A 52,962-nucleotide genomic window follows, 5' to 3' on the forward strand; every position below is an offset into this window, starting at 1 on the left:
GTCGCGGGGACGACGACGCGGATCGTCCCGCGCGGGGAGTTCCCGTCCGACCTGAAGCCGGCCGGGATGTGGGCGTACGAGGCGCTGCGCATCGCCGAGCACCGCCCCCGGTTCGGGCTCGACACCGACCACCGGACGATCCCGCACGAGGCCGGGTACGTGGAGACGGCCGTCCACCTGAACAAGGGCTGCTACCGGGGGCAGGAGACCGTCGCGCGCGTCCACAACCTGGGGCGGCCCCCGCGCCGCCTGGTGTTCCTGCACCTGGACGGCAGCGTCGACCGGCTGCCCGCGCACGGCGACCCGGTGGAGGTCCCCGGCGGGCGGACGATCGGGTTCGTCGGGTCGGCGGCCCGGCACCACGAGCTGGGGCCGATCGCGCTGGCGCTGGTCAAGCGGAACGTCCCGGTGGACGCCGAGCTGCTCGCGGGCGGCGTCGCGGCGTCGCAGGAGGTCGTCGTGTCGCCGGAGACGGGCGCGAACGCGCAGATCGCTCTGCGCCGGCGGCCCGCGAAACACGGGTAGCAGCCGGCCCCCGGGGCGAATATCGTCTGATAAGACGATTTCTGACTGAGCGCCGCCCGGGGAAGGTGGATTCCTACCGATGGGGAATGGGAAGCCGCCCGCGGCCCGGAGGGGAGGATCCCGGCGCCGGCCGCGCCGGGAGTCCGCCCTGCTGTGGTGGGCCCTGTTCGCGGCGATCGCCGGGATCGCGTGGTGGCAGCACTCGTGGCGCGTCGCGCTGCTCGGCCTGCTGGCGTGGTGCCTCTACGAGTTCGCCCTCGTCCCCACCCTGTGCCGGGTGCTGACGCCGAAGGGCGCCGCCTGCACCGAGCGCACCCGTGGGCGGCTCTTCGCCTGCGGCCCGGCCCACCAGCGGCTCCGCAACGACGCGCTGTGGCGGCTCGCCGGGATCCGCAACCCGTTCCAGCAGGGCCCCGTCCACGACGAGGGCGAGCCCGGGACCGTGGTGGTCGTGTCCTCCGACGTGCGCGGCCGCCTCGTCCCGCAGGACCGCGCCCTCATCATCCTCGCCTCCGCCGGGACCCTCACCGCGCTCGTCGGCATGGTCTACGGGTTCCGCTGACCCGCGCCGACCGGCGGGGTCAGACCTCCAGGACCAGCGTGATCGGGCCGTCGTTGACGAGCGCGACCTTCATGTCCGCGCCGAACTCGCCCGTCTCCACCTTCGCGCCCAGCTCGCGCAGCTCGCGGACCACCGCGTCCACCAGAGGCTCGGCGACGGACCCGGGCGCGGCGGCCGTCCAGGACGGGCGGCGGCCCTTCCGCGCGTCCCCGTAGAGAGTGAATTGGCTCACCACGAGGAGCGGCGCGTTCAGGTCGGAGCACGACTTCTCGCCCTCCAGGATTCGCAGCCCCCACACCTTGGAGGCCAGTCTGCGGGCGCTTTCCGGGCCGTCGTCGTGCGTCACGCCGACGAGGACCAGCAGCCCCGGCCCCTCGATCGCGCCGACGACGCGGCCCTCCACCGAGACGCTCGCCTCGCTCACCCTCTGGACTACAGCACGCATGACCATGCATTCTGCCGCCATGGGAGCAATGACGCTCATCACGGTGGCGCCCACGGGTGCGGAGTCCGCCAAGGCGGACGTCCCGGCCCTGCCCGTCACCCTGGATGAACTGGTCCAGACGGCCAAGGAGTGCGAGGCGGTCGGCGCGGCCGTGATCCACGTGCACATCCGCGACGACGACGCGCGGCCCACGCTCGACCCGGCCCGGCTGCGGGACACGGTGACGGCGCTGCGGGAGAGCACGGGGCTCATCGTCCAGCTGTCCACGGGCGGCGCGGTCACCGACCCGTACGAGGACCGCCTCCGCGTCCTGGACGCCGAACCCGACATGTGCTCGCTCACCTGCGGGACGGTCAACTTCGGCGACGACGTGTTCATGAACCCGTGGTCGTTCATGGTGGAGCTGTACGAGCGCACCCAGGAGCTTGAGGTCGTCCCCGAGTTCGAGCTGTTCGACCTCGGCCACATCACGTCGCTGCACCGCCTTCTGGACAAGCACGGGCTCCCCTATGGCGGGCACGTCCACTGCGACCTGGTGATGGGCGTCCCGGGCGGCATGCCCGGCGACGCCCGCACGCTGGTGGCCGCCGTCGAGGCCCTCCCGGAGGGCGCAACATGGTCGGCCACCGGCATCGGCCGCACGTCCCTGCCGGTGATGTTCGCGGCCCTGTCGGCGGGCGGCCACCTGCGCGTCGGCATGGAGGACACGGTCACCTTCGCCAAGGGCCGCCCCGTCACGGCGAACGCCGAGCTCGTGGAGCGCGCCGCCCAGGCGGCCCGCCTGGCCCAGCGCCCGCCCATGGCCCCCGCCGAAGCCCGCACCCTCCTCGCCACCAAACCCCGCTGACCTGCGGGAGCCCGTCCGGGCGAGTCAAGCCGGGATGGGCCAACCCGACCGTTTTCGTGGACCGTCGTTCCGCTTTCATGGGATCCGCCGGGTACTTGACCATGGAAACGGGCGGGTCCGCCTCCAGGTGAGGCTTGTTCTTCGTGGTGGGCCGCTTCGGCCGGCCGTCCAGGGATCGCCTGCGCCCGGGCGCCGGCCTCGTGTCGATGGAGGAGTGCGGTGGACGTCAATCCTGTGCTGGTCGAGGTGGAGCGTTCCGGGTTCGTGGAGTCGCGGCATCGGGGCGCGGCGATCGGGCTGGCGGCGGACGGGACGGTCGCCGTGCGGGCGGGGGACGCCGATGCGCCGATCTTCCCGCGGTCGGCGAACAAGCCGATGCAGGCGGTCGCGATGCTGCGCGGCGGCCTGGAGCTCGACGGCGAGCTGCTCGCACTCGCGGCCGGGAGCCACTCCGGCGAGGACTTCCACGTCGAGGGGGTCGAGAAGATCCTCGCGAGCGCCGGGCTCGGGGCCGGCGACCTGCGCTGCCCCGAGAGCTGGCCGCTGGACCCCGCGACGCAGCAGGCGGTCGCCCGGACGGGAGGCGGCCTCTCCCGGCTGCGCATGAACTGCTCCGGCAAGCACGCCGCGATGCTCGCCACGTGCGTCGCGGCGGGCTGGCCCACCGACTCCTACCTCGACGCCGACCACCCGTTGCAGCGCGTCGTCCGCGAGGTCGTCGAAGAGCTGGCCGGAGAGCCCGCCGCGGCGGTCGGCGTCGACGGGTGCGGGGCGCCGCTGTTCGCCGTGTCCATCGCGGGGGTGGCGCGGGCGTTCCGGGCGCTCGTGCTCGCCGAGCCGGGCACGCACGAGCGGCGCGTCGCCGACGCCATGCGGACGCACCCGCAGTGGACGTCCGGCACCCGCCGCGAGGAGCGGCAGCTGATGGACGCCGTCCCCGGGCTGCTCGTCAAGTGCGGGGCCGAGGGCGTGGACGCCTTCGCGTTCGCCGACGGGCGCGCCGGGACCGTCAAGATCGATGACGGGGCGATGCGGGCCCGGACGCCGGTGACCGTCGCGCTGCTGCGCGCCCTCGGCGTCCGCGACGGCTCCGACAGGATCGTCCTGGACGAGCTGGCGACCGTCGAGGTGCGCGGCGGGGACGGCGTCGTCGGCGCCATCCGCCCGGCGCCGGGCGTCTTCGAGTAAGCGGTCTAGTCCCCGTCCGGCAGCAGCCGGGTCACGAGCTTCTCGATCAGGTCGTCGGTCGCGTAGGACTCGGTGATGGCGGGGACCGTGAGGTCGTCCAGGAGCAGGCCGACCATGGCGAAGTACAGCAGGGCGACGTCCGTGGCGCCGCCGGGCAGGCCGGCGTCGAGGTGGTAGCGGACGTTGTCCTCGAACTCGGCGATGAGGAAGCCGCTGAGTTCGGTGTGCAGTTCCGGACGCCGCGTCGCCTCCAGCCGTAGCTCCAGCATGGCGAGGTAGCCGGTCCGGTCCGCGCGCATGCGCCCGAGCAGCTGGCGCATCAGCTCTGTGGCCAGCGCATGCGTGGGCGGCTGCCGCATGGTCTCGGCCAGTGCCTCCGGGTCGGGGGTGAGTCGCTCGCGGGTGCGGTGCATGACCTGGGTGAGCAGGTCGGCGCGGTCGGCGAAGTAGTTGGTGGCGGTCCCGGTGGGGACGCCGGCCTCGGCGTCGATCGCGCGCAGCGTCAGGCCGCGCGACCCCTCGCGGGCCAGGACCTCGATGGCCGCGTCCAGCAGGGCGGCCCGGCGGGCGGGGTTGCGACGCATGGTGACCTCCATCACACCGGCTTGCAATCACTGCAAGTGCAGTACTAAGTTCAAACCACTTCGCTCACAGTACATCAATTCGAGTGATCAGGAGTTCGCATGCGCGCCCAGTCCACCGCTCCTTCCCTGCTCCGCCTTCCCCAGGACCGCACCGCACTGCCAGGCCACACCGCACTGCCAGGCCACACCGCACTGCCAGGCCACACCGCACTGCCAGGCCACACCGCACTGCCAGGCCACACCGCACTGCCGGGCCAGGTCGGCCTGCCCGAGCGCACCGTACCGCCCGGCCGCACGCCGGGACGTTCCGGCCGGGGCCGCCCTGCGCCGAAGCCGCGCAGCGTGCCGCGCCCGAGGCCGCCCCGAAAGCCCGGCTCCGTCCGCTGACCCGCCGGCAGTCCCGGCTCCCGTACCGACGCCCGAAAGCGAGCACCGCATGCGCAAGCTGATCTACTACGTCGCCGCCACCCTCGACGGCTTCATCGCCGGGCCGGACGGCCAGTTCGACTTCTTCCTCCCCTTCGAGGGGGAGTCCGCGAATATGATCATGACCGAGTACCCCGAGACCCTGCCCGTCCACGGCCGCAGCCCGCTCGGCATCGCCGACGCCCCGAACCGGCACTTCGACACGGTCGTCATGGGGCGCGGCACCTACGAGCCGGCTCTGGAGGTGGGGATCACGAGTCCGTATCCGCACCTGGAGCAGTACGTCGTCTCGGCGACGCTCGACATCGAGGACCCCGCGGTGACCGTCGTTCCGGGCGACCCGGTCGGCCTCGTCCGGGAGCTGAAGCGGCGGGACGGCCTCGACATCTGGCTCGCGGGCGGCGGGAAGCTCGCCGGCGCGCTGGTGGACGAGATCGACGAGCTGGTCGTCAAGCGCCATCCGCTGGTGGTCGGCTCCGGAATCCCCCTGTTCGACGGCCCCTACACCCTCGCGGCCTTCACGCCGGGCTCCACGCGCGCCTTCGACTCCGGCCTCGTCGTCACCACTTACGTCCGCGCCGCGGACCCCGCTCGGGGCGGGGTCTCGTAGCGGGCGGACGCTCCGGCCGGCCCTCGGGCCCCGGATGCGAGGGGCGGTCCCCGAGGCGTAGCCCCGGGGACCGCCGGACGTCGCGCGGGCGCGGAACGCGGTCAGCCTCTGCCGTAGATTCCGAAGCCGGTCAGGTGGCCGGCGCCCAGGCAGTTGCCGCCGAACTTCCAGTACCCGGGACCCTGGAGCGGGCCGTAGCGCACGCTGCCGTCGGTGCACTTGGTGTAGGCGCCGTACCGGCCCGAGTAGATGCGCACGTTGGCGCCCCACGCGATGGAGTTGTGCCAGACGCTGTCGGCGGACCAGCCGTCCAGGGCGATGCGCTTGGCGGGCCGGCCCATCAGGGACGTGTGCGGCAGGGACTCGGCGGCCTTGGTGGTCACGGCCGCGCCCTTGGTGGCGACGGGTTTCGGCTTGGGCGGCGCGGCGGCGGCGGTCGCCGGCGCGTGGGTGCCGAGCGCGGCCCCCGCGGCCAGCAGACCGGCGGTGACGGCGGCGGCCAGCGCGCTGCCGGCCACTTTGGCGGTGGTGTGCATATGTTCTCCATCCACCCCGCCGCTCCGAGCGGCGGGATCGGTAGGTGGCTCGATGAGCCCGAGGGGCGGCTTCTCTGCGAAGCCCTTGCCCGGCCCGGACGGAACCTCCCTTCGTGACGGCCGGGCCGACGGCGCGCGCCCTCGCCGACGCCGGGAGCGGTACTTGGCCGCGCCGGCCCGGTGGCGGGCCGAGCGCGTCGCGGGGTGAGCCAAGGCGGCGAGCGGGCGCTTAGTCACTTAGTGACTTCAAGTGACTACTCAAAGTTACCAACCAGGAGCCTGTTCGCACTGTCCCGCCGGGGTGACGTCCCTGTTCCACGAGGTGAACAGGGGTCAGGCTCCGCGGAGAACCGGCGGAGGCGGCGTCACGCCGGGTAGGCGAAGGGGCACGGCGGCCTCGCCGCCGTGCCCCTGGGCAGGTGTCCTAGTGGGTCTCGGGTCCCTTGGTCGCCCTGAGCGTCTCGAACTCTTCCTTGTAGATCGTCTGCTCGTACAGGACGCCCTCGGGCCACGGCTTCTTCGGCTCCCGCCCGGGCTGGGGGTTGTCCTTGCGGAACTCCTCCGGCTGGCCCTCCTTGGCCGGCGGGTAGCTGTGCGAGAACATCCCCGCCGCGTAGGTGTAGTAGCCGCCCTGCTCCATGCCGCGCTGGTTGAGCTGATTGTTCCTGCGCCAGCAGTGGATCTTCCTGGACGAGGCGGCTCGCGTCGCGTACAGCCACGTCAGCAGGGCCCCGACGATCGCGAACGGGATGATCCAGAGGAAGTACCGGGCGCCGGTCGGGGTCCCCTCCGCCAGCACAGGGTCGGCGATGATCGTGGTGAGCAAGGCGGACCACCTCCCGATGGCGTGAATCGGCCCGGCTGGGTCAATTAGGGATGTGTCCGCTGATTTCCGTGTTAACCACTTCGGGTGGCGGATCGGCGGGCGCGCCCACCGTGCGGAGCCGTCCGGCGGGCAGACCCGGGACCGCCAGGGCGACGGACACGGCCACCACGCCCAGCATCGGAACGGTCCATCCGCCGGTGGCGTCGTGCAGCGCGCCGAGGACGAGCGGGCCGAGTGCCGCGATGACGTAGCCGACGCCCTGCGCCATCCCCGACAGTTGGACGGCGACGTGGGCGTCGTGGGCGCGGAGCCCGATGAACGAGAGCGCGGTCGCGAAACCGAGGCCCTGGCCGAGGCCGAGGACCACCGTCCAGACCCACACCGTGGCGATCGGCGCCCAGGTCACGCCGACGAAGCCCAGCGCGGTCAGCGTGAACGTGGCGACCACCAGGGGACGCTGGTCGCGGGTCCGGCGGGCCAGCACCGGGACGGCCAGCGACCCGACCGCCTGGATCGCCGCCACCAGCGCCAGCGCGTAGCCGGCGGTCGCCTCGTCCATCCCGCGGTCCTGGCAGATCGTCGGCAGCCAGCCGAGCACCACGTAGGCCAGCAGCGACTGGAGGCCCATGAACACCGTGACGTTCCAGGCCAGGCGCGACCGCCACACCAGCGCCGCGATGCCGAGCGGGGCCGCCGCGGGCGGCGCCGACCGGGCCGCGCGGGTCGCCCGCCGCGCCCTCGGCAGCCACAGCAGCCCGGCGAGCGCCGCCGGGATCGCGAGCAGGCCGAGCGGCAGCCGCCACGTCGCGTCGAACAGGTTCTCCACCGGCACGGCCAGCCCGGACGACAGGCTCGCGCCGGCCGAGATCGCGACCGTGTAGACCGCCGTCACCGTCGTGATGTGGGACGGGTGGTCCCGCTTGATGACCGCCGGCATCGCGATGTTGCCGATGCTGATCGCGACGCCCGCGACCAGGGAGCCGGCGAACAGCGGGAACGCGCCGCCCGGCAGGCGCAGCAGCAGCCCGGCGACCAGCAGCGCCATCGCGCACACCACCAGCGTCTCGGGGCGGGGGTGGCGGCGCAGGAACGCGGCGGCGAGCCCGTAGGACCCGAAGAAGGCGAGCGGCAGCGTGGTGAGCGCGCCCGCCGCCGTCCCCGACAGGTGGAAGGCGTCGCTGATCTCGGTCAGCAGCGGCCCGACCGCCGCGACCGCGGGCCGCAGGTTGACCGCCAGCATGACGATCATCAGCAGGGCGCCGGCCAGCCCGGCGCGCCGCCCCGTCACTTCTCCTCCCCGGGCGTCTCGGCGTCGCAGAGCAGGGACTGGAGGACGGCGAGGGTGGGCTCCACGACGGCCGCGGCGGCCGACGCGGCGGCCTCCGGGTCGCCCGCCGCGATCGCGTCCAGCACGGCGCGGTGCCGGGCCGGGCCGGCCTCGGGGACCTCGTGGTCCAGCCGGATCGCGCGCATCGACTCGTGCAGCCGGTCGATGAAGAACCGCATCGCCTCGATCAGCACCGGGTTCCGGGAGGCCTCCGCGACGCCGAGGTGGAACCGCGCGTCGGCGGCGCCGAACGCGTCCGGCTCGGTGGCCTCGTCGCGGGCGCGCAGCAGCTCCTCCAGCCGCGCGAGGTCGGCGTCGGTGCGGCGGCGCGCGGCCAGCCGGGCCGCCTGGACGTCGTAGGCGAGCTGCACCTCGAAGACGTCCCGCGCGGAGGCGCGGGCGACCCGGCGCAGCAGCGGGCGCGGGTCGCAGCCGCTGCGCACGTACGTCCCGTCGCCGCGCCGCACCTCCAGCACTCCGACGTGCGACAGCGCCCGGATCGCCTCCCGGACGGCCGGGCGGCTCACACCGAGCTGCGCGGCCAGGTCCGTCTCGGCCGGGATCCGCCGGCCGACCGGCCACGCGCCCTCGCTGATCTGCGCCTGGAGCTGGTCGAGCACGGCGTCCACCGTCGACCCGCTCGCCACGGGATTGAGCCCCACGAAACAGCCTCCAAAGTAAGATGTCAGACATCTTACGGAAAGGCATGATCCGCTGTTGACCCGTGGTGACCGCTGGGAGGGGTCTCAGCGATCACCACGGGCTTCTACGGCGCCCGCCGGACGGGGATGGATGCGGGGAGCCGGGTCCGGCGGGCGTCGCGTCCTCTGCGCGACTCCAGGTCAGCGGAGTCTGGGAAGGCCGAGTCTGCGGCGGCGCCTCGGCGGTCCCTCCACGGCCCTCCGCTCCGCCTCGGCGGCCGCGCGGGCGGCCTCCTCCTCCGCTCGGGCGCGCTCGATATGGGCCATGACCTCCCGGTGCGTCACCGAGGGGGCCGGGTCGCGGCGCGTCCGCTGGGACGGGCTGCCCAGGATCACCCCGCCCATGACGGGCCCGCGATGGGAGAGGCCGTCGCCGCCCTGGGGGTAGCGGTGGCGCTTGCGCGAGGTCATCAGCACGACCGTCACCCAGGTGATGAGCGCCAAGAAGATCACTGCCGGGCCGACGGCCATGAAGTAGGCGTCCCCGAGGCGGCCGGGCGGGGCGGTCGCGAGGCCGGGGGGCGCGGAGCCCGCGGATGCGGAGCCGCTGAGCAGGTGGACGGCGAGCCCGTGAACGGCGGGCACCGTGCTGGCGACCATGGGGCGACACCTCCTCGCCCCACGCTTTACCCGGCGCCAGGCGATTAACCGCCCGGCGCCGTCACAGCCCGCGCGACTGGGAGATCGAACCCGAGGTGGCCAGCGTGAACGTGCGCATCGACTCGGCGAACTTCGACAGGTCCCATTCCGCGGGGCCCTCGTACCAGTAGAGGTTGTCCGCGCCCTCCGCGCGCTCGCCCGCGTCCTTCACCGTCTCCGCCCACTTCGCCACGACGTCGAAGACCACCGCGTACGGCAGGAAACGCGAGAACAGCGCGATCCGCTGGCGCGCCGCCATGGTGCCGTCGTCCGGGATGCCGCCGCGCTCCAGGAACGCGCGGAAACCGATCGTGTGCGCGAGGACCGTGGCGCCGCGCGCCGTCTTCGCCGGCATGTACTGGCCGCCGTAGGCCAGCGCCGCGCCCGCGATGATCAGCGCGAGCCCGGCCAGCGCCCACTCGGTGGTGAGCGCCAGCGCGACCGTCCCGGCGATGCCGAGCAGCGTCAGGGCGATGCCCGCGATCGTCCACCGGGACCGGACGGTGTCGGGCCGCCGCGCGAACCAGCCCTGCTTCACCACGTCGTCGTACATCGCCGACCTGACCTGCGCCAGCTTCGTCGCGAACGTCCCGCCGAGGTCCGACAGCCGGACGGCGTCGAGCACGGTCCCGTCCGGCGCGGTCAGCAGCGCGTCCAGCAGGATCCGCTCGTAGGGGAGCAGGTCGGTCTGCGGGCGGTCGAGGCGGCGCAGCGTCCAGTCGAGGCGGCCGGTGACGGCCCGGTCCTCCTCCTCGATCAGCAGGTAGCCGCGCACCGCGAGGTCGACGATCGTCGCGGTCACGTCGATCACGTCGGCCTGCTCGTCGATCAGCGTGCCGATCTGGCCGGGCCGCACCCCGTTCGGCGGCTCGAACTCCGCCCCCGCCACCGGCACCTGGTCGCCCTCGGCGGCCCGCTTGCCGACGGTCCGCGCGTCCCGCCCGCGCAGCAGGTAGAGGGCGGCGACGCCGCCCACGAGCAGCACCAGCAGGCCGGCCAGCGCGGCGCCGGTGACGGCGTTGACGGAGAACGCGGTCGCGACCGTGTGGCGGCGCTCGTAGATGGCGTGCCCGCCCGTCGTCCCCGCGGGCAGGCCCGCGACGACGGTCAGGTACTCACCGGGCAGCATCCCCTGCTGCGCGAACACGCCCTGGGTGTGCGTGTGGTTCGTGTAGTACTGCGTGCAGCCGATCGTGCTGCCGATCGGCCCGGTGAAGCAGTTGACGTTGCGGATCATCGCGCCGCCGTCGACGACCGCCTTCGCCTCGTCCAGCGGCACCTTCCAGCCGCCGACCACCGGCCAGCGCAGCTCCTCCGCCGCCCCCATCCGGGTGATCGCGCCGCGCACGTCGTACTCCAGGACGACCGTGTGGTCGCCGGTCAGCTTCCGGCCGCCCGCGACCTTGACGACGGTGTTCAGGCCCTTGGCCGAGGACGTGGCCTTCGACGGGCCGCCGTCCGGGCTGGCCGCCCGCAGGTTCTCGATCCTGTAGACGCGGTCCTCGGTGAGGCTCTCGTGCACCCGGGTGGGGTACGTCCGCTGGAAGCCGTCGTGCCCGGCGAACCGGTAGACGATCGTCTCCTTCACCTTGACCGTGCCGCCGCCGCCCGCGGTGAGGACGACGTCGTCCTTGAGCACCCGCTCCGCGGCGGTGAAGCCGGACGCCGCCGCCCCGGCCCTGGGCGCACCGGCCTCGGCGACCGTCCCGCCGACCTCGGACGCGGCCGCGGACGTGCTGGTCAGCAGGGGCACCGCCAGCGCCGCCGAGACCGCCAGGGAAGCCGGACGCGACCGGAACATCGCCGCAAGAGCAGACATGGCCGCAAATGGTATCGGGAATGCGTGCGATGATTCTGCGCTATGGCAGGTCATTACCCCCCGCCGCCTCCTCCGCCGCGGCCCCCGGCACCGCCCTACGGGCGGCCGCCCTACGGTGGGCCGCCCTACGGTGGGCCGCCGCAGGGGGGACCGCCTTATGGCGGTCCGGGATACGGGCCTCCTGCCTACGGGCCGCCTCCGCAGTACCGGTACGCCCCGATGCGGCCGCCGCCCCGCCGCAGCGCGGGCGGGACGATCGCGGGCATCTTCGGCGGCCTGACGTCCCTGGTCGTCCTCGTGATCCTCGGGCTCTCGCTGGTCGGCGGCGGCCGGGACGCCGCCGGCGGCACCGGGACGTCCGCCACGTCCGGCGGCCCCTCGACGCCGCGCGAGAAGGCGACCAACAGCAAGATCTACAGGACGGGCGCGCTGACGTCGGTGAGCTGCCGCCTGCCGCCGATCCAGCCGTCCGCCCAGTCCATGCGCGCGTTCATGGACACCCTGAGCGACTGCCTGGACGCGGCGTGGAGCAGGCAGTTCACCAAGGCCGGCATCCCGTTCGACAAGCCCGACCGGGTGTTCTGGGTCCAGCCGGGGCGCAGCCCGTGCGGCTCCTACCCCGCGCCCGGCGCGTCCGCCTTCTACTGCCCGGCCAACAACACGATGTACGTCGGCCTCCGGCACGTCGTGGAGACGTCGGGCGGCGAGCCGCTGTCCCACTACGCCGTGTACGCGCGGGTGATCGCGCACGAGTACGGGCACCACGTCCAGGACCGGGCCGGGATCCTGCTCTACGGGGACCGCCAGATGGAGACCGGCGACACCGCCACCCGGACGGAGGCGAGCCGCCGCATCGAGCTGCAGGCCCAGTGCTTCGCGGGCGCCTTCCTCGGCAGCGAGCGCTCCACCCTCCCGATGACCCGCGAGCAGTACAACGCCATGGTCACCGACGTGCTGGGCAGGGGCGACGACCGGCAGCCCCCGGAGAAGCGCGACCACGGCTCGGGCCGCCACTACGCGGGCTGGGTGGTCACCGGCTTCAACGGGCGCGAGCTGACCGTCTGCAACACCTGGATCGCGCCCTCGTCCAAGGTGAGCTGACCGCCCGCGCTCCGCGCTCCCCGCCCCCGGGCGGTCGCGTGCCGCTGCTCATGCCTGGTCGCGGGCGGGCGGCAGGCGTTCCCGGCATGCTCCCACGCCGACTATCCCGGCTTTTCTGGCATGTGAGGCGATTCACCACGAAGTGCTAGCTAAGGTGCTTGCAATAGCAAGCACCATGACGGAGAGTGGAGATATGGCGAGTTCGAAGGTCGGCTCCATCGGGGAGTACATCCGGGAGCAGCGGACGCGGGCGAAGATATCGCTGCGCCAGCTGGCGGACGTGTCCGGCATCTCCAACCCGTACCTGAGCCAGATCGAGCGCGGCCTGCGCAAGCCGAGCGCCGAGATACTGCAGCAGATCGCCAAGGGGCTGCGGATCTCGGCCGAGGCGCTGTACGTGCAGGCGGGCATCCTCGAGGACCGCGAGACCGACACCGACGTGCAGGCCGCCGTCCGGGCCGACCTCGTCCTGACGGAACGGCAGAAGCAGGTCCTGCTGGACATCTACGCGTCGTTCCTCAAGGAGAACGAGGCCGGCGGCGTCGTCGCCGGGCCCGCCGAGCCCGCCATGCCGGAACAGACCGGCCCCGAACAGGCCGGACCAGAACGCAAGGGAAGGGAAGAGGTCGGATGACGCTGGCCAGCAACCTCCGCGAGAACAAGGCCGTCTACGCCGTGGCCGGCGCCGGCGACTTCGCGGTGGAGAAGATCCGTGAGGTCCCCGAGCAGGTGACCAGGTACCAGGGCGAGGTCCGCGAGACCGTCGACCGCTACCGCGTGCAGGTCCGCGAGACCGTCGGCCGCTACCGCGGCGAGGTCTCCCGGTACCAGCAGCGGGTGGACGCCAAGGACCTGCCGGGCGCCGCCGTCGCGTACGCCACGCACTTCGGCACCCGCGCCTTCGAGTTCATCGACGAGCTCGCCGAGCGCGGCAAGAAGGTCGTGCACCGCGAGGCCGTGGAGGTCGCCGAGATCTCGGCGGCCGACCAGGCCGCGCCGAAGCAGGCCCCGAAGACCCGCACCGCGCAGCGCAGGACGGCGCAGAGCCGGGCCACCGGGCAGTCCCGCTCCACCACGAAGAAGTAACGGCGCCACACGACGGAGCCCGGCCGGGAACACCCGGCCGGGCTCCGTCGTCTCTGCAAGTACCCGTTCCCTCAGGCCGCGGTGCCGGCCGCTGCACGTAGGGTTGGGGCAGGCAGACCCGCGTGCGACGAGGAGTCGCCTTCCGAGACGAGCAGGAGCGCTGATCGCCGATGTCGGGCTTCAACGTGCTGGACTACTTCTTCTGGCTGCTGCTGATCATCGCGTTCGCGATGGAGGCGTGGGCGCTGATCGACTCGCTCACCGTGCCGGTCAACGCGTACGCGGCGGCCAGCAAGCAGAGCAAGAAGCTGTGGATGATCATCCTGATCGTCGCGACGGTGGTCGGCGCCGCGTACGCGGTCGCGCCGGTGGCGCTCGGCGCCAGCCCCATCGCGCTGCTGCTCGGCATCCTCCCGGTCGCGGCGTTCATCGCCGCCGCCGTCTACCTCGCCGACGTCCGCCCGGCCGTCGGCCCCTACAAGCGGAACAACGGCGGCCGCGGCGGCTCCCGCCAGGGCCCCTACGGCCCCTGGTGATCACCTGCGCTCTTCGCGACGGCGGCTCTAGGGTGACGGCATGAGCACGGAGACCCTCGGACGCACCGCACGCCTGGAACTGGCCGACCAGGCCCTGCGGGAACGGGAGGCCGTCTTCACTCGTCCCGCTCGACCGTGGGGCTGGCGAGGGTTTGAAGTGTACACTTCCACCATGGAAAGTGTCCCTTTGAAGGATGCGCGCTCGCGGCTCGGGAGGATTCATTCCTCGGCCGCGCACGGGCAGCCGGTCGAGATCACTCGCCACGGATCCGCTCCGGTGGTCGTCGTCTCCAAGACCATGTACGACGTGATGTTCACCGACCATCTCCGTTGGCAGGCAGAACGGTTCCGCAAGGCTCTCGACGAGGGGAGTGTGCCCGAGGGGACTCTCGTCATCCATCGCGACGACCTTGAACGTTGGCGTGATGCCAGCCCCGAGGAATGGGCCGCGGGCAAGCTCGATGCCTGACCACCTGATGATTCCCCCGGCCGTCCGTCAGCAGATGGCGGCGCTGCCCGAGGGGCTCCGCAAGCTCGTCTTCGACGTCGTCCTTCTGCTGTTGGAGCAACCCCACCCGCCCGGCAGTCGGCCCTATGAGGGGGTGGCCGACATGTACTGGCTGGAACTCGACGAAGTGACGATCTACTACAACGCCTACGGCACCGGGACGATCATCATTCAGCAGATCGTCGTCAACGATTGACGTGATGGGCGGGTCGTGAGCCGGGCACCGGGGGCGGGCGCCTCCGCCGCCGGTGCCCGGCGGCTCAGGGGGCGGGGCGGGACAGGGCGTCGACCGAGACCAGGCCGTGCTCGACGATGTCCACGGCCCGGTCGAGGGCGGTGCGCATGGACAGGGGGTCGTAGCCCTCGCGGCGGCAGTGCGCCACGACCGCCTGCATGCCGCCGACCGCGATGCCGGCCGCGGCCACCGCGTCGATCTCGGAGATGCCGGGGCACAGCTCGCGCAGCAGCGCCTCGATCGCGTCCTGGGCGTCGGTCATGCGCTGCAGGGCCCGGGCGCGCAGGGCGGGGCGCTCCAGGATGAGCGCGACCTGGACCGGGCCGTAGTCGCGGTGCTCGGCGACCACCGCCTCCAGGACGTCCACGATGCTGCGCCGGATGGTCGCCATCGGCGTCTCGCCGGGGGTGGGGCGCAGCCGCTCGGCGACCTCGGCGAGCCGGTCGTCGATCTCGGCGAAGATCACGTCTTCCTTGGAGGGGAAGTAGCTGAAGAACGTGCGGGGTGAGACGTCGGCGGCGGCGGCGATGTCGGCGATCGTCGTCTCCTCGTAGCCGCGCTCGGCGAACAGGCGCAGCGCGGCCGTCGCGATGGCCTGGCGGGTGCGCAGCTTCTTGCGCTCCCGCAGCCCCGGCCCGCCGGCGTCCTCCTCCATGTGACGGACGTTACCATGACTGCAAAGTTGCATCTATTGCAAAACTTCATGGATAGGTGTTCTCTTCGGGCATGGCGCGTTTCCTGGAGGTGCTCGGACGGTTCTGCGTGCGCAGGCGCCGCACGGTGTTCGAACTCTGGGTCGCCCTGATGCTCGGCGCCGGCGTCCTCGGCGTCATGCACGGGGGCATGTTCGTCCAGCAGAGCACGCTGCCCGGCATCGAGACGCAGCGCGCCCTCGACACGCTCGGGCAGGACTTCCCCGCGATGACCGGGCCGACCGCGACCGTCGTGTTCCACCAGACCCGCGACGCGAGTCCCGCCGACTGGCGGGTCGCGCTCACCGTCGGCCAGTCGATCGACAACATCTCCAAGCTCGACCGGGTGGCGTACGTCGAGAACCCGTACGTGCAGGGGATGGGCGGGCTGAAGGACGACAAGGCCGTCGCCGTCCGGCTCAACTTCACCGGCACGATGAGCGACATCGGCCATGCCGACCTCGACGCGCTGAACCGGGCGGTCGAGCCCGCCCGGATGGCCGGGCTGGAGGTCGAGTTCGGCGGGATCGCCGCGATGATCCTGAACCAGCCGAAGGGCGGGCCGCAGGAGGGCGTCGGGATCCTGCTGGCGATGGTCGTCCTGCTGCTGGCGTTCGGCTCGTTCCTCGCCGCGGGCATCCCGATCGTGGTGTCGCTGTGCGGGATGGTGGTGGCGTACTCGCTGATCCACTTCCTGGCGTCGATGTTCCAGATCGCGCCCACCGCGCCGATGGTCGCCGCGATGCTCGGCATCGGCGCCGGGATCGACTACGCCCTGTTCATCGTGACCCGCTACCGGCAGCAGCTCGCCGAGGGCGACGACGTCGAGACCGCGGTCGGGCGCGCGATGGCGCACTCGGGCCACGCGGTCGTGTTCGCCGGCGGCACGGTCGTGTTCGCGATCTGCGGGCTGTTCCTGTCCGGGATCGCCTTCGTCGGACGCATCGGGATCGCCGCCGCGCTGGCCGTCGCCATCATGGTCGCCGCCGCGCTGACCCTGCTGCCCGCCATCCTCGGCTCACTGGGCACGCGCATCGACCGGTACCGGCTGGCCCGGGTGCGGCCGGACCGCAGTTCGGGCCGCTGGACGGCGTGGGGACGCCACGTCGACCGCCACGCCTGGCCCTACGCCATCGTCGCGAGCCTCGTCCTGCTGACGCTCTCCATCCCGACCCTCAGCCTGCGGTTCGGCGTGATGGCCGACAGCATGTCGTCGCCGAAGATGGAGGCGCGACAGGCCTACGACATCGTCGCCCGGGAGTTCGGCGCGGGCCACTACAGCCCGTTCGTCGTGGTCGCGAAGGTGCCGGGCGCGGAGAAGAGCGTCAAGCCGAAGCGCGTGGTGCCGACGGTCGAGGCGGGCGAGGGCCTGTCCGGCCTGACGGGTCCGGCGGGGCCCCGGCCGAGCCCGTCCCCGCGGCCGTCCCTCCCCAAGGGCGCGCCGGATCCGAACAAGAAGCCCGACAAGCGCGCGGTCCTCATCGGCCAGGAACTCCAGCGGACGCTCTCCGAGGTGCCCGGCGTCGCGTTCGTCGGGGAGCCCGTGGTGGCCGGCACGACCGCGATCCTGCAGGTGGTCCCGGAGGACGCCCCGCACGCCGCGTCCACCACCGACCTCGTCCACCGGCTGCGGAACACCGAGATCCGCGACGTCCGGGAAGCGCATCCGGGTACGCGGATCTACCTCGGCGGCGAGAACCCCGCGATCATCGACATCGCCACCACGGTCGGGGAGCGCATGCCGACCGTCGTCGTCGCGGTGGTGGGGGTGGCGCTCCTGCTGCTGGTCATCGCGTTCCGGTCGGTCATCGTCCCGGTGAAGGCCGCCCTGATGAACCTGCTGTCGATCGGCGCCTCGTTCGGCGTCGTCACGGCCGTCTTCCAGTGGGGCTGGGGCGTCCGGCTGTTCGGCGTCGACCAGGCCATCCCCATCATGTCGTTCATTCCGCTGTTCATGTTCGCCCTGATCTTCGGGCTGTCCATGGACTACGAGGTCTTCCTGCTGTCGCGGATCAAGGAGGAGTACGACCGGACGGGCGATCCGCACGAGTCCGTCGTGATCGGCATCGGGGCCACCGCCCGCCTCATCACCTCGGCCGCGCTCATCATGATCTTCGTGTTCGCCAGCTTCGTCCCGCAGCCGGACCCGATGGTGAAGATGATGGCCCTGGGGCTGGCCATCGCCGTCGCCATGGACGCGACGATCGTCCGCCTCATGCTCGTCCCCGCGCTGATGAGCCTGCTCGGCCACGCCAACTGGTGGTGGCCCGGCGGCTCCCGCCCGACGGCGCCGCCGCCTCCTCCGGAACCCGTCGCCGAGCAGTTGGAGCTGGAGCTCACGACCTGAGCGCGGCCGGGGCGGCAGTGGCCTAGGGGATCTGCTCCACGCGGACGCCGGGCACGGCCTCGTAGAGGCCGGGGTCGGCGGTGATCAGCGGCCAGCGGCGCCACCGGGCGGACCAGGCGGCCTGCGCGGCGTCCATGCCGAGGTTCGGGATCGTCGTGACCAGCAGGCCGGTCTGCTGGGCGATCACGTCGTCCAGGTCGTCGACGTGCACGACCTGCATGCCGGGCAGGCGCTCCAGCACCGCGCGGCCGTGGTCGGGGACGAGCTGCCAGGCGCGGGCGAGCGAGGTCGCCGGGATGACGATCGTGGCGTGCTGGGCGATGGACGCGCGGAGCCGGGCGCGGACGTAGACGGTCTTGCCGGTCGCGAGGTCCAGGAGTGCGGTCGCGTCGAAGACGTGACCGGTGATCACGCGACGTCCCGGCGGGACGAGGGTCCGCCCTCGACCAGCCGGTCGACCATGGCCTGCTCGTCGGGGCTCGGCGGCCCGAAGAGGTCGTCGATGGTGGACGCGTCCCGCAGGTAGGCCAGCTTCAGCCGCGCGCCGTCCGCGAGGAATCCCGACACCGAGGCGATCTTCTTGTCCTCGGCGAGCCCCTGGAGCGTGGCGGCAAGCTCGTCGGGCAGCGTGATGTTGAGTCTCGCCATGGAGCACACGATACACACTCGGAGGCCCTCCAGTGTGTACTCAGGGGGTCGAGGTCTCGGGGCGGAGCGTCGCGAGCGTGCCGGCCAGCCAGTCCCGTTCGGCCGCGGACGTGACGCGGGCGATGTGCTGGATTCCGGCCTGGAACGGTGACGCCAGCTCGTCCTGGCGGAGGGGCCGGTCGCCGTCGGCGAAGAATCCGCGCTTCGGGTCGTCCAGGAAGTCCAGGCGCCGCCGGAGGACCGCCGCCTGGGCCTCGGGCGACGGCAGCAGGTGGAGGAACGCCAGGAGGACGAAGTACCGGTTGCGGTCCGAGATCTCCAGGTCGTCCGGCCCGGTGAGGCGGCGGAGCAGCTCGGTGCGGCCCGCGCCGGTGAGCGTGTAGACCTGCCGGGCCGGGCCGCCTTCGCCGGGTTCGGTGCGGCCGGCCAGCAGGCCGCGGCGCCGCATCCGCTGGAGGGCCGGGTACAGGGAGCCGTCGCTGACCGGGCGCGCGTGGCCCATGAGCAGGGTGATGCGCCGCCTCAGCTCGTAGGCGTGCATGTCGTGTTCGGCGAGGAACCCCAGGATCGCGAGTTCGAGGATGGCCCGTACCTCCCGTCTCGGCGTGCGTGACATCGCGCCGAACGCCGCCACGGCCGTGAGCACGATCCCGGCCGCCGCCAGTTGGAGCGGTGACAGGCGTTCTTCCAGGACGACCGCCCCGAGCGCGATGGAGACCACCGGGGCCGCGAAGGAGACCAGTGAAGCACGGACGGCGCTCACCCGCTGGACCAGCACGGTGTTCGCCAGCCATCCGAAACCCGAACAGACCACCCCGAGCGCGGCGGTGGCCGCCCAGGCCGGCGGGCTCCACACGATGTCCGGGACGTGGACGGCGGCGAACGGCGCGGTCACGATCGCCGCGACGGTCATCTGGGCGCAGGTGAGGGTGAGCGCGTCCTCCGTCCGGAGCCGGCTCCGGACGGCCAGGTTGGCGCACGCGTAACTGACCGCCGCCGCCAGCGGGAGGAGCGGCCACGGGGACCGCCCGGACGCGTGCCCGCCCGTGGTCAGCAGCGCCGTCCCGCACAGCGCCACGGCCAGGCATGCCGTCTGCGCGGCCCGAAGGCGTTCGGCGGGCAGCAGGACGTGGCCGCCGGCCGCGATCCAGATCGGCGTGCTGGCCAGGAGCAGCGACGACAGGCCCGTCTCCACGTGGTGCTCGCCCACGGTGATCAGGACGGACGGCGCCGCCGCGCCGCACAGCCCGACGAGGAGCAGGTCGCCCGGTCTGTTCCGGGCGAGCCTGGAGATCGCGGCGACCGCGGCCGGCCCGCCGCCCCGCGCGGCCATGACCGCGAGCAGCGTCAGCCCGGCGAGGCCGAACCGGGCGCAGGCCAGCACGTCGGCCGGGAGTGCGCGTCCCGCTATCGCGATGAGCAGGAAGGGGACACCGAGCGTCAGGGTCACCCATCCGCCGAGGATGCCGTTCCACCATCTACCGGACACGCCGGAACAGTACCTCGTTTCGAGGTACTGCGCATTTTCCCGGCCCGTCGTGTCGATCCGGGCGGTGGCCGTTCGTGTAGAGGGCGGAACATCGGTGCTCGAGAAGGACGGTGAGGAAGATGGACGAGGTCCGGACGCTGCTCGACGGCCGCGGACTGGTCGAGTCGCCGCGCTGGCACGACGGCAGGCTGTACTTCTCCGACTGGACGGCCGGCGAGGTCGTCGCGGTGGGGCTGGACGGGGCCGCCGAGGTGGTGGCGCGGGTGAAGTCGCTCCCGCTGTGCACCGCCTGGCTCCCGGACGGCCGGCTGGTGATCGTCTCGTCGGGGGACGGGCGGCTGCTGCGCCGGGAACCGGACGGATCCCTCGCCGCGCACGCCGAACTCGGCCGGCCGGGATGGAACGACATCGTCGCCGACGGCCGCGGCGACATCTACGTCAACCGCGTCAACTTCGACCCGATGGCGGGGGAGGACATCGAGCCCGGGACGGTCGCCCTGGTGCGGGCGGACGGCTCCGTGCGCGAGGTGGCGGACGACATCGCGTTCCCCAACGGGATGGCCGTGACGCCGGACGACTCCACGCTCATCGTCGCGGACTCCTACCGGAGCCGTCTCATGGCCTTCGACATCGGCGCCGACGGGGACCTGTCCGGCCGCCGGGTCTGGGCCGACCTCGGCGACGGCGTCCCGGACGGCATCTGCATGGACGCGGAGAACGCCGTCTGGTACGCCGACGTCCCCAACCAGCGGTGCGTGCGCGTCGCCGAGGGCGGCGAGGTGCTGCGGACCGTCGACCTCGACCGCGGAGCCTTCGCCTGCGTGCTGGGCGGGCCGGCCGGGACCACGCTGTTCGTCACGGCCGCCGGGTGGCGCGGCATGACCGAGGCCGAGATGGTGGCGCCCGGCAGCGGCCGGGTGCTCACCGTCGAGGTCGACGTGCCCGGCGCGGGCCGGCCCTGACGCACGCCCGCCCCCAGGGTGATCAACCGGCGGGTTCGCGGGAGCCCGCGGGCGGCAGGCGGAACAGTCCTTGAAGCCGCCGCAGCGCCTCCCGGTCGCCGGACGCCGAGGCGGCGCCGCTCCGGATCGCCTCGGTGAACGTGCCGCCGGCGCCCGTCAGGCCGACGAGCGCCTCCTCGCTGATGGTGATGGTCGCGTCCGGGCGCTGCGCGGGGCCGTGGAGGACCTCGACCGTCCCGTCCTCGACCCGGGCGTGGAAGACCTCGTCGTCGACGCGGAACTCGTACACCGCGCGGAGCCCGGCGGCGGCCTCGGGATCGAAGCAGGCGCGCAGGCCGAGGACCGTCCAGCCCGGATGGAAGGTCTCGTCCGGCCGCCGCTCGCCCATCGCCCACCTCAGCCCCCACCTGGCGATCGCGAGGATCGCGGGACCGAGTTCCTCGCCGGCCTCGGTGAGGGCGTACGCGGGGGTGCGGGCGGGCGGCGGCAGCGTGATCTTGTGGACCAGGCCCTCGCGCTCCAGGTGCTTCAGCCGGGCGGCCAGCAGCCCGGTGCCGAGGCCGCGCAGGCTGGCCTGCAGGTCGCCGAACCGCTTCGGCCCGGTCAGCAGCTCGCGGACCAGCAGCAGCGTCCAGCGCTCGCCGACCAGGTCGAGGGTGCGCGCGGTCGCGCAGTACTGGTTGTACGTTCGCTGTTCCACTTCTTCACTCTAGACTTCACGCTTCCCGTTCCTGAACCTCCAGGAGCAGGCGGGCGAGCGGTTCCGGGTCGGTCAGCATCACGTCGTGGGGGCCGTCGAGGGCGACCGTCCGGTATCCGGCGTCCTTGCCGAACCGGTCGAAGGGGTAGGTCAGCGGCCTGCAGTAGACGGCCGTTCCGGGGATCCGGTCGACGGCGCCGCTGAGGCGGGTGCGCTCGGTGAACGTCCGGAGCGGCTGGGGGAGCAGGCGTGGTGCGAGGCGGTCGGCCGTGCCGGGGTCCGTGATGCCGAACGCCGCCGGGGGCGGGGCGGGGATCCGCCATCCGTCGCCGAACGTCTCGGCCGCCGTCCGGGCCAGTTGGACGAACGCGTCCGGGGCCAGATCGAACATGCCGGCGCCGTCGGGCCCGGCCCATCCGTCCACCAGGGCGATGTGGCCGACCGCGTCGGGCCGCGCGTCGGCGGCCTCCCGCACCACCAGGCCCGCGTAGCTGTGCCCGACCAGCACGATCTCGTCCTGGACGGTGTCGAGCGCGGCGGCGACCGCCTCGGCGTGGTCGTGGAGGCCGTAGTCGCCGACGGCGCTGAGGTCCGGGGTGAGCGTGCGCGCCCCGGCGGCGTGCAGCAGCGGGACGACGCGGTCCCAGGCCCAAGGGCCGTGCCACGCCCCATGGACGAGAACGAACGTGGTCATCGGCGAGCCTCCTCGCGCAGCAGGGGCAGGACCTGGTCGCCGAACCGCTCCAGGTCCGCGTCGTGGTCATCGGTCGCCAGCCGGATCACGAGATGGCGGGCGCCTGCCTTGATGTAGCCGTTCAGCCAGTCGGCGGCCTGGCGGGCGGTTCCGGCGAACAACGCCTGGATGGACGCGACGAACTCCAGCGGCGCGTTGTAGTAGCGCTCGATGCTCGTCCGCAGCCGGTCGCGGGCCTTCTCCGGGTCGTCGTCCAGGCAGAGCGTCGCGTACAGGGCCGGGGTCGCGGCACCGATGAGCTCGCGTTCCTCCGCGTACGTCGCCGCCTCGGGCGGGTAGGGGAGCCATCCGTCGGCGAGACGGGCCACGCGCGGCAGCGCCGGCCCGCCCCCCGCCAGCCAGATCGGCGGCCCTCCCGGACGCTTCGGCGGGGGCGCGAGCCGCACGTCCGAGAACGCGAAGTGCCGGCCCTCGTAGGAGACCGCGCCGCCGGACCAGAGCCGCCGCATCGCCTCGATCGACTCCTCCATCCGGCTGACGCGGCTGCCGAACCCGATCCCGACCGCTGCGAACTGGGCCTCGGTGGCGGGCACCGGGAACCCGGCCCCCATGCCCGCGATCAGCCGCCCGTCCGACAGGCGGTCGAGCGTGGCGAGCTGGTGGGCCAGCAGGATCGGATGGCGCAGCGCCGGCAGCAGCACCGCCGTGCCGAGCGCGACCCGCTCGGTGGCCTGCGCCGCGGCGGCCAGCAGCATCAGCGGATCGGCGCGCGGCCTGGTCACGGGACTGTCGCCCGCCCAGACCGAGTCCAGCCCCATCTCCTCGGCGCGCCGCGCCTGGGCGATGAGGCGCCCGGGTTCGTGCTCGCCCAGCAGGTCCTGCTCTCTCGTCGGCAGCAAGTAGCCGACCTCCAGCCTCGCCATCGTCCCCTCCGACCGATCGTGGTTCCGCAACCATAACCGTTGACTTCTCATTTTTGAAGTATGAGATTCAAGGAGCAGTAGGATACGCTTCGCAGCGGCCCCGTGATCGCTGAGGGAGTGGTCGTCTCGGTAGGGTTCCGGGTGGCATGAACTGATGCGGGGTGCCCCATGTGGGGAGAATCGGGAAGCCGGTGAGAATCCGGCACGGGCCCGCCGCGGTGACCGGGGAGCAGCCGCCCACGCGCGTACGCGCGGCCACTGGCCGTCAGGCCGGGAAGGCGGGCGGTCGAGCATCGATCCGGGAGTCCGAAGACCGGCCCCGCTCCACACGGCCGCAGTTCGCGGCGGCCTGTCGCAGCGGGAGCCTGCCCATGGACATCTATGACGCCATTCACCGCCGCCGCGACGTGCGCGGCGAGTTCACCGGGGAACCGATTCCGCGGGACGTCCTCGACCGGGTCCTGGCGGCGGCGCACGCCGCGCCGAGCGTCGGGCTGTCCCAGCCCTGGGATTTCGTCCTTGTCGGCGACCCTGCCCTCCGGCGGGCCTTCCACGGCCACGTCCGGTCCGAGCGGGCCGCCTTCGCCGCCACCCTGACGGGCGCCGCCGCCGAGCGCTTCGCCCGGATCAAGATCGACGGGGTGCTGGAGTCAAGCCTGTCGATCGTGGTGACCTACGATCCCGAGCGCGGCGGCCCGGCGGTCCTCGGGCGGCATGCGATCGCCGACGCCGGGCTGTACTCCGTCTGCCTGGCCATCCAGAACCTGTGGCTCGCCGCGACCGCCGAGGGGCTCGGCGTCGGATGGGTGTCGTTCTACCGGGAGCCGTACCTGCGCGACCTGCTCGGCATCCCGGAGACGATCCGTCCGGTCGCCTGGCTCTGCCTCGGCCCCGTCACCCACCTGGAACGCGTTCCGGATCTCGAACGGCACGGCTGGCGGCGCCGCAGGGCACTGGACGCGGCCGTCCATCACGACCGCTGGACGGGGGCTGCGGGCTGACCCGGAGGCGGAGGACCATGTAGGCCAGGAAGGACAGGCCCGCGAGCAGATAGCAGTTGGCGACCGGGGTCAGGAGGTGGAAGCCGTACTCGCGCGGGCCGCCGTCGCGGGGCGTCCACCACAAGGGCGAGACGGCGAAGAGGACGTAGGCGGCCGCGGCGCTCTTGCGGTGGCCGTTCCGCAGGAGCACCGCCAGGGCCGGGACGATCCACACCCAGTGGTGCGCCCAGGAGATCGGGGAGACGAGCAGGCCCGTCGCGCCGGTGATCGCCGTCGCGCTCAGCCAGTCGCCTCGCCTCGCCCAGACGGCGGCGACCGCGAGGCCGGAGACGCCGATGGCCGGCGGAACGGGCGTGTACCAGTCGCCGACCTCGGCCGTTCCCCCCGATATGCGGGCCAGCGTGCCGTAAGGGGACTGGTTGCTGATGTACGGGGCGCCCACGCGAGAGGTGTCGTAGAAGGTGTGCAGCCAGTAGAGGCGGGACGCGTCCGGGGCGACGGCGTAGGCCAGGAAAGTGCAGACGGCGAAGGTCGCGGCGGCCGTGGCGGCGTCCTTGGTCCGCCGGCTCAACAGGAGCAGGACGACGAAGACGGCGGGCGTCAGTTTGATCGCGGTCGCCACTCCGATGCCGATTCCGGCCGGACGGCCTCGGGCGACGCGGTACAGGTCGGCGAGGACCAGGGCGAGCAGGAAGAGATTGACCTGTCCCAGGAAGAACGACTGCCAGACCGGCTGGAGGAGCAGGCCTGCCGCCACCACGACCACGAGTGGGATTCTGTGACCGGCCATTCTCGCCGTCAGCGCGCACGCCCCTACGAAGGCGCCCAGCGAGGCCAGTTGCCACAGCATGCGGGCAAGGACGAGCGGCAGGGCGGCCAGCGGAACGAACAGCGCCGCCATGAAAGGCGTGTTGGTGAAGTAGTGGTCGGCGACCTGCTCCTGGTAGAGGCGCGAGCCGTCCGTCACGATATGGCCGCCCAGCCAGTAGATGCGGAAGTCCAGGGAGTCGTACACGGCGGAGAAGACGACGACTGCGAGGACTTCGACGGCGAGGAGGAAAGGCGCCCAGCGCTTCATGCCGGCAACGGTGTCGCCGGAGGCCCGGACCGCGCATCGAGCCACCGGACACATTGGCGAAAGGCACTTTGTAGCCTGCGGGATTACGCCCCCGGGCCAATGTGCCGGGACGGGGGCGGCGGTTACGATCGGCGCATGTCAGCCCTGCCGTTGCGCCGCCTGAGCCGCGGCACGGGGACGGTCCTCGCCTGGAGCGGCGCCGCCGTCTACCCGGTGGTCCTGTTCGTCACGTTCTCCCATGGAAGGACCGCCTTCCAGCAGTTGGAGATCCCCCTTTCGACCGGGCTCACGGTCCTCGTGCTCTTCCTGCTGCGGCGCCGGGCGACGGTCGCCCACGTGATCCTGCTCCTCGCCTGGATCCTCGCCCTGCTGGCCCTGCCGGTCGGGACCGTCGGCGGCCTGCTGGTCCTGCTCCCCGGCGTCTCGGCCGGGTACATCACGGCGACTCGCCCTCGGAAGGTCTCCGTCCCCGTCGCCGTCACCACGTTCCTCCTCCAGGCCGCGGCGGTCACCGCGTTCCTGCAGGCCGACGAGGTGCTGCTGATGACCGTCCTGCTGGGGGCGGCCGTCGCGTTCATGGCGGGGAACTCGATCAGGACGCGGCGCGCGCACGCCGAGGCGATGCGGGAGCAGGCCACCGCGCAGGCCGTCTCCGCCGAGCGGCTCCGGATCGCGCGGGAGCTGCACGACATGGTCGCCCACAGCATCGGGATCATCGCGATCCAGGCCGGAGTGGGCGGACGGGTCATCGACACCCGGCCCGCCGACGCCCGCGACGCGCTGGCGGCCATCGAGGCCACCAGCCGCGACACCCTGTCCGGGCTGCGGCGGATGCTCACCGCACTCCGCAAGGACGACCCGGGGGCGGCGCCGCTCGGCCCCGCCCCCGGCCTCGCCGGCCTCGACCGCCTCGCCGAGGCCGCGCGGGACGCGGGCGTCGCGGTCGACGTCCGGACGGCGGGCGAGCCGAGGCCCCTGCCGCCGGACGTCGACCTGTCCGCCTACCGGATCGTCCAGGAGGCGGTCACGAACGTCGTCCGGCACGCGGGCACCGACCGCTGCCGGGTGACGGTCGGCTACGGCGACGGCGACCTGGCCGTCGAGATCGAGGACGACGGGCGCGGCGGCGTGGTGGGCACCGGGTACGGCCTCGTCGGGATGCGGGAGCGGGTCGCCCTGCTGCGCGGCGAGTTCGCCGCCGGGCCGCGCCCCGGCGGAGGGTTCCGGGTGGCGGCGCGGATCCCGGCGCCGGCGGCGGCCGCATGACGATCCGCGTCCTGCTGGCCGACGACCAGCCGCTGATCCGCGCCGGCCTGCGCGTCCTGATCGCCGACACCCCCGGCATGGAGGTCGTGGGCGAGGCCGCGACCGGGGCCGAGGCCGTCCGGCTCGTGGCGGAGACGGCCCCGGACGTCGTCGTCATGGACATCCGCATGCCCGACATGGACGGCATCGAGGCCACCCGGCGGATCAGCGGCGCGGGTCCCGGCACCGCCCACGTCCTGATGCTGACCACCTTCGACGACGACGACTACGTCTACGGCTCGCTCAGGGCGGGCGCCGCCGGCTTCCTCGTGAAGGACATGGCGCTGGAGGAGATCCTGGCGGCGATCCGCGTCGTCGCCGGCGGGGACGCCCTGATCGCGCCGAGCGTCACCCGGCGGCTGATCGAGGAGTTCGCGGCGCGTCCGGAACCGGCCGCCGGGCGGTCCCGGCACGTGGAGGGCGTCACCGAGCGCGAGCGGGAGGTGCTGACCCTCGTCGGGCGCGGCCTGTCCAACCAGGAGATCGCCGCGGAGCTGGTCATCAGCGTGGCCACCGCGAAGGCGCACGTCGCGCGGCTGTTCGCCAAGCTCGGCGCGCGCGACCGCGTCCAGCTCGTCATCATCGCCTACGAGCTCGGCCTCGTAGCACCCCCTACAGGCGGTAGTACTACCTGACGTGGTGAGGGCCGGGACCGTCGGATAATCTGGTTTGCGTGAAGGGTCTGGGAGAGCTCGAACGCACGGTCATGGAGGTCCTGTGGGCACGGGAGGAAGCCGGACGCCCGGCGGCCACCGCCCGGGACGTGAGCCGTGCCCTCGCCGACGACCGCGACCTCGCGCACACCACGGTCATGACCGTCCTCGACAGGCTCGCGAAGAAGGGCTTCCTGGAACGCGAGCGCGACGGGCGCGCCTGGCGCTACCACCCGGTGGCGAGCCGCGAGATGTACGTCACCGAGCTCATGCTCGGGGCCCTGAACGAGACCGGTGACCGCGACGCGGCGCTCGCGCACTTCGTCCGCTCCGTGTCGAGCGACGAGATCGACGTGATCCGCCAGACCCTCGCGGGCATCACCGGCAAGGAACCTCCGGCATGACCGGCACCGCCCTGCTCGCATTGATCTCACTGGGGACCGTCGGCGGGGCGCACCTGCTGTCCCGGGCCCGGTGGACGTGGCGCACGCCTCGGATCGGGATCGCGCTCTGGCAGGCCCTCGGGCTGTGCTGGGGCGTCGCCACGATCGGCGCCCTGCTCGGGCTCGCCCTGATCCCGTACCGCAAGGGCGTCCTCGGCGGGCTGCCCGGCCTGTACGACGACCAGGCGGCCCGGCTCAACCCGGTGCAGGTCGCGGCCCTGCTCGCCGCGATCAGCCTGACCGGCGTGCTCCTGGTCATGCTGATGTTCGCGGTGCTGCGGGTCGTGCGGGCCCGGCGGCGGCACCGCGCGCTGCTCGCGCTGGTGTCGCGCCGCGACTCCTCGGTGCCCGGCACCCTCGTCCTCGACCACCCCGGCGCCGCCGCGTACTGCGTGCCGGGCGTCCGCTCGTCCAAGGTCGTCGTCAGCGCCGGCACGCTGGAGCTGCTCGACCGCGGCGAGCTGGCCGCGGTGCTCGCGCACGAGCGCGCCCACGCCCGCGAGCGGCACGACCTGGTGCTGCTGCCGTTCGCGTCGCTGCGCCAGGTCTTCCCGCAGTTCCGGCTGGTCGGACGGTGCCTGGACGCGGTGGAGCTGCTGATCGAGATGGCCGCCGACGACCGGGCCCGGCACGGCCGGCCGCCGCGCGAGCTGGCGACCGCGCTGCTGCGCTTCGCCGCCGCCCGCCCGGCCGCCGCGCCGTCCGGCACGCTCGGCGTCGCCTCGCACAGCGACATCCCGGTGATGGCGCGGGTGAACCGGCTGCTGGAGCCGGAGCCGCTGCCCCGCCGCGTCCGCGTCGCCGCGTCGATCGCCGTCCCGGTCATCGCCGGCCTCCCGCTGCTGCTCCTCGTCCTGCCGCACTAGTTTTTCCGCAGTCCCGGCCCACTTCGCTCGCCTGGCGGCTGTGTTTGCCACAGTCCCGGCCCACGTAGCTCGCCTGGCGGCTCGCTACGTGACCGGGCCTGGGCGAACGCGGCATCGCTTCGCGATCCGCCCGGTTCCGCTCGCCTCCGGCTTCGCTCCACCGGGCAGGTCACGCGTTCGCGCGCACGGCCGAGGCCATTTCGCAACACGCCCTGACCCTCCGGCGCCGCCCACCGTGCCGCTAGTCGGCCAGGACAGTTCCGTAGAGGCGGTCGACGCGCAGGCGGATCACCAGCCGCCGGTCCTTCACCATCTGCTCCAGGAACGCCCGCTCGTCGGCCGGGTCGTCGAAGCCCGGCGTCATCGCGAGCAGCTCGCGGCCGGTCGCGTCACCGGGCTCCTCGCTGACGGCGGACAGCTCCGCGGCACCCTCGGCGACCGCGAACGATAGGTGGCCGGGGCCGGACGCGTGCAGCGCGGCGCGCGGGTCGCGCAGGAGCTGCTTCACCTTCGCCCGCCCGTCCGTCGTGGAGATCCGCACGACGCGCTCGCCCGGATCCCACGTGTAGACGACCGTGGAGACGTGCGGGTGGCCGTTCTTCTTGTTGGTGGCGAGGACGGCGAACTGCTGCTCGCCCAGGAGCCGGGACAGCTCGTCCTCGGTGACGGGCTTGGGGCCGGGTCCCTGGCCGGGGCCGTACTCGGTCATCGTGATCTCCTTCAGAGCTCGGTGGGGGACGGGTTCGGACGGGCAGTGGGTTCAGACGGCGGCGGGGGCGGACTCGACCGGCGCGGCGCCGGCCGCGGGCGCCGGGCGGCGGAGGACGATCAGCGACACCGCGAGCGCGGCGACCAGCAGGCCCGCCGAGACGGTGAACGCCAGGTGGTAGCCGCCGGTGAGGGCGGCGGCGGTGCTCCGCCCGTCCGCCCGCAGGGACTCGACGCGGGAGGCGGCGAGCGTGGTCAGGACCGCCACGCCGAGCGCCATCCCGACCTGCTGGACGGTGTTGAACAGGCCGGAGGCGAGCCCCGCGTCCTCGGGGCGGGCGCTGGACATGCCGAGCCCGGTCAGCGACGGCAGCACGAGCCCGCCTCCGGCGATGAGGACGAACACGGGGAGCAGGTCGGTGACGTAGTCCGCGTCCACGGGGACGGTCGTGAGCCAGGTCATGGCGCCGATCAGCAGGACGAGCCCGGCCACCAGGACGAACCGTTCGCCGAACCGGTTCGAGAGCCGAGCGGACGCGAAGAGCGACACGGCGCCGATCGCCACGGCCGCGGGGAGCATCGCGAGGCCGGTGTCCAGCGCGCTGTAGCCGAGCACCTGCTGCATGTAGAGGGCGACGATCACCTGGAACGAGAACATCGCCGACAGGGTGAGCAGTTGGACGACGTAGGCGCCGGAGACGTTGCGGGAGCGCAGGATCCGCAGCGGCATCAGCGGCGTCGCGGCGCGGGCCTGCCGGGCGGTGAAACCGGCGAGCAGCAGCAGCGACACGGCGCCGAGCCCCAGCGTGTGCGCCGACAGCCACCCGTACCGCTCGACCTTGACGACGGTGTAGATGCCCAGCATCAGCCCGGACGTGACCAGCACCGCGCCCGCGACGTCCGCGCCGGCGGCCAGCCCGACGCCCCGGTCGCGGGGCAGCGCGGGGAGGGCGAGCAGCATCACGGCCAGGCCGATCGGCAGGTTGATCAGGAAGATCCAGTGCCAGCTCAGCGCGTCGGTGAGCACGCCGCCGAGCACCTGCCCGATGGACGCGCCGGCCGCGCCGGTGAAGCTGAACACCCCGATCGCCCTGGCCCGTTCGCGGGGGTCGGTGAACAGGGTCACCAGGATGCCGAGCACGACGGCGGAGGCGAGGGCGCTGCCGACGCCCTGCAGGAACCGGGCGGCGATCAGCAGGCCGGACGTGGTGGCGGCGCCCGCCAGCACCGAGGCGGCGGTGAAGACCGCGTTGCCGGCGAGGAACAGCGTCCGGCGGCCGACGAGGTCGCCGAGCCGCCCGGCGAGCAGCAGCAGGCCGCCGAGCGGGATCAGGTAGGCGTTCATGATCCAGCTCAGCCCGGCGGGCGAGAAGCCGAGGTCGTCCTGGATGGCGGGCGCCGCGACCGTGACGATGCTGCCGTCCAGGATCGTCATCAGCATCGTGGCGGACAGCACCCCGAGCGCCGCCCACCGGGAGCGGAGCGGGGAGAGCGAGAGGGAGGACATGGTCATCTCCTGTTCGAGGGGAACAGGAGAGACCGTAGCAGATAGTTTCGTTGCAGACTATCTGTGAGGGTCTTACTTTTGGCGCTCGCGGGCCCGCCGGGCCGGCCCGGGCGTCTCCGGCGGGGTGGCAAGATGCCCGCTGACCAGGGTGTTGAGCGCCTGGACGAGGGCCTCGCGCTGGTCCTCCGGAAGCGAGCCGAGGGCCGCCTCGTGGACGCCGTCGACGATCTGCTGGCTGCGGGCGGCGACCCGCGCGCCCTCCTCGGTGACGGCGATGATGCGGGCCCGCCGGTCCCGGGACGAGGGGCGCCGCTCGGCGAGGCCGGCCTTCTCCAGGGCGTCCACGGTCACGACCATGGTCGTCTTGTCCATGTCGCCGATCTCGGCGAGCTGGATCTGGGTGCGCTCCTCCTCCAGGGCGTGCACCAGGACGCAGTGCATGCGCGGCGTCAGCCCGATCTCGGCGAGCGCCGCCGTCATCCGGCCGCGCAGCACGTGGCTGGTGTGGTCGAGCAGGAACGACAGGTCCGTCTGCGTGCGGGCGGGGGCCATCGAGGTCATGCGCCCAGTCTACCCAAGATGGTTTCGTTCCAGATTATCCGGCAGCAGTCGCATCCGGTGGGATACCATGGCGGCGTGAAGCGCACCGCATGTCTCGGCTGGTGGCCGTCCTAGGACGGCCACAGTGACGCATGCGATCGGGCCGTCCGCTGGACGGCCCTTCCTCTTCCTCGGTGCCCCGGGCCGGCCAGGCGGGACGGCCGCAGACCCGACGAGGAGGAACCCATGGACACCACCACCCCCGAGGCCCGCAGCCGCGAGCTGGAGGAACGCATCGCGGTCGACCCCGGAGCCTTCCGGATCCTGACCGGCGACCGCCCCACCGGCCCGCTCCATCTCGGGCACTACTTCGGCACCCTGGAGAACCGCGTGCGGCTCCAGCGGGCGGGCGTGGAGCTGTTCGTCCTGGTGGCCGACTACCAGGTGCTCACCGACCGGGACGTGGCCGACCGCCTCTCCGAGTACGTCGAGGGGCTGGTCGCCGACTACCTGGCCGCCGGGATCGACCCGTCCAGGGCGACGATCTTCCGGCACAGCTCCGTCCCGGCGCTGAACCAGCTCATGCTGCCGTTCCTGTCCCTGGTGTCGATCGCGGAGCTGAGCCGCAACCCCACGGTGAAGGACGAGATCGCGACGTCCAGGCAGTCGGCGGTGAGCGGGCTGATGTTCACCTATCCCGTCCACCAGGCCGCCGACATCCTGTTCTGCAAGGCGAACCTTGTACCCGTCGGCAGGGACCAGCTCCCGCACCAGGAGATCACCCGGACCATCGCGCGCCGCTTCAACGAGCGCTACGGGCCCGTCTTCCCGGTGCCGGACGCCCTGCTGTCGTCCGCGCCGCTCCTGCTCGGAACGGATGGCGGCAAGATGAGCAAGAGCCGCGGCAACGCCGTCGCCCTCTCCGCCACCGAGGACGAGACCGCCCGGCTGATCAAGCGGGCCGTGACCGACGCCGACCGGAACATCACCTACGAGCCCGAGACGCGCCCGCAGGTCTCCAGCCTGGTGCTGCTCGCCGCGCTGTGCCAGGACCGCGACCCGCACGACGTCGCCGCGGAGATCGGCGACGGCGGCGCGGCGGCGCTGAAGAAGGTCGTGACCGACTCGGTGAACGAGTTCCTGCGCCCGATCCGCGCCCGCCGCGCCGAGGTCGCCGCCGACCGGGCGTACCTGCGCGGCGTCCTGGCCGAGGGCGACGAGCGCGCCAACGCGGTCGCGGAACGCACGCTGGAGGAGGTCCGGGAGGCCATGGCTTCCTAGTGGCGGGGCTTCCTAGCGGCGGGGCGTCCTAGCGGCCGGCCGCCCTCGGCCTACCGCTTGGCGATCCCGTCGAGGACGGTCGCCACGAGATCGTCGACGGCGTCCGGCGGCACCCGGTGCGCGAGGCCCCGGCCCTCGAACAGCAGCGACAGCACCGGCTCGTGGCACGCGCCGACGATGAGCGAGGCCGCCGCCTCGACCCGGGCGTCCGGGGCGAGGCGGCCGAGGTCGCGCTCGCCGCGCAGGTACGCGGCGAGCCGCTCCTTCCAGGTGCCGCCCCGGTCGCTCAGCGCGGCGAACCGGGAGAGGACGGCCGGGTGCGCGATCAGCCCGGTCAGCGCGGGCAGCATCCCGTCGTGCAGCGCCAGGCCGTGCGCCACGTACGCGCGCAGGTTCTCCTCGACCGTGCCGGTGCCGGGCTCGGGCAGCGGACCGAGCGGCCGCGCGACCGACTCGGCGTGCGCCAGGAGCGCGTGCGCGAGCAGCTCCTCCTTGTCGGCGAAGTGGTTGTAGAGGACGCCGTCGGCGACGCCCGCCTCACGCGCGATCGCACGGACGGTCAGGGCCGCCGTCCCGCGCTCGGCGATCAACCGCTCGGCCGTGGCGATCAGGTGGTCGCGCAGGGTCCGGTCGCCGGCGCCCAGCGCGGCCGCTCTTCGAGGTGACATCACCCCGCATCGTAATGAGCGAGCTCGAATCCGTGCGCGGCGAGGTCGGGAAGGAAGTCCGGTCCGGCGACGTCCTCGATGTGGTGGACGCCGGGCCGCATGCCGTCCAGCCGCCGGACCGTCATCGCGGCGGCCAGGCCCGTCGCCCGGCTCTGCCGCCGTCCCGCGAACGACCGCACCGTCCCGCCGGACCGGACCGCCACCGCGAACCCGTCCCCGCCGATGTGGACGCGGCGGAACGCGGCCCGCAGCGGGCGCAGGTCCCGGAAGGGGACGAGGCGGGGGAGGAGGGCGGTCATGGCGCGCGAGTCGAGGCAGAGCCCCGTGCGCACGCGTCCGGGAAGTGTGTACTGGTCGGAGAACGGGAAGCGGTGCACGGTCCGGACGCCGTAGGGCTCGGGGAACCGCATCCGCCACGACTCGCCCAGCCCGGCGAGCGAGTCGAGCGTCCATTCGACGGCCGACGGCCCGTGCCGTTCGCCGGCGCCGAGCAGGACGCCGATGTCCACCTCCCCGCCGCCGGACTCCCGGGCCAGCAGGTTCGTGACGCCGGGCGCGAGGCCCACGCTCAGCACCGCCGTGGCGTTCCGCTCGGCGGCGAGCCTGTCCAGCGCCTCGATGCCGGAGAGCACCGCGTGCGACGCGGAAACGTCGACGTAGTGGACGCCCCTGGCGAGGCACGCTTCGGCGACCCGCGCGTTGCCCGTCTCCGCGCACATGACGACCGCGTCGGCCGCGATCTGCTCCAGGTCGTCGCCGCGAAGGTCGATCCGCATCGCGAGCGCGCCCGGCACCGTGCGGGCCTTGGCGAGGTCGCGTCCGGCGGCCACCACCTCCGGGACGTGTCCGAGCAGCCCCGCGACGACCTCGCGGCCGACCGCGCCGTACCCGCCGAGGACCACGACCCTCTTCATCGTCGTCCCGGGCCTAGGCACGGCGCGCCGTGACCAGCCACGCGGTGCTGCGCAGGCGGACGGCCCCGTCGCGCTCGAACGGGCGCATCGCCTCGGTGACGGCCTCGCGCACCTGGTCGCCCGAGCCGTAGTTGTGGCGGATCGGGCCCCAGCCGGCGAAGAACTCCCCGGCCTCGCGGGCGTCCCGGCCCCAGATCTGCTCGGCCTCCACCTTCCGGCTGGTCACGCCGTGGAACCCGGCGCCGGCGAGGACCTCCTGGACGCGGTCCGGGTCCGACAGCGACAGCGGCCCCGCGTCGTGCCCGACGGGGGCGTGGTCGAGCGGCGGGAGCGCGGCCGCGAGCGCGCCCATGTCGGTCTCGGCGAGCGGCGTCATGCACAGGAACGCCAGCCGGCCGCCCTCGCGCAGGGCCCGCCGGACGTTGCCGAACGCGGCGACCGGGTCGGTGAAGAACATGACCCCGAACCGGCTGACGGCGACGTCGAAGCCGCCGGTGGGGAAGGGGTGCACCTGCGCGTCGCCCCGCTCGAAGGCCGCGTTCGCGACGCCCTCCTGCGCGGCGAGGGAGCGGGCGCGGGCGAGCATCGGCCGGGACAGGTCCACGCCGGTCGCGCCGCCGAGGGACGCCCGCCGCGCCGCGAGCCGGGTGATCTGCCCGTTGCCGCAGCCGATGTCGAGGATCCGGTCGTGCGGCCCGATCGCCGCCGCCTCCAGCAGGGCGTCGTTGAACCCGCCGTTCATGGCGTCGTAGCGGTCGTGGTGCTCGGCCCAGTGCTCGCCCTCGTACCCGTTCCATGCCTCCGCCTGGTGGGTGTTGACGATCGGGTGGGTCTCCGTCATGGGTCCTCCTCATATGAACACATGTTCATGAACGTGTGTTCATAATGCGGCGTGCGGCGTCGCGCGTCAAGGCGGTTCGGCCGGCGACCGTAGAACGGAATTCTTCGTTCCCCTACCATGGAGGGCATGGAGACCGCACGAGCGCCCCTGAGCGGGCGGAAGGCGCAGGCCGCACGCAACGACGAACTCATCCGGGAGGCGGCACGGGCGGTGTTCACCGCCGACCCCGGCGCACCGATCTCGGCGGTGGCCGAGCACGCCGGGGTGGGGATCAGCGCTCTCTACCGCCGCTACAAGAGCAAGGAGGACCTGCTCCAGAAGCTCGCCGACGAGGGCATGGACCGCTACCTCGCCGAGGTGGAGGCGGCCCTGGACGACGACGGCGACGCGTGGGAGGCGTTCGCCGCGTTCATGCGCCGCTGCCTCGACATCGGCGCGGGCTCCCTCACCATGCGGCTGGCGGGCGCCTTCGAGGTCACCGAGGACATGAGCCGCAAGGGCCGCGAGATCCACCTCGCGACGCAGCGGCTGCTGGAGCGGACCCGGGAGGCGGGCGCGCTGCGTCCCGAGATCGAGGTCGGCGACATCTCGGTGATCCTGGAGTACCTGCACGGCATCCGGATCGGCGACGACGAGCGGATGAACCGGCTCCAGCACCGCTACCTGGCGCTGATCCTGGACGCCATGCACCTCACGGACCGGGGGGAACTGCCCGGCCCTCCTCCGAGCTGGCAGGAACTGGTCACGCGCTATGACGACTGAGCTGGGACGACGGGCGCTCAACCGGGCGCTGCTGGCCCGGCAGCTCCTGCTGGAGCGGCACGCCATGCCCGCGCTCGACGCGATCGAGCACCTGGTCGGCATGCAGGCGCAGGCCCCGAGCCCGCCCCACATCGGGCTGTGGAGCCGGCTCGCGGACTACCGGCTCGACGAGGCCGGGGAGCTGATCGCCGACCGCCGGGCGCTGCGGATGGTGCTGATGCGCGGGACGCTGCACCTGGTCAGCGCCCGCGACGCCCGCGCGCTGCGGCCGCTCACCCAGGCGGTCCTCGACGGGCATCTGAGGTCGCGGGCGGCGGAGCTGGAGCACCTCGACCTCCCGGCCGTCGTCGCGTGGGCGCGCGCCCTGCTGGAGGAGGAGCCGCGAACCGACAAGGACCTGCGCGCGCTGCTGGCCGAACGGTGGCCGGACGAGGACCCGGCGCTGCTGGCCTGGGCCGTCCGGCTCTCGCTGCCGCTCGTGCAGGTCCCGCCGCGCGGGATCTGGGGCGCCTCGGGGGTCGCGCGCCACACGACCCTGGAGAACTGGCTCGGGCCCATGGCGCCCGACCCCTCGCCGGACGACCTGGTGCGGCGGTATCTGGCCGCCTTCGGGCCCGCGAGCGTCCAGGACGTCCAGCAGTGGGCCGGGCTGACGCGCCTGGGCGAGGTCGTCGAGCGGCTCAGGCCCGAGCTGGTGGTGTTCCGGGACGAGAACGGCCGGACGCTGTACGACCTTCCGGACGCGCCGCGCCCCGGCCCCGACGCGGAGGCGCCGGTCCGGTTCGTCCCCGACTTCGACAACCTGCTGCTGTCCCACGCCGACCGGGCGCGGATCATCAGCGAGGAGCACCGCAAGCGCGTCTTCACCGTCAACGGCATCATCCGCGCGACGTTCCTCGTGGACGGCTTCGTCCACGGCATGTGGAAGATCGAGAAGAGCCGGGGTGAGGCGGTGCTGCGCGTCGACCCGTTCGCCCCCGTCCCGGGACCGGCGCGCGCGGCGCTGGAGGAGGAGGGCATGCGCCTGCTCGCCGCGGCCCATCCCGCGGCGAAGTCGCACGGCGTTGAGTTCGGCTAGCCCTCGCGGGCGCACGGCGCCTCGTGGTTCGGGTCCAGCGAGCCCAGCAGGGCGTGCAGGATCTCCCGGAACTCCAGCATCTGCTCGCGGGTCAGCGGGTCGAACAGGTGCCGCCTGACCTCGGCGACGTGGCCCGGCGCCGCCTCGGCGAGGACGGCGAACCCCGCGTCGGTCAGCCGGGCGATCGTGGTGCGCCGGTCGGAGGCGTGCTTGCAGCGGCTCACCCAGCCGGCCTCCTCGAGCCGGTTCACGGCGTGCGACAGCCGGCTGGGGGAGGAGTGCACGATCTCGGCGAGCTCGGTCATGGTCAGCGCGCGGCCGGGCGCCTCCGACAGCATCGCGAGGATCATGTAGTAGGTGTGCGGCAGGCCCGAGTCGCGCTGGAGCTGGCGGTCGAGGGCCTCGCCGAGCAGCCGGGACGTCCACAGGAAGGCGCGCCAGGTCTCCTGCTCGTCGTCGTCGAGCCACCGCGGCTCCGTCGTCTCGGCCATGCCCCCATTCTACCTGCACGTTTGAACCCTCAAGACTTGAAGATTCAACAAAATCAGGTACTGTTGAACTCTCAAGTAAGGGGAGGATGCACATGACCCGGATGCCCGTGCTCTACCTCAGCCACGGCGCCCCGCCGCTGGCCGACGACGCCCGGTGGACCGCCGAGCTGGCCCGCTGGTCCGCGGATCTGCCGAAGCCGGAGGCGATCCTCATGGTGTCGGCGCACTGGGAGGAGGCGCCGCTCAGCATCGGCGCCACCCGGCCGGTGCCGCTCGTCTACGACTTCTGGGGCTTTCCCGAGCGGTACTACACCGTCCGGTACGACGCGCCCGGCGCCCCGGCCCTCGCCGACGACGTGCGGAAGCTGATCCCCGGCGTCCACCAGGACGAGCGGCGGGGCCTGGACCACGGCGCCTACGTGCCGCTCGTGGAGATGTATCCGGACGCCGACGTGCCCGTCCTGCAGATGTCGATGCCCACTCTGGAGCCGGAACGCCTCTTCGAGATCGGGCGGAGCCTCGCGCCGCTGCGCGACAAGGGCGTCCTCATCGTCGGGAGCGGTTTCACCACCCACAACCTGCGGGAGATGCGGCCGGATCCGGACGCGGCGCCGCCCGCGTGGTCGGCCGAGTTCGACGAGTGGACGGACCGGGCCGTGCGGGGCGGGGACGTCGACGCCCTGCTCGACTTCCGCACCAAGGCCCCCGCCGCGCGCATCGCCCACCCGCGGACGGAGCACTTCGCGCCGCTGTTCGTGGCGCTCGGCGCCGATGCCGACGCCGCGTCGCGGCGGCGTTCGGTCATCGACGGCTACTGGCTCGGACTGGCCAAGCGCTCGTTCCAGTTCGGCTGACCGCTTGTCACGTTCCGCCTGGAACCGCCCGGTTCCGGGTCAGTCGGTGCCGACCGGCACGTCCATCTGCGCGAACCCGATGCGCCAGGACGGCACCTGCGGCTTCCACCCGAGGCCCAGTGCCTTGGCGTTGGACACCGGACGCCCCGTCGTGGCCGCGTGCTTGCCGGCGCTGCCCGGCCCGGGCGCGCCGAGCGCCGCGCTGTAGACCGGCAGCCAGTCCGCCGTGGTCGCCGGCTCGTCGTCGACGACGTTGACGACCCCGGCGGGCCAGTCGAGGGCCGCGAGCGCCGCGGACGCCGCGTCGTCGGCGTGCACGAACGACGTCCAGGACGGCGCCTGGCGCAGGGTGCCCGCCCGCACCCGCTCGGCGATGGCGCCGTCCGGCGCGTACCAGGTCCCCGGGCCGTAGAGCGCCCCGTAGCGCAGGATGACGCCGTGCGGCATCTCGGCGACCGCCTGCTCCAGCGACGCGATGCCCGCGTAGGGCGGCAGGTGCGAGTCGAGCGGGTCGGTCTCGACGGCGGGTGCTTCGCCCGGCACGTACAGCCAGGCGATGCTCTGCGCGATCATGGTCTGCACGCCGGCGGCCCGCGCCGCGTCGACGAGGTTGCGGGTGCCCACGATCCGCAGGTGCGAGTTGGCCTCGAAGTCCTCGTCGCTGAGATCGGTGAGCTGGTGGATCACGGCGTCGGGACGCACGGCGGCCATGGCGTCGCGCACGGCGCCGGCGTCGAGCACGTCCAGCAGGACCGGCGCGGCGCCGAGGTCGCGCAGCATGCCGGTGCGTTCGGTTCGGCGCGTCGTCCCTGCGACCTCATGGCCCGCCTGGACGAGCAGCGGGATCAGCCGGCGGCCGACTACTCCGGTCGCTCCGGCGAGGAGAATCTTCAAGGGGGTACCTCCGCGGCTCTCACGCCATCGTGCATCGTCTGCTGTGGGGTCTGTCAGCACTGGTCACGCCCGGCGTTCCGCATGGACACCCCCCTGCGTCCGGCCGGACGAAGTCGGACGGGCCCGCACCGCCCCCCGGCGGCTCGTCCGCCATGAGCGTACCGCCGGGAGGCGCCCCGGTGCGTTTCGCGTGCGCCGCAGACGAGAATTCTTGTCCTCGGACGGGATTCGGCACTGCGAAGGATCGGCGGCACATGAAGATCACTCTTGTCCAGGGCGACATCACCGAGCAGAAGGTGGGCGCGGTCGTGAACGCGGCGAACTCGTCGCTGCTGGGCGGCGGCGGGGTGGACGGCGCGATCCACCGCAAGGGCGGACCGGAGATCCTGGAGGAGTGCCGCAAGCTCCGCGCGTCCCACTACGGCGGCGGCCTGCCGACCGGCCAGGCGGTGGCGACGAGGGCCGGGCTGCTGCCCGCCGAGTGGGTGATCCACACCGTCGGCCCCGTGTACTCGGCCTCCGAGGACCGCTCCCACCAGCTCGCCTCGTGCTACCGGGAGGCCCTGCGCATCGCCGACGAGCTGGGCGTCGGCTCGATCGCCTTCCCCGCGGTGTCGGCCGGCATCTACGGGTGGCCCATGGACGACGCCGCCCGCATCGCGGTCGGCACCGTCCGGGCCACCCCGAGCCAGGTGATGGACGCCCGCTTCGTCCTGTTCACCGAGGACGCCTACACCGCCTTCGAACGCGCCGTGAGCGTGTTCTAGGGCCTGCCTCGAAGTGGTCTCGGCCACGCGCGCGAACGCGTGACCTGCCCGGTGCCGCGAAGCCGGAGGCGAGCGGCACCGGGCAGATCGCGAAGCGATGCCGCGTTCGCCCAGGCCCGGTCACGTAGCGAGCCGCCAGGCGAGCGAAGTGGGCCGGGACTTTGAAACACAGCTAGGCCTCGTCGTCCGGCTTCGGCGGGGGCACCACCAGGACCGGGCGGTGGGCGTGGTGCAGCACGCGCGTGGACACGCTGCCCAGGATCACCGACCGCGCCCCCGCCAGGCCGCGCGAGCCCGTGACGATGAGGGAGGCGTTCAGCTCCTCCGCGACGTCCACGATCGCGGCCCACACCGGCCCGCCGCCGCGCTCGGCGCGCACCGCCACCTCGGTCAGCCCCGCCTTGGCGGCGATGGCGGCGCCCCGCTCGGCGAGCCGCTCGGCCTGCTTCTCCTCCTCGTACTGCTCGCCCTCCTCCATATGGCCGGCGACGGGCACGGCGGCCGCGATCGGCGCCCAGGAGATCTGGGTGAGCAGCGGCTCCCACACCGTCATGATCACGGTCGGCTCGGGGCGCAGGTGCCGCGCCACGTACTCGACCGCCGCCCGGGCGTCGTCAGATCCGTCGTACGCGATGAGAACCGTCATACGACGAACATCTCCACGGGCGCGCCGTGCGAACGCGAACGCGGAGGCCAGTGGCGAATCTCTCAGGCGCGGGAGGGGGCGCGGCCCGCTCCGGGCGGGCCCGCGAAGGCCTGCGCGACCTCCAGCCAGCGCTCGGCGTCGGGACCGGTCGCGGTGAGGGCGAGGTCGGCCGGGTGGCGGCGCTGGGTCACCGCGTGGCAGAAGTCGAGCGCGGGGCCGGTGACCGACTGGCGGGCGTCCGGCGGGCCCCAGGCCCATTCGTCGCCGTCCGGGCCCTGGAGGACGACGCGGAACTCCTCGGCGGGCGGCTCCAGGCCCCGGTTGCGGAACGCGAAGTCGCGGGTGCGGACGCCGATGTGCGCGACGTGCCGGAGGCGGTGCGTGGGCTCGCGGCGCGCGCCGAGCGCGTCGGCGACGTCCTCGCCGTGCGCCCAGGTCTCCATGAGCCGCGCGGTCGCCATGGACGCGGCGCTCATCGGCGGGCCGAACCAGGGGAGGCGGGTGCCCGGCGGGACGGCGGCGAGCGCCTCCACCATCCGGCGGCGCCCCTCCCGCCAGCGGGCGAGCAGACGGGCGGGGTCCTCCGCGGCGCCATCCCGCGCGCCCGCCTCGACGTAGCCGGCCGGGTCCGCCATGGCCTGCTCGACGTGCCGCGCGAACGCGGCGGCGTCGGTGGCCGCGACGACCGCCTGCGCGTCCGTCCAGGCGAGGTGCGCGATCTGGTGCGCGATCGTCCAGCCCTCGGCCGGGGTCGGGTCGGCCCAGCGGCCGGCGGCCAGCGGCGCGACCAGGGCGTCGACGGAGTCGCCCTCGGCGGCGAGGTCGGCGAGCAGGAGGTGCAGGTCGGGCATGCCGCAATGATCCCGTGTCCCGGGGGGCCGGGTACAGAGGCGAACCGAATTTCGTTCAGTCGATCAGGGCGCGGGCGGCGGCGTAGTCGGCCTTGCCGTTCGGCAGCCGCAGGCTCCGGTCGGTGCGGACGAACGCCTTCGGGATCTTGTAGCGGGCCAGGTGGGCGGCGCAGCCCGCGCGCAGCTCGTCGTCGGACGGGGCGCCGGAGGGGCCGAGCACCGCGACGATCTCCGTGCCCCAGCGCTCGCTCGGGCGGCCGACCACCAGCGCGTCGGCGACGCCGGGCAGGCCGCGCAGGACGGTCTCGACCTCCTCGGCGAACACCTTCTCGCCGCCGGTGTTGATCGTGGTGGCCTCGCGCCCGTGGACCTCGACGGTGCCGTCGTCGAGCAGCCGCGCCCGGTCGCCCGCGACGACGAGGCGCTCGCCGTCCACGGTGAGGAACGTGGACGCGGTCTTCGCCGGGTCGCCGAGGTAGCCGAGCGGGATCGCGTCGCCGCCCTTGGCCAGCCAGCCGAGCTCGTCCTCGCCGGGCGCGAGCCGCCGGGACCGGTCGGCGCTCAGCACGGCCGTGCCCGCCGCCGGCCGGAACGACCGGGCGGCCGGGCCGTGCCGGGTGACCTGGAACCCGGACTCCGACGAGCCGAGCACGTCCACGAGCCGCGTGTGCGGGAGGAGTTCGAGGAGCCGCGCCTTCACGCCCGGGCTGACGGCGGCGGCGGAGTTGATGAGCGTGCGCAGCGAGCCGAGGTCGTGCGGGCGGGCCTCCAGGGCCGCGACGATCGGACGCGCGAACGCGTCCCCGACCAGCGGCATCCGGGTGACGCGCTCGCGCTCGGCCGTGGCCATCAGGTCGGCGGCGTCCAGGCCGTCCACCCGGTCGGGGAACACCACGGCGCCGCCGCCGCACCAGCCGCCGAGCGCCGACCACGTGCCCCCGCCGTGCATGAGCGGCGGCCCGATCAGCACCCGCACGTCGCTGCGCACGGCCCGCTCGACCGCCTCGCCGAGGTCGGTGAGCGGGGCGCCGTCGCGGCGCCGCATGCCGAGCGGCCCGATCATCAGGTCGCCGATCCGCCACAGCACGCCCTTCGGCATCCCCGTCGTGCCGCCGGTGTAGAGGATGTGCAGGTCGTCCGGGCTCGGACGGACGGGGAGGGGCTCGCAGGACGCCTTGGCGAGTGCCTCCTCGTAGTCGAGCGCGCCGGGCAGGAGGGCGGCGCCCGAGTCGTCCGCCGCCTGGAGGAGGAGCGGGCGGGTGCCGAGCCTCTCGACCACCCGGCCGATCACGTCGGCGAACCGCGCGTGGTACAGGACGGCGGCCGGCCGGGCGTCGGTGAACAGCTGGGCGAGCTCCTCGTCCACGTACCGGTAGTTGACGTTGAACGGCGCGACCCGCGCCTTGTGCGCGCCGACCAGGCCCTCCAGGTACTCCGGCCCGTTGTGCAGATAGAGCGCGAGGTGGTCGTGCGGCGACTCCCACGGCTCCGGCGCCGGGCCGCCGTCCTCCGCGTGCAGGCCGAGGCCGTGCGCGTGCAGGACGTTCGCCAGGCGCCGCGTCCGGTCGGCGACCTCGCGCCAGGTCATCCGGCGGTCGCGCCACACCAGGCACTCGCGGTCGGGGATCGCGGCGGCGATGGCCTCGTGCAGGGTCGCCAGGTCGAGCATCGGCACTCCTCCGGGACTGGGGCGTCGGCAGCACCGTAACCGATGGCTTACCGAATCCCGTTCAGTGGGTGCGGCGTTGGTCAGCGAACCGGCGTACGCGGAGCGAACCGGCGTACATCGGCGTACAGGGCATAGGGGATGAGCCCCGACAATTACCCCGTGCCCCCAGTCCCGAGGCCGCGGGGGGAGGTGACCCGCGGCACCACCGCCCCCAACCGGCTCCGCCGGATCGACCGCTGGATCGCCGCCACCCAGACCGCCGCGCTGCGCTCGGGCGCGCACCCGCTGGCGGTCGACCTCGGCTACGGCGCGTCCCCGGTCACCACCTTCGAGCTGTACTCGCGGCTCCGCGCGGTGTCGCCGCGCCTGGAGGTCGTCGGGATCGAGATCGAGCCCGCCCGGGTCGCCGCCGGGGTCGCCTTCGCCGCCGCCACCGGGCCCCACGACGGGCTGTCGTTCCGGCGCGGCGGCTTCGAACTGCCGGTGCCGCGCCCGCCGGTGCTGGTACGGGCGTTCAACGTGCTGCGGCAGTACGACGAGCCGGCGGCGTGGCGCGCATGGGACGACCTGCGCGCGCGCCTCGCCCCCTCCGGCGTCCTGGTCGAGGGGACGTGCGACGAGATCGGACGCCGTGCCGTCTGGGTGACGCTCACCAGGGACGGCCCGCGGACCATCACGTTCGCCGCCCACGTGCGCTCGCTCGAACGGCCCTCGGCGCTGGCCGAGCGGCTGCCGAAGACGCTGATCCACCGGAACGTGCCGGGCGAACCCGTCCACGAGTTCCTGGCCGCGTTCGACCGGTGCTGGGCGATCGCGGCGCCCCACTCGGCGTTCGGCCCCCGCGCGCGCTGGGTCGAGGCCGTATCGCTGCTGGCGCGGACCCATCCCGTCCTGGCCCGACCCCCGTACGGCGGCCGCAACCGGTGGCGCCTCGGCGAGGTCACGCTTCCCTGGAGCGCCGTCGCGCCCTACTCGCGGTAGAGGCCCTACTCGCGGTAGAGCTTGTGCGGGGCGGCCTGGACGCGCGGCTGGACGTCGATGCGGTCGATGTTGACGTGCGGCGGGCGGGTGACGGCCCAGGCGACGCAGTCCGCGACGTCGTCGGCGACCAGCGGCTCGGGCACGCCCTCGTACGGCTTGGCGGCCTTCTCCTCGTCCCCGTGGAAGCGGACCAGTGAGAACTCCTCGGTCTTCACCAGGCCCGGCGCGATCTCGGTGATCCGGACGGGCTCGGCGACCAGTTCCAGGCGCAGCACCTCGTTCACCGCGTAGGCGGCGTGCTTGGCCGCGTTGTACCCGCCGCCGCCCTCGTACGGGACGTGCCCGGCGAGCGAGGTGATGTTGACGATGTGGCCCGCGCCGCTCTCGACCAGCTTCGGCAGGACCGCCTTGGTGACGCGGACGAGGCCGAGGACGTTGGTGTCGTACATCGACTGCCAGTGGTCCAGGTCGGCGGCGGCGACGCTGTCCATCCCGAGCGCCCCGCCGGCGTTGTTGACCAGGACGTGGCAGGCGTCGACCGCCGCCGCGAGGGCGTCCACCGACTCCTGCGAGGTCACGTCCAGCGTGACCGGCGCGATCCTCCCCGCGCCCGGCACGCTCTCGGCGATCTCCTTGGCGAGGTCGTCGAGGCGGTCGCGGCGCCGCGCGGCGAGCACGACGTTGAACCCCTCGGCCGCCAGGCGCCTCGCCGTGGCCGCCCCGATGCCGCTGCTTGCTCCGGTCACTATCGCCGTCTTGCGCATGGGTCCAGTCTCTCGGGTGGGTGGGCCTGGTCGGCACAGTACTGCCCGGCACGGGAGGCGGGAGCCGCGGGGACCGGTGCGGCGGGCGCGGGTGAGGTCGGTCACTGTGGCGGTGAGTCACGCTTGGCCACCTTGCCGAGGGAACACGTAACCCCGGTCGATAGGTTGCACTGTCGGAGGTGGTGTCCGGTGTCGCGTCGTATCAACCGAGTTGCGACGATCAGTGTCCATACTTCCCCTCTGGATCAACCGGGTACCGGCGACGCGGGCGGCCTGAACGTCTACGTCGTCGAGGTCGCCAAGCGGCTCGCCGCCAGGGGGGTCGAGGTGGACATCTTCACCCGCGCGACCTCGCGGGCGCTTCCGCCCGCCGTGGAGCTCGCGCCGGGCGTCCTCGTCCGCAACGTGGTCGCCGGGCCGTTCGAGGAGCTCGACAAGACCGAGCTCCCCCGGCACCTGTGCGGCTTCACCTCCGGCGTGCTGCGCGCGGAGGCCGCCCACGACCCCGGCCACTACGACCTCCTCCACACGCACTACTGGCTGTCCGGCCAGGCGGGGTGGGCGGCGAAGGGGCGGTGGGGCGTCCCGCTCGTCCACTCCATGCACACGATGGCCAAGGTCAAGAACGCGGCCCTGGCCGACGACGACAAGCCCGAGCCGGCCGAGCGCGTCCTCGGCGAGGAGCAGGTCGTGGCCTCGGCGGACCAGCTCGTCGCCAACACCGCCAAGGAGGCCCGCGAGCTCGTCGACCTCTACGGCGCCGACCCCTCGCGCGTCGCGGCCGTCAGCCCCGGCGTCGACCTGTCGGTGTTCCGCCCCGAGTCGCCCCTCATCGCCCGCGGCGCCGGCCTCCTGCCGCACCGGACCGGCCCCGCCCGCCGCCGCCTCGGCCTGCCCCGCGACGCCTACGTGCTGCTGTTCGTCGGCCGCATCCAGCCGCTGAAGGCCCCCGACGTGCTGCTGCGCGCCGTCGCCCGCATGCTCGCGGACGACCCGGAACTGCGCTCGCGGCTCGTCGTCGCCGTCGTCGGCGGCCCCAGCGGCTCCGGGCTGTGCCGCCCCGAGGGCCTGCAACTGCTCGCCGCCGACCTCGGCATCTCCGACGTCATGCGGTTCGAGCCCCCGGCGCCCCAGCACGAGCTGGCCGACTGGTACCGCGCCGCGGACGTCACCGTCGTCCCGTCCCGCAGCGAGTCGTTCGGGCTCGTCGCCGTCGAGTCCCAGGCCTGCGGAACGCCGGTCGTCGCGTCCCGCGTCGGCGGCCTGTGCACCGCGGTCGCCGACGGCGAGTCCGGCGTGCTGGTCTCCGGGCACGACCCCGCCGACTACGCCGCCGTCCTGCGGCGCCTGCACGCCGAGCCCGGGCTGCACGCCCGCCTCGCCCGCGGCGCCGTCCGGCACGCGCGCGACTTCGGCTGGGACACCACCGTCGACCGCCTGCTGGACGTGTATACCGGTGCCGTGTCGAAGCCGACCGCCGCCGTGGAAGCGACCGTATGAACGAAGCCGAGCGGGGGGCGCGGGGAGCCGCCCCCCAGGGGGGAGCACGCATGAGCGTCGTCGAGACCATCCGGGAGACGCTGGAAGCCGCCGACCTGGAGTTCGACGAGCCGCGCGAGAACGCGTTCTTCGTCAAGCTCCCCGGGCAGCACAAGCTCGCCACCATGACGTGGCTCATCGTCGGCGACCACTCGCTGCACGTCGAGGCGTTCTTCTGCCGCCGCCCCGACGAGAACCACGCCGAGTTCTACCGGTTCCTCCTGGAGAAGAACGGCCGCATGTACGGGGTCGCCTTCGCGCTGGACGACGTGGGCGACGTCCACCTCGTCGGGAAGGTCCCGCTCGAATCGGTGTCGCCGGAGGAGGTCGACCGCCTCCTCGGCTGCGTCCTCACCTACTCCGACGAGAACTTCGACAAGGCGCTGGAGCGCGGGTTCAAGTCGTCCATCCAGCGCGAGTGGGACTGGCGCGTCAAGCGCGGCGAGAGCCTCGCCAACCTCCAGGCCTTCGCCTCCTTCGCGGACCCGGCCAACCGCGAGTGACCCGCGCGGGGCCGATAGGCTCTGGTCCCATGGCGACCCTGGTATTGCTCCGGCATGGCGAAAGCGTCTGGAACGCGGAGGGGCTGTTCACCGGCTGGGTGGACGTCGACCTCTCCGCCAAGGGCGAGAGCGAGGCGACCAAGGGCGGCGACCTGCTGCTCGACGCCGACATCACCCCCGACGTGGTGCACACGTCGCTGCTGAAGCGGGCCATCCGCACCGCCAACATCGCGTTGGACGTCGCCGACCTGCTCTGGATCCCGGTGAAGCGCTCCTGGCGCCTCAACGAGCGCCACTACGGCGCCCTCCAGGGCAAGAACAAGGCGCAGACGCGCGAGGAGTTCGGCGAAGAGCAGTTCATGATCTGGCGCCGCTCCTACGACACCCCGCCGCCGCCCATCAAGGACGACGACCCGCTGTCCCAGGTCAACGACCTGCGCTACGCCGAGCTGCCGTCCGAGCTGATCCCGCGCTCGGAGTGCCTCGCCGACGTCGTCGACCGCATGCTGCCGTACTGGTACGACGCGATCGTCCCCGACCTGGCCGCAGGCAAGACCGTCCTGGTCGCCGCGCACGGCAACTCCCTGCGGGGCCTGGTCAAGCACCTGGACGACATCTCCGACGAGCAGATCGTCGGCCTGAACATCCCCACCGGCATCCCGCTCGTCTACGAGCTGGACGACGACTTCTCCCCGCTCAAGCGCGGCGGCGAGTACCTCGACCCGGCCGCCGCCAAGGCCGCCATCGAGGCCGTCAAGAACCAGGGCGCGGCCAAGGGCGGCAAGGCCCCCAAGGACGCGAAGGACGCGAAGGCCCCCGCTCCGAAGGACGCCCCGAAGCCCAAGCGCGGCAGGCGCAAGTAGGCCCGAGGGGCCGCCCGGGCGGCGGCCCCTCGAACAGCGGACGCGATCAGACGGGCTCGGCGCCCGCCGCGGCGGGACGGCGGTCGCGGCGGTGGATGTGCACGGCCGTGGCCAGCCCGGCGAGGGTGAGCAGGGCCGCGACGGGGAACAGCGAGCGCAGGCCCGGCCCGTCGCTGATCAGCGCACCGCCGAGCCATCCGGCGAACGCGGCCGCGACCTGGTAGCCGGAGGCGTTGACGGCGACCGCCAGCGTCGGGGCCGCGCCCGCCGTGGTCAGGACCCGGGTCTGCATGCCCGGGACGACCGCGAAGGCCAGCAGGCCGAGCGCGAAGGTCAGCGCGGCGGCGAGCGGCCGGGCGCCGCCCACCGCCCAGAACAGCGCCAGCGCGGCGGCCAGCGCGCCGAGGAGCCGGATCAGGGACGGCATGAGGTCGCGGTCCGAGAGCCGCCCGCCGAGGAAGTTGCCCGCCACCGCGCCCGCCCCGTACACCAGGAGCAGCACCGGCACGGCGCCCTCGGCGAACCCGCTCACCTCGGTGAGCAGCGGCGCGATGTAGGTGAAGACGGTCACCACGCCCACGTTACCCAGCGCGGTGAGGAAGATCGCCAGGCGGACGTCCCGCCCGGCGAACACGCGCAGCTCGTCCCGGAGCGGGCCGGTCGCGGCGGCGGGCAGGGCGGGGACGAACCGCAGCACCATGGCCAGGGCCACGGCGGTGAGCGCGGCGACCGCGGCGAAGGTCGCCCGCCACCCGAACTCCTGGCCGATCACGGTGCCCAGCGGGGTGCCGAGGATGATGCCGAGGTTGAGGCCCAGCGCCACCTTCGCGACGGCGGACGCCGCCCGGCCCGCGGGGGCCGTCGAGACGGCGGTGGCGATGGCGATGGCGAAGAACGTGGCCACGACCAGGCCCGCGAGGAACCGGGTCGCGAGCAGCACCGGGTAGTTCGGGGCCGCGGCGGAGCCGAGGTTGGCGAGGACCGACACGGCGACGAGGCCGGTCACGAGCGGCTTGCGCGGCAGCCGCGCCGTCAGGGCGGTGACGACCGGGCCGCCGACGATCATGCCGAGCGCGTACGCGCTCACCAGGCGCCCGGCCGCGGGCACCGACACCGCGAGGTCGCCGGCCACGTCCGGCAGGATGCCCGCGATCACGAACTCGCCGGTGGTCAGGCCGAAGACGACCAGCATGAGGGACAGGAGGGACGGGGGCACGCGTACTCCAGTTAGTTCGAACTCGGATGATTCGAACTAGCAATATCATGACTCGAACCACAGGGGCTACACTCCTGGCATGGGCGAGCAGATGGAGCGCGACGTGTGCAAGCTGGTCCACCGGTTCGCGCAGCGGCTCGACGTCCACGCCCGCCGCGTCGCCGACCAGGTGGGCATGACCGCCGCCCAGGTCGTCGCGCTACGCGAGCTGTCGGAGCCGATCACGGCGCGCGAGCTCGCCCACCGCATGGCGTGCGAGGCGTCGAACGCGACCTTCCTCGTCGACCGCCTCGAAGGGCAGGGCCTCGTCGAGCGCCGCCCCCACCCGACCGACCGCCGCGCCAAGCAGATCGTCCTCACCCCGGAAGGCGAACGCTGCCGCGCCGACGTCCTCGAACGCCTCGACGCCGACTCCCCGCTGGCGACACTCGCCCCGGCCCAGCAGGAGTCGCTGCGCGACCTGCTCCAGGCGCTCCTGGAGGGACCCGGCTAGCGGGTGGTGAAGGTGAGGCGGGCGGCGCGGCCCTTCTCGCCGGCGGCCCAGCAGCCGCCGTCGGCGGCGCAGTCCACGGTGTCGAAACTCCCGGTGTCGAACCGGGTCCAGGTGCGGCCGCCGTCGAGGGTGCCGTCGCTGCCCGTGGGCCCCACCGCCAGCGCGGCCGGGCCCGAGTACACCGGCCACACGACCCCCGACCGGTACTCGGCCGGCGGGCGCCGCGCGGGACGCCACGTCCGGCCCCCGTCGTCGGTCGTCGCCGCGGCCGCCGGGGACGGCTGCCCCGGCCGGTAGTCGCCGCCGACGGCGACGCCGTGCCGGGAGTCGCGGAACGCCACCGCGAACACGCCCTGCGACGGGCTGGACGGCAGGGGCGTGTCGGCGACGGTCCAGGTCAGGCCGCGGTCTCCGGAGTGGAACACGCGCGACCGGGACGCCCCGCCCGTCGCCAGCCACACGTCGCGCGGCCCGTGGCTCACCAGGCACTGCCCGCTGGCGGCGAACCCCGCCTCGCCCTCCAGCGCCGGGGGCATGCCCTCGGACGGCAGCACCCGCCAGGTGCGGCCCGCGTCGCCGGTGGAGATGATCCGGAAGCGGCCGTCCACCGGGTCGCTGACCGCCAGCCCGTGCCGGGAGTCGAAGAACGTGACGCAGTCGTAGAACGCCCTGGGATCGTCGTTCTTGAAGCCGAGCGTCCAGGAGGCGCCGCCGTCCGAGGTCCGGTAGACGCGGGACGCGTCGCCCTCGCCGATGGCCAGCACGACCGCCCGGCGCGCGTCGAACGCCTCGACGTCGCGGAACTCCAGACCCTCCGCGTCCGGCGGGGCGACGTCGCGCCACGTGGCGCCGCCGTCGGTCGTGCGGAGGACGGTCCCGCCGCTGCCCGCCAGCCAGGCGGTCTTCCGGCCGACCGCCGCCAGCCCGCGGAACCGCGCCTGCTTGCCGGTCGGGGTGAGCTGCCAGGCCGGGCCGCGCGCCCAGGCCGCGGCCCCCTCCCGCGCCGACGCCGCGCCCGGCACCTGGAGGGACGCCGCCATCAGCGCCCCGCACACCCCGGCCAGCGTCATCGTCCGGACCAGCGCCCGCATCGGATTCATGACGCGCAAGCTAACGAATGATGATCAAGCCGTCCAGACCCAGCGGCACGACCGGGCCCGGACGGGCGCGCGGACCGGCCGGTTCAGGCCGAGTCGACGATCTCCTCGGGGCGCTGGCCGGTCACCAGGTAGACGACGTTCTCCGCGACGTGGACGGCGTGGTCGGCGAAGCGCTCGAAGTAGCGGCCGGCGAGCGTGATGTCGACGGCCGGCTCGACGCCGTGCTGCCACTTCGGAGACAGCAGGAGGTCGAACAGCCGGCGGTGGAGGCGGTCCATCTGGTCGTCGTCGGCGTCCAGTTCGAGGCCCATCTCGACGTCCTGCGACGCGATCACGCTGCCCGTCTTGGCGATCATCCGCTCGGCGATCTGCCCCATCTCCAGCACGATCGCCTGCAGCTCGGGCGGCACCGCCGACTCGGGGTGGCGGCGGCGGGCCGTCTTCGCGATGTGCACGGCGAGGTCGCCCATGCGCTCCAGGTCGCCGCTCATCCGCAGCGCCGTGATCAGGGTGCGCAGGTCGCCGGCGACGGGCTGCTGGCGGGCCATCAGGTCGAACACCGTCGCCTCGATGTCGGCGTCGATCTTGTTGACGTGCTCGTCCCCGCTGATGACCTCCTCCGACAGCCGCAGGTCGGCGTCCAGCAGGGCGGTCACCGCGCGGGCCATCGCGGACCGGACGAGGCGGGTCATCTCCACCAGGCTGTCGGTGAGGGAGTCGAGTTCCTCGTGGTAGGCGTCGCGCACTTCAAATCCTTCGATGTGGACGGGGGCGGGCGGGCAGGGCGGACTCGCCCACGCCACAGCCTGCCCCATGGCCGTGAACGCGTCCGGTGGCAAAGGTGAACTTTCGGCTAACGAGAGGTCCCTGACCAGGCCCGCGGGGAAGCGTTGCTCGGAACGCCGCTTACGATCCGAGGTGTGGAGGTCGAGATAGTAGCGAGCCTGACCGGGCTCGCCGGGCTCGCGATCGGGCTCGCGACTGGATTGGCGGTGCGAGTGAGCGAGCGAGCCCAGCGGACGGCGGTCACGGCGAACCCGGTGGGCAGTCTGCCCCCCGGCGTCGCTTCGGTGCTGAGCGTCCTCCGGTCTTCGGCCGTCGTGGTCGACAGCGAGGACCGGGTCCTGCGGGCCAGCTCGGCGGCGCGGGCGTACGGCCTGGTCAGCGGCGACCACCTGCTGGTGGACGAGGTGCTCGCCATGACCCGGCTGGTCCGCCGCGACGGGGAGATCCGCGAGACCGAGATCCAGGTCGGGCCCGCCGGCGGCCGCCGCCGGGCCGACGGGCGCTGGTTCGCGGTCCGCGTCGCGCCGCTCGGGTCGCACGGGCTCGTCCTCGTGCTCGCCGAGGACCTCACCGAGATGCACCGCACCGAGGCGATCCGCCGCGACTTCGTGGCGAACGTCAGCCACGAGCTGAAGACCCCGGTGGGCGCGCTGTCCCTGCTCGCCGAGACCGTCGAGGGCGCCGCCGACGACCCCGAGGCCGTCCGCCGGTTCGCCGGCCGGATGCAGTACGAGTCGGTGCGGCTCACCAACCTCGTCCAGGACCTGATGACGCTGTCGCGCGTCCAGGGGGACGAGCCGCTGCCCGAGCTCACCCCGATCGACCTCGACGAGGTGGTGGCCGAGGCGCTGGAGCGCTGCCAGATCAAGGCGGTCGCCAAGGACATCGAGCTCGCGGCCGGCGGCGAGGAGGACCTGCAGGTCCGCGCCGACCAGGAGCTCCTCGTCACCGCGCTGCGCAACCTCGTCGACAACGCCGTGGCCTACAGCCCCGAGCACACCCGGGTCGTCGTGTCGACCCGCAGGTGCGACGAGTGGCACGTCGAGATCAACGTGACCGACCAGGGCATCGGCATCCCGGACGCCGAGATCGAGCGGATCTTCGAGCGGTTCTACCGGGTCGACCCCGCCCGCTCCCGCCAGACCGGCGGCACCGGGCTCGGCCTCGCCATCGTCAAGCACGTCACCAGCAAGCACGGCGGCGAGATCACGGTGTGGAGCAAGGAGGGGCACGGGTCGACGTTCACGATCCGGCTCCCGCTGCTCGACACGCCGCGCCGCTCCGCGGCCGGGACGACCGCAGACCCAGCACCACCTAACACCGCCCGGGAGGCAACACCGTGACCCGCGTGCTCGTCGTGGAAGACGAGGAGTCCTTCAGCGACGCACTGTCGTACAACCTCCGCAAGGAGGGGTTCGAGGTGGCCGTCGCCGCCACCGGCCCCGACGCGCTGGACATCTTCGAGCGCAACGGTGCCGACCTGGTGCTGCTCGACCTGATGCTGCCCGGACTGCCCGGCACCGAGGTGTGCCGGGAGCTGCGCTCGCGGTCCAACGTCCCGGTGATCATGCTGACCGCCAAGGACAGCGAGGTCGACAAGGTCGTCGGCCTGGAGCTCGGCGCCGACGACTACGTCACCAAGCCGTTCTCCACCCGCGAGCTGATCGCCCGGATGCGGGCCGTGCTGCGCCGCCAGGGCGAGGTCGAGGAGCCCGCTCCCGCGACCCTGGAGGCCGGGCCGGTCCGGATGGACGTGGAGCGCCACGTGGTCAGCGTCGGCGGCGAGCCCGTCCAGCTCCCGCTCAAGGAGTTCGAGCTGCTGGAGGTCCTGCTGCGCAACGCCGGCCGCGTCCTCACCCGCATGCAGCTGATCGACCGCGTCTGGGGCGCCGACTACGTGGGCGACACCAAGACCCTGGACGTCCACATCAAGCGCCTCCGCGC

The 52,962-nt window shown here is 73.2% G+C and carries 61 protein-coding genes and 1 riboswitch (2 of these 62 cut by a window edge); of the genes, 30 read left to right on the top strand and 31 right to left on the bottom strand.

Translation table 11 applies throughout. From position 1 onward, the window contains the following. Positions 1–525, top strand: the 3' portion of a protein-coding gene (gene ygfZ / locus AB0C21_RS31505; RefSeq protein WP_500209122.1) for a CAF17-like 4Fe-4S cluster assembly/insertion protein YgfZ. 462 nt of this gene lie to the left of the window's left edge; the window shows 525 of its 987 coding nt (coding positions 463–987); its start codon lies off the left edge, out of view; its stop codon occupies positions 523–525. A 79-nt stretch (positions 526–604) separates the two neighbouring features. Continuing rightward, complete coding sequence (locus tag AB0C21_RS31510) at positions 605–1,087, top strand: hypothetical protein (RefSeq protein WP_149263043.1); 483 nt, start codon at positions 605–607, stop codon at positions 1,085–1,087. A 19-nt stretch (positions 1,088–1,106) separates the two neighbouring features. Here the strand turns inward: AB0C21_RS31510 and dtd are convergent, their stop codons facing one another. Continuing rightward, positions 1,107–1,532 carry a D-aminoacyl-tRNA deacylase gene (gene dtd, locus AB0C21_RS31515; protein ID WP_500209123.1) on the bottom strand — a complete coding sequence of 142 codons (426 nt, stop codon included), beginning with the start codon at positions 1,530–1,532 and terminating at the stop codon, positions 1,107–1,109. A 19-nt stretch (positions 1,533–1,551) separates the two neighbouring features. Here dtd and AB0C21_RS31520 point away from each other — a divergent pair, with 19 nt between their 5' ends. Together AB0C21_RS31520 and AB0C21_RS31525 are read left to right on the top strand one after the other, a co-directional pair. Next, positions 1,552–2,379 carry a beta-keto acid cleavage family enzyme gene (locus AB0C21_RS31520; RefSeq protein WP_500209125.1) on the top strand — a complete coding sequence of 276 codons (828 nt, stop codon included), beginning with the start codon at positions 1,552–1,554 and terminating at the stop codon, positions 2,377–2,379. A 219-nt stretch (positions 2,380–2,598) separates the two neighbouring features. Next, positions 2,599–3,567 (top strand): asparaginase, encoded by a 969-nt coding sequence (locus AB0C21_RS31525; protein ID WP_500209126.1) that lies wholly within the window; start codon positions 2,599–2,601, stop codon positions 3,565–3,567. A 5-nt stretch (positions 3,568–3,572) separates the two neighbouring features. On the opposite strand, the gene AB0C21_RS31530 is transcribed toward AB0C21_RS31525, so the two are convergent. Further along, the gene (locus tag AB0C21_RS31530) at positions 3,573–4,151 is read right to left on the bottom strand and encodes a TetR/AcrR family transcriptional regulator (RefSeq protein WP_500209128.1); all 579 of its coding nucleotides are present in this window, start codon (positions 4,149–4,151) and stop codon (positions 3,573–3,575) included. Positions 4,152–4,587: 436 nt separating this feature from the next. Here AB0C21_RS31530 and AB0C21_RS31535 point away from each other — a divergent pair, with 436 nt between their 5' ends. Next, on the top strand, positions 4,588–5,187 hold the full coding sequence (locus tag AB0C21_RS31535) for a dihydrofolate reductase family protein (RefSeq protein ID WP_500209130.1): 600 nt from the start codon (positions 4,588–4,590) through the stop codon (positions 5,185–5,187). 101 nt (positions 5,188–5,288) lie between these two features. Here the strand turns inward: AB0C21_RS31535 and AB0C21_RS31540 are convergent, their stop codons facing one another. The 6 genes from AB0C21_RS31540 to AB0C21_RS31565 form a co-directional block, all read right to left on the bottom strand. Further along, positions 5,289–5,723 (bottom strand): hypothetical protein, encoded by a 435-nt coding sequence (locus tag AB0C21_RS31540; protein WP_500209132.1) that lies wholly within the window; start codon positions 5,721–5,723, stop codon positions 5,289–5,291. Between the two features lie 424 nt (positions 5,724–6,147). Next, positions 6,148–6,549, bottom strand: a complete 402-nt coding sequence (locus AB0C21_RS31545) for a hypothetical protein (protein WP_500209134.1) — start codon at positions 6,547–6,549, stop codon at positions 6,148–6,150. A 40-nt stretch (positions 6,550–6,589) separates the two neighbouring features. Continuing rightward, positions 6,590–7,837 (bottom strand): CynX/NimT family MFS transporter, encoded by a 1,248-nt coding sequence (locus tag AB0C21_RS31550; protein WP_500209135.1) that lies wholly within the window; start codon positions 7,835–7,837, stop codon positions 6,590–6,592. Further along, the gene (locus AB0C21_RS31555) at positions 7,834–8,538 is read right to left on the bottom strand and encodes a FadR/GntR family transcriptional regulator (protein WP_500209136.1); all 705 of its coding nucleotides are present in this window, start codon (positions 8,536–8,538) and stop codon (positions 7,834–7,836) included. Before AB0C21_RS31555 ends, AB0C21_RS31550 begins: the two co-directional genes overlap by 4 nt. A 180-nt stretch (positions 8,539–8,718) precedes the next feature. Continuing rightward, complete coding sequence (locus AB0C21_RS31560; protein WP_500209137.1) at positions 8,719–9,177, bottom strand: hypothetical protein; 459 nt, start codon at positions 9,175–9,177, stop codon at positions 8,719–8,721. A 61-nt stretch (positions 9,178–9,238) separates the two neighbouring features. Then, positions 9,239–11,035, bottom strand: coding sequence for a DUF2207 domain-containing protein (locus tag AB0C21_RS31565; RefSeq protein WP_500209139.1), 1,797 nt, complete (start codon positions 11,033–11,035; stop codon positions 9,239–9,241). 219 nt (positions 11,036–11,254) lie between these two features. On the opposite strand from AB0C21_RS31565, the gene AB0C21_RS31570 reads away from it, so the two are divergent. From AB0C21_RS31570 to AB0C21_RS31595, 6 genes are all read left to right on the top strand, one after another. Further along, positions 11,255–12,136 (top strand): neutral zinc metallopeptidase, encoded by an 882-nt coding sequence (locus tag AB0C21_RS31570; protein ID WP_500209140.1) that lies wholly within the window; start codon positions 11,255–11,257, stop codon positions 12,134–12,136. Between the two features lie 193 nt (positions 12,137–12,329). Beyond that, the gene (locus tag AB0C21_RS31575) at positions 12,330–12,770 is read left to right on the top strand and encodes a helix-turn-helix domain-containing protein (RefSeq protein ID WP_500209142.1); all 441 of its coding nucleotides are present in this window, start codon (positions 12,330–12,332) and stop codon (positions 12,768–12,770) included. Continuing rightward, entirely contained in the window at positions 12,767–13,222 is a 456-nt protein-coding gene (locus AB0C21_RS31580; protein WP_500209143.1) for a hypothetical protein, read from the top strand. Before AB0C21_RS31575 ends, AB0C21_RS31580 begins: the two co-directional genes overlap by 4 nt. A gap of 170 nt (positions 13,223–13,392) precedes the next feature. Further along, on the top strand, positions 13,393–13,758 hold the full coding sequence (locus AB0C21_RS31585; protein ID WP_235037224.1) for a DUF2516 family protein: 366 nt from the start codon (positions 13,393–13,395) through the stop codon (positions 13,756–13,758). Between the two features lie 40 nt (positions 13,759–13,798). Next, positions 13,799–14,227, top strand: coding sequence for a type II toxin-antitoxin system prevent-host-death family antitoxin (locus tag AB0C21_RS31590; protein WP_500209144.1), 429 nt, complete (start codon positions 13,799–13,801; stop codon positions 14,225–14,227). After that, the gene (locus tag AB0C21_RS31595) at positions 14,220–14,462 is read left to right on the top strand and encodes a hypothetical protein (protein ID WP_500209146.1); all 243 of its coding nucleotides are present in this window, start codon (positions 14,220–14,222) and stop codon (positions 14,460–14,462) included. The genes AB0C21_RS31590 and AB0C21_RS31595 overlap by 8 nt, the downstream gene beginning before the upstream one ends. Positions 14,463–14,526: 64 nt before the next feature. Here AB0C21_RS31595 and AB0C21_RS31600 read toward each other — a convergent pair whose 3' ends face one another. Then, positions 14,527–15,156, bottom strand: a complete 630-nt coding sequence (locus AB0C21_RS31600) for a TetR family transcriptional regulator (RefSeq protein ID WP_149263027.1) — start codon at positions 15,154–15,156, stop codon at positions 14,527–14,529. 71 nt (positions 15,157–15,227) lie between these two features. Here AB0C21_RS31600 and AB0C21_RS31605 point away from each other — a divergent pair, with 71 nt between their 5' ends. Continuing rightward, positions 15,228–17,540 (top strand): MMPL family transporter, encoded by a 2,313-nt coding sequence (locus AB0C21_RS31605; protein ID WP_500209148.1) that lies wholly within the window; start codon positions 15,228–15,230, stop codon positions 17,538–17,540. A gap of 22 nt (positions 17,541–17,562) precedes the next feature. On the opposite strand, the gene AB0C21_RS31610 is transcribed toward AB0C21_RS31605, so the two are convergent. The 3 genes from AB0C21_RS31610 to AB0C21_RS31620 are packed head-to-tail and all read right to left on the bottom strand — an operon-like array spanning position 17,563 to position 19,677. Continuing rightward, positions 17,563–17,952, bottom strand: a complete 390-nt coding sequence (locus AB0C21_RS31610; protein ID WP_149263025.1) for a hypothetical protein — start codon at positions 17,950–17,952, stop codon at positions 17,563–17,565. Next, on the bottom strand, positions 17,949–18,188 hold the full coding sequence (locus AB0C21_RS31615; RefSeq protein ID WP_149263024.1) for a ribbon-helix-helix domain-containing protein: 240 nt from the start codon (positions 18,186–18,188) through the stop codon (positions 17,949–17,951). Before AB0C21_RS31615 ends, AB0C21_RS31610 begins: the two co-directional genes overlap by 4 nt. A gap of 40 nt (positions 18,189–18,228) precedes the next feature. Continuing rightward, positions 18,229–19,677 carry an EamA family transporter gene (locus tag AB0C21_RS31620; RefSeq protein ID WP_500209149.1) on the bottom strand — a complete coding sequence of 483 codons (1,449 nt, stop codon included), beginning with the start codon at positions 19,675–19,677 and terminating at the stop codon, positions 18,229–18,231. 119 nt (positions 19,678–19,796) lie between these two features. Between AB0C21_RS31620 and AB0C21_RS31625 the strand changes: the two genes are divergently transcribed. Next, positions 19,797–20,639: an SMP-30/gluconolactonase/LRE family protein gene (locus AB0C21_RS31625; protein WP_500209151.1), complete on the top strand. Its 843-nt coding sequence runs from the start codon at positions 19,797–19,799 to the stop codon at positions 20,637–20,639. Between the two features lie 22 nt (positions 20,640–20,661). On the opposite strand, the gene AB0C21_RS31630 is transcribed toward AB0C21_RS31625, so the two are convergent. Genes AB0C21_RS31630 through AB0C21_RS31640 form a run of 3 tightly spaced genes read right to left on the bottom strand, consistent with a single transcriptional unit; the run spans position 20,662 to position 22,956 of the window. Beyond that, positions 20,662–21,339, bottom strand: a complete 678-nt coding sequence (locus AB0C21_RS31630) for a winged helix-turn-helix transcriptional regulator (protein WP_500209153.1) — start codon at positions 21,337–21,339, stop codon at positions 20,662–20,664. 16 nt (positions 21,340–21,355) lie between these two features. Then, positions 21,356–22,033, bottom strand: a complete 678-nt coding sequence (locus AB0C21_RS31635; protein ID WP_500209154.1) for an alpha/beta fold hydrolase — start codon at positions 22,031–22,033, stop codon at positions 21,356–21,358. Continuing rightward, positions 22,030–22,956, bottom strand: coding sequence for an LLM class flavin-dependent oxidoreductase (locus AB0C21_RS31640; RefSeq protein WP_500209155.1), 927 nt, complete (start codon positions 22,954–22,956; stop codon positions 22,030–22,032). The genes AB0C21_RS31635 and AB0C21_RS31640 overlap by 4 nt, the downstream gene beginning before the upstream one ends. 142 nt (positions 22,957–23,098) lie before the next feature. Then, positions 23,099–23,292: riboswitch (cobalamin riboswitch) on the top strand. A 35-nt stretch (positions 23,293–23,327) separates the two neighbouring features. On the opposite strand from AB0C21_RS31640, the gene bluB reads away from it, so the two are divergent. Continuing rightward, entirely contained in the window at positions 23,328–23,957 is a 630-nt protein-coding gene (bluB, locus tag AB0C21_RS31645; protein ID WP_500209157.1) for a 5,6-dimethylbenzimidazole synthase, read from the top strand. Here the strand turns inward: bluB and AB0C21_RS31650 are convergent. Further along, on the bottom strand, positions 23,851–25,035 hold the full coding sequence (locus AB0C21_RS31650) for a glycosyltransferase 87 family protein (RefSeq protein ID WP_500209159.1): 1,185 nt from the start codon (positions 25,033–25,035) through the stop codon (positions 23,851–23,853). The two genes, bluB and AB0C21_RS31650, sit on opposite strands and share 107 nt — an antisense overlap. 135 nt (positions 25,036–25,170) lie before the next feature. On the opposite strand from AB0C21_RS31650, the gene AB0C21_RS31655 reads away from it, so the two are divergent. Genes AB0C21_RS31655 through AB0C21_RS31670 form a run of 4 tightly spaced genes read left to right on the top strand, consistent with a single transcriptional unit; the run spans position 25,171 to position 28,302 of the window. Next, positions 25,171–26,301 (top strand): sensor histidine kinase, encoded by a 1,131-nt coding sequence (locus AB0C21_RS31655; RefSeq protein WP_500209160.1) that lies wholly within the window; start codon positions 25,171–25,173, stop codon positions 26,299–26,301. Then, positions 26,298–26,975 carry a response regulator gene (locus tag AB0C21_RS31660; protein ID WP_500209162.1) on the top strand — a complete coding sequence of 226 codons (678 nt, stop codon included), beginning with the start codon at positions 26,298–26,300 and terminating at the stop codon, positions 26,973–26,975. The genes AB0C21_RS31655 and AB0C21_RS31660 overlap by 4 nt, the downstream gene beginning before the upstream one ends. Before the next feature lie 38 nt (positions 26,976–27,013). After that, entirely contained in the window at positions 27,014–27,397 is a 384-nt protein-coding gene (locus tag AB0C21_RS31665) for a BlaI/MecI/CopY family transcriptional regulator (protein WP_149263012.1), read from the top strand. After that, positions 27,394–28,302, top strand: coding sequence for a M56 family metallopeptidase (locus AB0C21_RS31670; protein WP_149263011.1), 909 nt, complete (start codon positions 27,394–27,396; stop codon positions 28,300–28,302). Before AB0C21_RS31665 ends, AB0C21_RS31670 begins: the two co-directional genes overlap by 4 nt. Positions 28,303–28,543: 241 nt before the next feature. On the opposite strand, the gene AB0C21_RS31675 is transcribed toward AB0C21_RS31670, so the two are convergent. The 3 genes from AB0C21_RS31675 to AB0C21_RS31685 form a co-directional block, all read right to left on the bottom strand. After that, positions 28,544–29,011 (bottom strand): pyridoxamine 5'-phosphate oxidase family protein, encoded by a 468-nt coding sequence (locus tag AB0C21_RS31675; protein WP_500209164.1) that lies wholly within the window; start codon positions 29,009–29,011, stop codon positions 28,544–28,546. 51 nt (positions 29,012–29,062) lie between these two features. Then, the gene (locus AB0C21_RS31680) at positions 29,063–30,517 is read right to left on the bottom strand and encodes an MFS transporter (RefSeq protein WP_500209166.1); all 1,455 of its coding nucleotides are present in this window, start codon (positions 30,515–30,517) and stop codon (positions 29,063–29,065) included. A gap of 72 nt (positions 30,518–30,589) precedes the next feature. Continuing rightward, the gene (locus AB0C21_RS31685) at positions 30,590–31,078 is read right to left on the bottom strand and encodes a MarR family winged helix-turn-helix transcriptional regulator (RefSeq protein WP_500209167.1); all 489 of its coding nucleotides are present in this window, start codon (positions 31,076–31,078) and stop codon (positions 30,590–30,592) included. A 225-nt stretch (positions 31,079–31,303) separates the two neighbouring features. Between AB0C21_RS31685 and trpS the strand changes: the two genes are divergently transcribed. Next, entirely contained in the window at positions 31,304–32,338 is a 1,035-nt protein-coding gene (gene trpS / locus AB0C21_RS31690) for a tryptophan--tRNA ligase (RefSeq protein ID WP_500209169.1), read from the top strand. A gap of 50 nt (positions 32,339–32,388) precedes the next feature. Here the strand turns inward: trpS and AB0C21_RS31695 are convergent, their stop codons facing one another. Genes AB0C21_RS31695 through AB0C21_RS31705 form a run of 3 tightly spaced genes read right to left on the bottom strand, consistent with a single transcriptional unit; the run spans position 32,389 to position 34,761 of the window. Beyond that, positions 32,389–33,006, bottom strand: coding sequence for a TetR/AcrR family transcriptional regulator (locus AB0C21_RS31695; protein ID WP_500209170.1), 618 nt, complete (start codon positions 33,004–33,006; stop codon positions 32,389–32,391). Then, on the bottom strand, positions 33,006–33,920 hold the full coding sequence (locus tag AB0C21_RS31700) for a saccharopine dehydrogenase NADP-binding domain-containing protein (RefSeq protein ID WP_500209172.1): 915 nt from the start codon (positions 33,918–33,920) through the stop codon (positions 33,006–33,008). Before AB0C21_RS31700 ends, AB0C21_RS31695 begins: the two co-directional genes overlap by 1 nt. Positions 33,921–33,933: 13 nt before the next feature. Continuing rightward, entirely contained in the window at positions 33,934–34,761 is an 828-nt protein-coding gene (locus AB0C21_RS31705) for a class I SAM-dependent methyltransferase (protein WP_500209174.1), read from the bottom strand. 126 nt (positions 34,762–34,887) lie between these two features. On the opposite strand from AB0C21_RS31705, the gene AB0C21_RS31710 reads away from it, so the two are divergent. Beyond that, a complete protein-coding gene (locus AB0C21_RS31710) occupies positions 34,888–35,523 on the top strand; it encodes a TetR/AcrR family transcriptional regulator (RefSeq protein ID WP_149263003.1) in 636 nt (211 codons plus the stop codon). After that, positions 35,513–36,601, top strand: a complete 1,089-nt coding sequence (locus AB0C21_RS31715; RefSeq protein ID WP_500209176.1) for a winged helix DNA-binding domain-containing protein — start codon at positions 35,513–35,515, stop codon at positions 36,599–36,601. Before AB0C21_RS31710 ends, AB0C21_RS31715 begins: the two co-directional genes overlap by 11 nt. On the opposite strand, the gene AB0C21_RS31720 is transcribed toward AB0C21_RS31715, so the two are convergent. Beyond that, on the bottom strand, positions 36,598–37,092 hold the full coding sequence (locus AB0C21_RS31720; protein ID WP_500209178.1) for a MarR family winged helix-turn-helix transcriptional regulator: 495 nt from the start codon (positions 37,090–37,092) through the stop codon (positions 36,598–36,600). The genes AB0C21_RS31715 and AB0C21_RS31720 overlap by 4 nt on opposite strands. A 92-nt stretch (positions 37,093–37,184) precedes the next feature. Between AB0C21_RS31720 and AB0C21_RS31725 the strand changes: the two genes are divergently transcribed. Further along, positions 37,185–37,946, top strand: coding sequence for a dioxygenase family protein (locus AB0C21_RS31725; RefSeq protein ID WP_500209180.1), 762 nt, complete (start codon positions 37,185–37,187; stop codon positions 37,944–37,946). Between the two features lie 39 nt (positions 37,947–37,985). Here AB0C21_RS31725 and AB0C21_RS31730 read toward each other — a convergent pair whose 3' ends face one another. After that, positions 37,986–38,840 (bottom strand): NAD-dependent epimerase/dehydratase family protein, encoded by an 855-nt coding sequence (locus AB0C21_RS31730; protein WP_500209182.1) that lies wholly within the window; start codon positions 38,838–38,840, stop codon positions 37,986–37,988. 254 nt (positions 38,841–39,094) lie between these two features. Here AB0C21_RS31730 and AB0C21_RS31735 point away from each other — a divergent pair, with 254 nt between their 5' ends. Continuing rightward, entirely contained in the window at positions 39,095–39,607 is a 513-nt protein-coding gene (locus AB0C21_RS31735) for an O-acetyl-ADP-ribose deacetylase (RefSeq protein WP_500209183.1), read from the top strand. Between the two features lie 172 nt (positions 39,608–39,779). Here AB0C21_RS31735 and AB0C21_RS31740 read toward each other — a convergent pair whose 3' ends face one another. The 3 genes from AB0C21_RS31740 to AB0C21_RS31750 all read right to left on the bottom strand — a co-directional run bounded on the left by AB0C21_RS31740 (position 39,780) and on the right by AB0C21_RS31750 (position 42,773). Beyond that, entirely contained in the window at positions 39,780–40,253 is a 474-nt protein-coding gene (locus tag AB0C21_RS31740; protein ID WP_500209184.1) for a universal stress protein, read from the bottom strand. Positions 40,254–40,315: 62 nt separating this feature from the next. After that, positions 40,316–41,104 (bottom strand): TIGR03084 family metal-binding protein, encoded by a 789-nt coding sequence (locus tag AB0C21_RS31745; protein ID WP_500209185.1) that lies wholly within the window; start codon positions 41,102–41,104, stop codon positions 40,316–40,318. A gap of 55 nt (positions 41,105–41,159) precedes the next feature. Continuing rightward, on the bottom strand, positions 41,160–42,773 hold the full coding sequence (locus tag AB0C21_RS31750; RefSeq protein ID WP_500209186.1) for an AMP-binding protein: 1,614 nt from the start codon (positions 42,771–42,773) through the stop codon (positions 41,160–41,162). A 159-nt stretch (positions 42,774–42,932) separates the two neighbouring features. Between AB0C21_RS31750 and AB0C21_RS31755 the strand changes: the two genes are divergently transcribed. Continuing rightward, the gene (locus AB0C21_RS31755; RefSeq protein WP_500209187.1) at positions 42,933–43,754 is read left to right on the top strand and encodes a class I SAM-dependent methyltransferase; all 822 of its coding nucleotides are present in this window, start codon (positions 42,933–42,935) and stop codon (positions 43,752–43,754) included. A 5-nt stretch (positions 43,755–43,759) separates the two neighbouring features. Here AB0C21_RS31755 and AB0C21_RS31760 read toward each other — a convergent pair whose 3' ends face one another. Continuing rightward, positions 43,760–44,518 carry an SDR family NAD(P)-dependent oxidoreductase gene (locus tag AB0C21_RS31760; RefSeq protein WP_500209188.1) on the bottom strand — a complete coding sequence of 253 codons (759 nt, stop codon included), beginning with the start codon at positions 44,516–44,518 and terminating at the stop codon, positions 43,760–43,762. A 189-nt stretch (positions 44,519–44,707) separates the two neighbouring features. Between AB0C21_RS31760 and mshA the strand changes: the two genes are divergently transcribed. From mshA to AB0C21_RS31775, 3 genes are read left to right on the top strand one after another with little or no spacing between them, the layout of a single operon-like run. Further along, positions 44,708–46,018, top strand: a complete 1,311-nt coding sequence (gene mshA, locus AB0C21_RS31765) for a D-inositol-3-phosphate glycosyltransferase (protein ID WP_500209190.1) — start codon at positions 44,708–44,710, stop codon at positions 46,016–46,018. 50 nt (positions 46,019–46,068) lie between these two features. Beyond that, on the top strand, positions 46,069–46,560 hold the full coding sequence (locus AB0C21_RS31770; protein ID WP_353819183.1) for a type III secretion system chaperone family protein: 492 nt from the start codon (positions 46,069–46,071) through the stop codon (positions 46,558–46,560). A gap of 29 nt (positions 46,561–46,589) precedes the next feature. Further along, a complete protein-coding gene (locus AB0C21_RS31775; protein WP_500209192.1) occupies positions 46,590–47,423 on the top strand; it encodes a phosphoglyceromutase in 834 nt (277 codons plus the stop codon). 46 nt (positions 47,424–47,469) lie between these two features. On the opposite strand, the gene AB0C21_RS31780 is transcribed toward AB0C21_RS31775, so the two are convergent. Then, positions 47,470–48,639, bottom strand: a complete 1,170-nt coding sequence (locus AB0C21_RS31780; protein ID WP_500209193.1) for an MFS transporter — start codon at positions 48,637–48,639, stop codon at positions 47,470–47,472. A 79-nt stretch (positions 48,640–48,718) separates the two neighbouring features. Between AB0C21_RS31780 and AB0C21_RS31785 the strand changes: the two genes are divergently transcribed. After that, on the top strand, positions 48,719–49,132 hold the full coding sequence (locus AB0C21_RS31785) for a MarR family winged helix-turn-helix transcriptional regulator (RefSeq protein WP_149262990.1): 414 nt from the start codon (positions 48,719–48,721) through the stop codon (positions 49,130–49,132). Here AB0C21_RS31785 and AB0C21_RS31790 read toward each other — a convergent pair. Both AB0C21_RS31790 and phoU read right to left on the bottom strand, forming a co-directional pair. Beyond that, entirely contained in the window at positions 49,129–50,232 is a 1,104-nt protein-coding gene (locus AB0C21_RS31790; RefSeq protein WP_500209195.1) for a WD40/YVTN/BNR-like repeat-containing protein, read from the bottom strand. The genes AB0C21_RS31785 and AB0C21_RS31790 overlap by 4 nt on opposite strands. A gap of 83 nt (positions 50,233–50,315) precedes the next feature. Then, positions 50,316–50,978, bottom strand: a complete 663-nt coding sequence (gene phoU / locus AB0C21_RS31795; RefSeq protein WP_149263144.1) for a phosphate signaling complex protein PhoU — start codon at positions 50,976–50,978, stop codon at positions 50,316–50,318. A 174-nt stretch (positions 50,979–51,152) separates the two neighbouring features. Between phoU and AB0C21_RS31800 the strand changes: the two genes are divergently transcribed. Next, a complete protein-coding gene (locus AB0C21_RS31800) occupies positions 51,153–52,361 on the top strand; it encodes a sensor histidine kinase (RefSeq protein ID WP_500209198.1) in 1,209 nt (402 codons plus the stop codon). A 5-nt stretch (positions 52,362–52,366) separates the two neighbouring features. Next, positions 52,367–52,962: the 5' portion of a winged helix-turn-helix domain-containing protein gene (locus AB0C21_RS31805; RefSeq protein WP_500209200.1), read on the top strand. The gene runs 76 nt beyond the window's last position; only the first 596 of its 672 coding nucleotides appear in the window; its start codon is at positions 52,367–52,369; its stop codon lies off the right edge, out of view.

It is taken from the genome of Spirillospora sp. NPDC049024 (assembly GCF_040649235.1).
GTDB lineage: Bacteria > Actinomycetota > Actinomycetes > Streptosporangiales > Streptosporangiaceae > Spirillospora.

Coding starts and splice junctions, on each gene's coding strand:
- AB0C21_RS31565 (WP_500209139.1), bottom strand. CDS start 11,035: ATGTCTGCTCTTGCGGCGATGTTCCGGTCGCGTCCGGCTTCCCTGGCG.
- AB0C21_RS31570 (WP_500209140.1), top strand. CDS start 11,255: ATGCGGCCGCCGCCCCGCCGCAGCGCGGGCGGGACGATCGCGGGCATC.
- AB0C21_RS31785 (WP_149262990.1), top strand. CDS start 48,719: ATGGGCGAGCAGATGGAGCGCGACGTGTGCAAGCTGGTCCACCGGTTC.
- AB0C21_RS31530 (WP_500209128.1), bottom strand. CDS start 4,151: ATGCGTCGCAACCCCGCCCGCCGGGCCGCCCTGCTGGACGCGGCCATC.
- AB0C21_RS31650 (WP_500209159.1), bottom strand. CDS start 25,035: ATGAAGCGCTGGGCGCCTTTCCTCCTCGCCGTCGAAGTCCTCGCAGTC.
- AB0C21_RS31720 (WP_500209178.1), bottom strand. CDS start 37,092: ATGGCCGAGACGACGGAGCCGCGGTGGCTCGACGACGACGAGCAGGAG.
- AB0C21_RS31585 (WP_235037224.1), top strand. CDS start 13,393: ATGTCGGGCTTCAACGTGCTGGACTACTTCTTCTGGCTGCTGCTGATC.
- AB0C21_RS31605 (WP_500209148.1), top strand. CDS start 15,228: ATGGCGCGTTTCCTGGAGGTGCTCGGACGGTTCTGCGTGCGCAGGCGC.
- AB0C21_RS31615 (WP_149263024.1), bottom strand. CDS start 18,188: ATGGCGAGACTCAACATCACGCTGCCCGACGAGCTTGCCGCCACGCTC.
- AB0C21_RS31705 (WP_500209174.1), bottom strand. CDS start 34,761: ATGACGGAGACCCACCCGATCGTCAACACCCACCAGGCGGAGGCATGG.
- AB0C21_RS31775 (WP_500209192.1), top strand. CDS start 46,590: ATGGCGACCCTGGTATTGCTCCGGCATGGCGAAAGCGTCTGGAACGCG.
- AB0C21_RS31760 (WP_500209188.1), bottom strand. CDS start 44,518: ATGCGCAAGACGGCGATAGTGACCGGAGCAAGCAGCGGCATCGGGGCG.
- AB0C21_RS31790 (WP_500209195.1), bottom strand. CDS start 50,232: ATGAATCCGATGCGGGCGCTGGTCCGGACGATGACGCTGGCCGGGGTG.
- AB0C21_RS31700 (WP_500209172.1), bottom strand. CDS start 33,920: ATGAAGAGGGTCGTGGTCCTCGGCGGGTACGGCGCGGTCGGCCGCGAG.
- AB0C21_RS31685 (WP_500209167.1), bottom strand. CDS start 31,078: ATGACCTCGATGGCCCCCGCCCGCACGCAGACGGACCTGTCGTTCCTG.
- AB0C21_RS31625 (WP_500209151.1), top strand. CDS start 19,797: ATGGACGAGGTCCGGACGCTGCTCGACGGCCGCGGACTGGTCGAGTCG.
- AB0C21_RS31540 (WP_500209132.1), bottom strand. CDS start 5,723: ATGCACACCACCGCCAAAGTGGCCGGCAGCGCGCTGGCCGCCGCCGTC.
- AB0C21_RS31595 (WP_500209146.1), top strand. CDS start 14,220: ATGCCTGACCACCTGATGATTCCCCCGGCCGTCCGTCAGCAGATGGCG.
- AB0C21_RS31695 (WP_500209170.1), bottom strand. CDS start 33,006: ATGTCACCTCGAAGAGCGGCCGCGCTGGGCGCCGGCGACCGGACCCTG.
- AB0C21_RS31670 (WP_149263011.1), top strand. CDS start 27,394: ATGACCGGCACCGCCCTGCTCGCATTGATCTCACTGGGGACCGTCGGC.
- AB0C21_RS31655 (WP_500209160.1), top strand. CDS start 25,171: ATGTCAGCCCTGCCGTTGCGCCGCCTGAGCCGCGGCACGGGGACGGTC.
- bluB (WP_500209157.1), top strand. CDS start 23,328: ATGGACATCTATGACGCCATTCACCGCCGCCGCGACGTGCGCGGCGAG.
- AB0C21_RS31590 (WP_500209144.1), top strand. CDS start 13,799: ATGAGCACGGAGACCCTCGGACGCACCGCACGCCTGGAACTGGCCGAC.
- AB0C21_RS31715 (WP_500209176.1), top strand. CDS start 35,513: ATGACGACTGAGCTGGGACGACGGGCGCTCAACCGGGCGCTGCTGGCC.
- AB0C21_RS31745 (WP_500209185.1), bottom strand. CDS start 41,104: ATGCCCGACCTGCACCTCCTGCTCGCCGACCTCGCCGCCGAGGGCGAC.
- AB0C21_RS31660 (WP_500209162.1), top strand. CDS start 26,298: ATGACGATCCGCGTCCTGCTGGCCGACGACCAGCCGCTGATCCGCGCC.
- AB0C21_RS31680 (WP_500209166.1), bottom strand. CDS start 30,517: ATGTCCTCCCTCTCGCTCTCCCCGCTCCGCTCCCGGTGGGCGGCGCTC.
- AB0C21_RS31580 (WP_500209143.1), top strand. CDS start 12,767: ATGACGCTGGCCAGCAACCTCCGCGAGAACAAGGCCGTCTACGCCGTG.
- AB0C21_RS31770 (WP_353819183.1), top strand. CDS start 46,069: ATGAGCGTCGTCGAGACCATCCGGGAGACGCTGGAAGCCGCCGACCTG.
- AB0C21_RS31710 (WP_149263003.1), top strand. CDS start 34,888: ATGGAGACCGCACGAGCGCCCCTGAGCGGGCGGAAGGCGCAGGCCGCA.
- AB0C21_RS31640 (WP_500209155.1), bottom strand. CDS start 22,956: ATGGCGAGGCTGGAGGTCGGCTACTTGCTGCCGACGAGAGAGCAGGAC.
- AB0C21_RS31600 (WP_149263027.1), bottom strand. CDS start 15,156: ATGGAGGAGGACGCCGGCGGGCCGGGGCTGCGGGAGCGCAAGAAGCTG.
- AB0C21_RS31560 (WP_500209137.1), bottom strand. CDS start 9,177: ATGGTCGCCAGCACGGTGCCCGCCGTTCACGGGCTCGCCGTCCACCTG.
- trpS (WP_500209169.1), top strand. CDS start 31,304: ATGGACACCACCACCCCCGAGGCCCGCAGCCGCGAGCTGGAGGAACGC.
- AB0C21_RS31520 (WP_500209125.1), top strand. CDS start 1,552: ATGGGAGCAATGACGCTCATCACGGTGGCGCCCACGGGTGCGGAGTCC.
- AB0C21_RS31535 (WP_500209130.1), top strand. CDS start 4,588: ATGCGCAAGCTGATCTACTACGTCGCCGCCACCCTCGACGGCTTCATC.
- AB0C21_RS31575 (WP_500209142.1), top strand. CDS start 12,330: ATGGCGAGTTCGAAGGTCGGCTCCATCGGGGAGTACATCCGGGAGCAG.
- AB0C21_RS31740 (WP_500209184.1), bottom strand. CDS start 40,253: ATGACGGTTCTCATCGCGTACGACGGATCTGACGACGCCCGGGCGGCG.
- AB0C21_RS31725 (WP_500209180.1), top strand. CDS start 37,185: ATGACCCGGATGCCCGTGCTCTACCTCAGCCACGGCGCCCCGCCGCTG.
- AB0C21_RS31735 (WP_500209183.1), top strand. CDS start 39,095: ATGAAGATCACTCTTGTCCAGGGCGACATCACCGAGCAGAAGGTGGGC.
- AB0C21_RS31635 (WP_500209154.1), bottom strand. CDS start 22,033: ATGACCACGTTCGTTCTCGTCCATGGGGCGTGGCACGGCCCTTGGGCC.
- dtd (WP_500209123.1), bottom strand. CDS start 1,532: ATGCGTGCTGTAGTCCAGAGGGTGAGCGAGGCGAGCGTCTCGGTGGAG.
- AB0C21_RS31510 (WP_149263043.1), top strand. CDS start 605: ATGGGGAATGGGAAGCCGCCCGCGGCCCGGAGGGGAGGATCCCGGCGC.
- AB0C21_RS31675 (WP_500209164.1), bottom strand. CDS start 29,011: ATGACCGAGTACGGCCCCGGCCAGGGACCCGGCCCCAAGCCCGTCACC.
- AB0C21_RS31750 (WP_500209186.1), bottom strand. CDS start 42,773: ATGCTCGACCTGGCGACCCTGCACGAGGCCATCGCCGCCGCGATCCCC.